Source organism: Microbacterium sp. zg-Y818 (assembly GCF_030246905.1).
Taxonomy (GTDB): Bacteria; Actinomycetota; Actinomycetes; order Actinomycetales; family Microbacteriaceae; genus Microbacterium.
The window spans coordinates 1,256,378-1,314,048 of sequence record NZ_CP126741.1 but is presented as its reverse complement, the minus strand read 5'-3'; the positions used below and the strand labels follow the sequence as shown (position 1 = coordinate 1,314,048).

Annotated in this window: 53 protein-coding genes and 4 tRNA genes (2 of these 57 running past the window's edge); 47 read left to right on the top strand and 10 right to left on the bottom strand. The window is 70.4% G+C overall.

From position 1 onward, the window contains the following. Together QNO21_RS06050 and QNO21_RS06045 are read left to right on the top strand one after the other, a co-directional pair. Nucleotides 1–491 carry the 3' portion of an ammonium transporter gene (locus QNO21_RS06050; RefSeq protein ID WP_257517236.1) on the top strand. 736 nt of this gene lie to the left of the window's left edge, so the window shows 491 of its 1,227 coding nt (coding positions 737–1,227); the start codon falls outside the window, past its left edge; it ends in the stop codon at nt 489–491. Nucleotides 492–567: 76 nt separating this feature from the next. Then, a complete protein-coding gene (locus tag QNO21_RS06045; RefSeq protein ID WP_308211334.1) occupies nt 568–1,083 on the top strand; it encodes a type II toxin-antitoxin system PemK/MazF family toxin in 516 nt (171 codons plus the stop codon). Nucleotides 1,084–1,094: 11 nt separating this feature from the next. Here the strand turns inward: QNO21_RS06045 and QNO21_RS06040 are convergent, their stop codons facing one another. Beyond that, complete coding sequence (locus tag QNO21_RS06040) at nt 1,095–1,670, bottom strand: small multidrug efflux protein (protein ID WP_257518887.1); 576 nt, start codon at nt 1,668–1,670, stop codon at nt 1,095–1,097. Between the two features lie 158 nt (nt 1,671–1,828). Between QNO21_RS06040 and QNO21_RS06035 the strand changes: the two genes are divergently transcribed. Both QNO21_RS06035 and QNO21_RS06030 read left to right on the top strand, forming a co-directional pair. Then, nucleotides 1,829–3,016: a sensor histidine kinase gene (locus QNO21_RS06035; RefSeq protein WP_257518886.1), complete on the top strand. Its 1,188-nt coding sequence runs from the start codon at nt 1,829–1,831 to the stop codon at nt 3,014–3,016. Then, the gene (locus tag QNO21_RS06030; protein WP_257518885.1) at nt 3,013–3,615 is read left to right on the top strand and encodes a response regulator transcription factor; all 603 of its coding nucleotides are present in this window, start codon (nt 3,013–3,015) and stop codon (nt 3,613–3,615) included. Before QNO21_RS06035 ends, QNO21_RS06030 begins: the two co-directional genes overlap by 4 nt. Nucleotides 3,616–3,676: 61 nt before the next feature. Here QNO21_RS06030 and QNO21_RS06025 read toward each other — a convergent pair. Next, a tRNA-Val gene (locus tag QNO21_RS06025) sits at nt 3,677–3,752 on the bottom strand. A gap of 148 nt (nt 3,753–3,900) precedes the next feature. Here QNO21_RS06025 and QNO21_RS06020 point away from each other — a divergent pair. The 3 genes from QNO21_RS06020 to QNO21_RS06010 all read left to right on the top strand — a co-directional run bounded on the left by QNO21_RS06020 (nt 3,901) and on the right by QNO21_RS06010 (nt 4,199). Next, nucleotides 3,901–3,973 (top strand) — tRNA-Gly (locus QNO21_RS06020). A gap of 53 nt (nt 3,974–4,026) precedes the next feature. Next, nucleotides 4,027–4,100, top strand: a tRNA-Cys gene (locus tag QNO21_RS06015). Nucleotides 4,101–4,124: 24 nt separating this feature from the next. Then, nucleotides 4,125–4,199, top strand: a tRNA-Val gene (locus QNO21_RS06010). A 56-nt stretch (nt 4,200–4,255) separates the two neighbouring features. Here the strand turns inward: QNO21_RS06010 and QNO21_RS06005 are convergent. Beyond that, nucleotides 4,256–4,750, bottom strand: coding sequence for a GNAT family N-acetyltransferase (locus QNO21_RS06005; RefSeq protein ID WP_257518884.1), 495 nt, complete (start codon nt 4,748–4,750; stop codon nt 4,256–4,258). A gap of 81 nt (nt 4,751–4,831) precedes the next feature. Between QNO21_RS06005 and QNO21_RS06000 the strand changes: the two genes are divergently transcribed. The 4 genes from QNO21_RS06000 to QNO21_RS05985 all read left to right on the top strand — a co-directional run bounded on the left by QNO21_RS06000 (nt 4,832) and on the right by QNO21_RS05985 (nt 9,223). Then, on the top strand, nt 4,832–6,160 hold the full coding sequence (locus QNO21_RS06000) for a hypothetical protein (RefSeq protein WP_257518883.1): 1,329 nt from the start codon (nt 4,832–4,834) through the stop codon (nt 6,158–6,160). Between the two features lie 192 nt (nt 6,161–6,352). Continuing rightward, nucleotides 6,353–8,446 carry an acyltransferase family protein gene (locus QNO21_RS05995; protein WP_257518882.1) on the top strand — a complete coding sequence of 698 codons (2,094 nt, stop codon included), beginning with the start codon at nt 6,353–6,355 and terminating at the stop codon, nt 8,444–8,446. 9 nt (nt 8,447–8,455) lie between these two features. Beyond that, complete coding sequence (locus tag QNO21_RS05990; RefSeq protein ID WP_257516204.1) at nt 8,456–8,977, top strand: glycine cleavage system transcriptional repressor; 522 nt, start codon at nt 8,456–8,458, stop codon at nt 8,975–8,977. 63 nt (nt 8,978–9,040) lie between these two features. After that, complete coding sequence (locus QNO21_RS05985; protein ID WP_257518881.1) at nt 9,041–9,223, top strand: hypothetical protein; 183 nt, start codon at nt 9,041–9,043, stop codon at nt 9,221–9,223. Between the two features lie 6 nt (nt 9,224–9,229). On the opposite strand, the gene QNO21_RS05980 is transcribed toward QNO21_RS05985, so the two are convergent. Then, nucleotides 9,230–10,387, bottom strand: a complete 1,158-nt coding sequence (locus QNO21_RS05980) for an SLC13 family permease (RefSeq protein WP_257518947.1) — start codon at nt 10,385–10,387, stop codon at nt 9,230–9,232. A 171-nt stretch (nt 10,388–10,558) separates the two neighbouring features. On the opposite strand from QNO21_RS05980, the gene thrS reads away from it, so the two are divergent. The 3 genes from thrS to QNO21_RS05965 are packed head-to-tail and all read left to right on the top strand — an operon-like array spanning nt 10,559 to nt 13,764. Beyond that, the gene (gene thrS, locus QNO21_RS05975) at nt 10,559–12,568 is read left to right on the top strand and encodes a threonine--tRNA ligase (protein ID WP_257516845.1); all 2,010 of its coding nucleotides are present in this window, start codon (nt 10,559–10,561) and stop codon (nt 12,566–12,568) included. Continuing rightward, a complete protein-coding gene (locus tag QNO21_RS05970; protein ID WP_257516844.1) occupies nt 12,565–13,107 on the top strand; it encodes an HIT family protein in 543 nt (180 codons plus the stop codon). Before thrS ends, QNO21_RS05970 begins: the two co-directional genes overlap by 4 nt. A gap of 48 nt (nt 13,108–13,155) precedes the next feature. Then, a complete protein-coding gene (locus QNO21_RS05965; protein WP_257518880.1) occupies nt 13,156–13,764 on the top strand; it encodes a hypothetical protein in 609 nt (202 codons plus the stop codon). Nucleotides 13,765–13,797: 33 nt separating this feature from the next. On the opposite strand, the gene pdxY is transcribed toward QNO21_RS05965, so the two are convergent. The 3 genes from pdxY to QNO21_RS05950 are packed head-to-tail and all read right to left on the bottom strand — an operon-like array spanning nt 13,798 to nt 17,478. Further along, nucleotides 13,798–14,649 (bottom strand): pyridoxal kinase PdxY, encoded by an 852-nt coding sequence (pdxY, locus tag QNO21_RS05960; RefSeq protein ID WP_257518879.1) that lies wholly within the window; start codon nt 14,647–14,649, stop codon nt 13,798–13,800. Between the two features lie 16 nt (nt 14,650–14,665). Then, nucleotides 14,666–16,036, bottom strand: coding sequence for an aminotransferase class I/II-fold pyridoxal phosphate-dependent enzyme (locus tag QNO21_RS05955; RefSeq protein WP_257518877.1), 1,371 nt, complete (start codon nt 16,034–16,036; stop codon nt 14,666–14,668). Between the two features lie 59 nt (nt 16,037–16,095). Continuing rightward, on the bottom strand, nt 16,096–17,478 hold the full coding sequence (locus tag QNO21_RS05950) for a pyridoxal phosphate-dependent decarboxylase family protein (RefSeq protein ID WP_257518876.1): 1,383 nt from the start codon (nt 17,476–17,478) through the stop codon (nt 16,096–16,098). A 101-nt stretch (nt 17,479–17,579) separates the two neighbouring features. Between QNO21_RS05950 and QNO21_RS05945 the strand changes: the two genes are divergently transcribed. The 9 genes from QNO21_RS05945 to QNO21_RS05905 all read left to right on the top strand — a co-directional run bounded on the left by QNO21_RS05945 (nt 17,580) and on the right by QNO21_RS05905 (nt 27,965). Then, nucleotides 17,580–18,347, top strand: coding sequence for a YebC/PmpR family DNA-binding transcriptional regulator (locus tag QNO21_RS05945; protein ID WP_257518875.1), 768 nt, complete (start codon nt 17,580–17,582; stop codon nt 18,345–18,347). Between the two features lie 61 nt (nt 18,348–18,408). Further along, nucleotides 18,409–18,999, top strand: coding sequence for a crossover junction endodeoxyribonuclease RuvC (ruvC, locus tag QNO21_RS05940; RefSeq protein WP_257518874.1), 591 nt, complete (start codon nt 18,409–18,411; stop codon nt 18,997–18,999). Between the two features lie 132 nt (nt 19,000–19,131). After that, the gene (locus QNO21_RS05935; RefSeq protein ID WP_257518873.1) at nt 19,132–20,571 is read left to right on the top strand and encodes an HNH endonuclease signature motif containing protein; all 1,440 of its coding nucleotides are present in this window, start codon (nt 19,132–19,134) and stop codon (nt 20,569–20,571) included. Between the two features lie 106 nt (nt 20,572–20,677). Continuing rightward, nucleotides 20,678–21,310 carry a Holliday junction branch migration protein RuvA gene (ruvA, locus tag QNO21_RS05930; RefSeq protein WP_257515195.1) on the top strand — a complete coding sequence of 211 codons (633 nt, stop codon included), beginning with the start codon at nt 20,678–20,680 and terminating at the stop codon, nt 21,308–21,310. Continuing rightward, on the top strand, nt 21,303–22,358 hold the full coding sequence (gene ruvB, locus QNO21_RS05925; RefSeq protein ID WP_257518872.1) for a Holliday junction branch migration DNA helicase RuvB: 1,056 nt from the start codon (nt 21,303–21,305) through the stop codon (nt 22,356–22,358). Before ruvA ends, ruvB begins: the two co-directional genes overlap by 8 nt. A 75-nt stretch (nt 22,359–22,433) precedes the next feature. Next, the gene (locus tag QNO21_RS05920; protein ID WP_257515201.1) at nt 22,434–22,886 is read left to right on the top strand and encodes a preprotein translocase subunit YajC; all 453 of its coding nucleotides are present in this window, start codon (nt 22,434–22,436) and stop codon (nt 22,884–22,886) included. Between the two features lie 43 nt (nt 22,887–22,929). Continuing rightward, on the top strand, nt 22,930–24,657 hold the full coding sequence (gene secD / locus QNO21_RS05915; protein WP_257518871.1) for a protein translocase subunit SecD: 1,728 nt from the start codon (nt 22,930–22,932) through the stop codon (nt 24,655–24,657). Then, entirely contained in the window at nt 24,657–25,646 is a 990-nt protein-coding gene (gene secF, locus QNO21_RS05910) for a protein translocase subunit SecF (RefSeq protein ID WP_257515198.1), read from the top strand. Before secD ends, secF begins: the two co-directional genes overlap by 1 nt. 66 nt (nt 25,647–25,712) lie before the next feature. Further along, nucleotides 25,713–27,965, top strand: coding sequence for a RelA/SpoT family protein (locus QNO21_RS05905; RefSeq protein WP_257518870.1), 2,253 nt, complete (start codon nt 25,713–25,715; stop codon nt 27,963–27,965). On the opposite strand, the gene QNO21_RS05900 is transcribed toward QNO21_RS05905, so the two are convergent. From QNO21_RS05900 to QNO21_RS05890, 3 genes are all read right to left on the bottom strand, one after another. Then, a complete protein-coding gene (locus QNO21_RS05900) occupies nt 27,935–28,531 on the bottom strand; it encodes a type IV toxin-antitoxin system AbiEi family antitoxin (protein WP_257518869.1) in 597 nt (198 codons plus the stop codon). The two genes, QNO21_RS05905 and QNO21_RS05900, sit on opposite strands and share 31 nt — an antisense overlap. A 90-nt stretch (nt 28,532–28,621) precedes the next feature. After that, nucleotides 28,622–30,253, bottom strand: a complete 1,632-nt coding sequence (locus tag QNO21_RS05895) for a DUF349 domain-containing protein (protein ID WP_374211406.1) — start codon at nt 30,251–30,253, stop codon at nt 28,622–28,624. Between the two features lie 75 nt (nt 30,254–30,328). Further along, entirely contained in the window at nt 30,329–30,634 is a 306-nt protein-coding gene (locus QNO21_RS05890) for a dioxygenase (protein ID WP_257518868.1), read from the bottom strand. A gap of 115 nt (nt 30,635–30,749) precedes the next feature. Between QNO21_RS05890 and QNO21_RS05885 the strand changes: the two genes are divergently transcribed. The 24 genes from QNO21_RS05885 to gmk all read left to right on the top strand — a co-directional run. Beyond that, nucleotides 30,750–32,069: a replication-associated recombination protein A gene (locus QNO21_RS05885; protein ID WP_257516579.1), complete on the top strand. Its 1,320-nt coding sequence runs from the start codon at nt 30,750–30,752 to the stop codon at nt 32,067–32,069. Nucleotides 32,070–32,415: 346 nt separating this feature from the next. Next, nucleotides 32,416–33,045 (top strand): 30S ribosomal protein S4, encoded by a 630-nt coding sequence (rpsD, locus tag QNO21_RS05880; protein WP_257517378.1) that lies wholly within the window; start codon nt 32,416–32,418, stop codon nt 33,043–33,045. Between the two features lie 121 nt (nt 33,046–33,166). Further along, nucleotides 33,167–33,373 (top strand): hypothetical protein, encoded by a 207-nt coding sequence (locus tag QNO21_RS05875; protein WP_257517379.1) that lies wholly within the window; start codon nt 33,167–33,169, stop codon nt 33,371–33,373. A gap of 60 nt (nt 33,374–33,433) precedes the next feature. Beyond that, entirely contained in the window at nt 33,434–36,103 is a 2,670-nt protein-coding gene (gene alaS, locus QNO21_RS05870) for an alanine--tRNA ligase (protein WP_257518867.1), read from the top strand. Next, nucleotides 36,100–36,573 carry a Holliday junction resolvase RuvX gene (gene ruvX, locus QNO21_RS05865; RefSeq protein ID WP_257516329.1) on the top strand — a complete coding sequence of 158 codons (474 nt, stop codon included), beginning with the start codon at nt 36,100–36,102 and terminating at the stop codon, nt 36,571–36,573. The genes alaS and ruvX overlap by 4 nt, the downstream gene beginning before the upstream one ends. Next, complete coding sequence (mltG, locus tag QNO21_RS05860) at nt 36,573–38,108, top strand: endolytic transglycosylase MltG (protein ID WP_257518866.1); 1,536 nt, start codon at nt 36,573–36,575, stop codon at nt 38,106–38,108. Before ruvX ends, mltG begins: the two co-directional genes overlap by 1 nt. Nucleotides 38,109–38,110: 2 nt before the next feature. Further along, nucleotides 38,111–38,950 carry a shikimate dehydrogenase family protein gene (locus QNO21_RS05855; protein WP_257518865.1) on the top strand — a complete coding sequence of 280 codons (840 nt, stop codon included), beginning with the start codon at nt 38,111–38,113 and terminating at the stop codon, nt 38,948–38,950. A 4-nt stretch (nt 38,951–38,954) separates the two neighbouring features. Continuing rightward, on the top strand, nt 38,955–40,166 hold the full coding sequence (gene aroC, locus QNO21_RS05850; RefSeq protein WP_257518864.1) for a chorismate synthase: 1,212 nt from the start codon (nt 38,955–38,957) through the stop codon (nt 40,164–40,166). Then, on the top strand, nt 40,163–40,681 hold the full coding sequence (locus QNO21_RS05845; protein WP_257518863.1) for a shikimate kinase: 519 nt from the start codon (nt 40,163–40,165) through the stop codon (nt 40,679–40,681). The genes aroC and QNO21_RS05845 overlap by 4 nt, the downstream gene beginning before the upstream one ends. Continuing rightward, a complete protein-coding gene (aroB, locus tag QNO21_RS05840) occupies nt 40,678–41,766 on the top strand; it encodes a 3-dehydroquinate synthase (protein ID WP_257518862.1) in 1,089 nt (362 codons plus the stop codon). Before QNO21_RS05845 ends, aroB begins: the two co-directional genes overlap by 4 nt. Further along, nucleotides 41,763–42,293: a GNAT family N-acetyltransferase gene (locus tag QNO21_RS05835; protein ID WP_257518861.1), complete on the top strand. Its 531-nt coding sequence runs from the start codon at nt 41,763–41,765 to the stop codon at nt 42,291–42,293. Before aroB ends, QNO21_RS05835 begins: the two co-directional genes overlap by 4 nt. A 207-nt stretch (nt 42,294–42,500) precedes the next feature. Next, nucleotides 42,501–42,959 carry a type II 3-dehydroquinate dehydratase gene (aroQ, locus tag QNO21_RS05830; protein ID WP_257518860.1) on the top strand — a complete coding sequence of 153 codons (459 nt, stop codon included), beginning with the start codon at nt 42,501–42,503 and terminating at the stop codon, nt 42,957–42,959. 88 nt (nt 42,960–43,047) lie between these two features. After that, nucleotides 43,048–43,608, top strand: a complete 561-nt coding sequence (gene efp / locus QNO21_RS05825; RefSeq protein ID WP_257516397.1) for an elongation factor P — start codon at nt 43,048–43,050, stop codon at nt 43,606–43,608. Between the two features lie 18 nt (nt 43,609–43,626). Continuing rightward, nucleotides 43,627–44,037, top strand: a complete 411-nt coding sequence (gene nusB / locus QNO21_RS05820) for a transcription antitermination factor NusB (protein ID WP_257518859.1) — start codon at nt 43,627–43,629, stop codon at nt 44,035–44,037. A 34-nt stretch (nt 44,038–44,071) separates the two neighbouring features. Continuing rightward, a complete protein-coding gene (locus QNO21_RS05815; protein WP_257518858.1) occupies nt 44,072–47,044 on the top strand; it encodes a DEAD/DEAH box helicase in 2,973 nt (990 codons plus the stop codon). Between the two features lie 82 nt (nt 47,045–47,126). Then, entirely contained in the window at nt 47,127–48,701 is a 1,575-nt protein-coding gene (locus QNO21_RS05810; protein ID WP_257516763.1) for a Rieske 2Fe-2S domain-containing protein, read from the top strand. Between the two features lie 97 nt (nt 48,702–48,798). Then, nucleotides 48,799–49,329: a bifunctional pyr operon transcriptional regulator/uracil phosphoribosyltransferase PyrR gene (pyrR, locus tag QNO21_RS05805; RefSeq protein ID WP_257516764.1), complete on the top strand. Its 531-nt coding sequence runs from the start codon at nt 48,799–48,801 to the stop codon at nt 49,327–49,329. Then, nucleotides 49,326–50,291, top strand: a complete 966-nt coding sequence (locus QNO21_RS05800) for an aspartate carbamoyltransferase catalytic subunit (protein WP_257518857.1) — start codon at nt 49,326–49,328, stop codon at nt 50,289–50,291. The genes pyrR and QNO21_RS05800 overlap by 4 nt, the downstream gene beginning before the upstream one ends. Further along, entirely contained in the window at nt 50,288–51,610 is a 1,323-nt protein-coding gene (locus tag QNO21_RS05795) for a dihydroorotase (protein ID WP_257518856.1), read from the top strand. Before QNO21_RS05800 ends, QNO21_RS05795 begins: the two co-directional genes overlap by 4 nt. Beyond that, the gene (locus QNO21_RS05790; protein WP_257518855.1) at nt 51,607–52,131 is read left to right on the top strand and encodes a PH-like domain-containing protein; all 525 of its coding nucleotides are present in this window, start codon (nt 51,607–51,609) and stop codon (nt 52,129–52,131) included. The genes QNO21_RS05795 and QNO21_RS05790 overlap by 4 nt, the downstream gene beginning before the upstream one ends. Nucleotides 52,132–52,133: 2 nt before the next feature. Then, the gene (gene carA / locus QNO21_RS05785) at nt 52,134–53,282 is read left to right on the top strand and encodes a glutamine-hydrolyzing carbamoyl-phosphate synthase small subunit (RefSeq protein WP_257518946.1); all 1,149 of its coding nucleotides are present in this window, start codon (nt 52,134–52,136) and stop codon (nt 53,280–53,282) included. Next, complete coding sequence (gene carB / locus QNO21_RS05780) at nt 53,275–56,592, top strand: carbamoyl-phosphate synthase large subunit (protein WP_257518853.1); 3,318 nt, start codon at nt 53,275–53,277, stop codon at nt 56,590–56,592. The genes carA and carB overlap by 8 nt, the downstream gene beginning before the upstream one ends. Next, nucleotides 56,589–57,437, top strand: coding sequence for an orotidine-5'-phosphate decarboxylase (gene pyrF, locus QNO21_RS05775; RefSeq protein WP_257518852.1), 849 nt, complete (start codon nt 56,589–56,591; stop codon nt 57,435–57,437). The genes carB and pyrF overlap by 4 nt, the downstream gene beginning before the upstream one ends. Next, nucleotides 57,430–57,671, top strand: partial view of a guanylate kinase gene (gene gmk, locus QNO21_RS05770; protein WP_257518850.1) — the start only. It continues 655 nt past the right edge of the window; only the first 242 of its 897 coding nucleotides appear in the window; its start codon is at nt 57,430–57,432; its stop codon lies off the right edge, out of view. Before pyrF ends, gmk begins: the two co-directional genes overlap by 8 nt.

Below are 57,671 nucleotides of genomic sequence, written 5' to 3'. Positions count from 1 at the left end.
CAGCCGTGCTCGGCTGGGTGATCGTCGAGAAGCTCAAGGACGGCAAGGCCACCTCGATCGGCGCCGCCTCCGGTGCCGTCGCGGGTCTGGTCGCCATCACCCCGGCCTGCGCCAACCTCACTCCCGGCTGGGCTCTGCTGCTCGGCGTCATCTCCGGTGCCGCCTGCGCCTTGGCGATCGAGCTCAAGTGGAAGCTCGGCTTCGACGACTCGCTCGACGTCGTCGGCATCCACCTCGTCGGTGGCCTCATCGGCACGATCTACCTCGGCTTCTTCGCCACCGAGACCGGCCTGTTCGTCGGCGGCAACGCAGAGCAGCTGATCATCCAGGTGATCGCGGCGCTGGGTGTCATGGTCTACTCCTTCGTCGTCGCCGGCATCCTCGGCTTCGCGATTCAGAAGACCCTCGGATTCCGCATCAAGAACGAGGACGAGATCGCCGGTGTCGACACGGTCGTGCACGGCGAAGAGGGCTACGCCCTCGTCGACTGACCTGGGGACGGCACGAAGGGGCGTCGCGGCATCCACCGCGGCGCCCCTTCTGCGCGCCCGGGGATAGGGTGGCGCGGTGGCTACCCGCTCTCCGCTCAGGCGTCTGCTGTCGCTGTTCCGTCGGCCCAAGACCGCGGCACCGCCCGTGCGCCCCTCCGACCCCCAGGGACGCGGCGGATCGACGGCGACGGTGGAGATCACCCCGCCCGCGGCAGGCGCCCTGCGCCTCGCGTACTCGCCCGACCGCGACGGCCGTCCCGACGGCGGCGAGGTCGTCTGGACCTGGGTGCCCTATGCCGAACGGGACGGCCGCGGCAAGGACCGTCCCGTTCTCGTCATCGGGCGCCAGAGCGTCGACCGGGTGTATGCGCTCAAGCTGACCAGCAGCCATCGAGAGGGCGACGGCAACCTGATGCCGATCGGGACGGGGGAGTGGGACAGCCGGCGTCGCCCGTCGTGGGCCGATCTGGACCAGCTCTACAGCGTGCACGACGCCGGCCTGCGGCGCGAAGGTGCGGCGCTGGACCGCCCTGCCTTCACGCGCGTGGCCGCTGAGCTCAGCCGACGGTATGGCTGGCGGATGCCGGCCTGAGCCTTCCCGGGTCAGCTCACCGCCGAGATGACGCCGGTGACGAGCAGGGCGATGATCGTCGACCAGCCGACGATCGCGACGGCCTGCCACGCGAGGATGCGCACCTTGCCGACACCGACCGCGGCGAGCATGGTGGCGGTGAAGTGCGTCGGCAGCAGCAGCGGGCCCAGCAGGCTGACCCCGGGGACCCCGTAGCGGTCCAGGGCGCGCAGGAACTTCGCGCGGCGGGTCGGGTTGCCGCCGAGGCCCTCGGTCGTCTCGACGTCCGGGGTCTCGCAGGCGAGATCCTGCACCGGCGCTCCACCGCCGATCGCCACCGCTTCGCGCGCCCGCACGCTCTCGCGGCGCCGGGTGACGACGGCCGTGCGCGCACCGGAGCTCAGCAGCACCAGCACCGCGACGCAGAGGAAGTTGCCCACGACGCCGGCAGCGACGGCGACGACGGGGTGGATGCCGCCGACGATGCCGATGGCGGCCGCGCCCTCACCCTCGATGAACGGCACCGCGCCTGCCAGGGCGAGGATGAGAGGCTGCACGAGGTCCGGCACCTGGGCGACGAGGTCCTGGAAGCGGTCGATGAGGGTCATGGTCGTTCTCCTGGGTGTGGGCCGGCCGACCGGGTGACGGTGGCGATGACACCAGTCCACCGCCTCGGCGTCGACGCGGTAAGTGCCGTTCTGTCACCTGTTCGCGGGCAGTTCCCACGCGGCATCCGTGACATCTGTCATGCCCATACAGTGGACGGGTGACCCGCACCGCCACGCCCCCGACCGATGCGGCCGCCCGCGGTGAGCTGCGCCTGACGAGGGGGATCAGAGCCACCTGGTGGTACACCGTCGCGGCGATCGTCTTCTTCGAGCTGATGCTCCTCACCCTGGGCATCTCGATGATCGCCGAGGGGCAGACCACCCCGCTCGCCGTCGGCACGGTCGCCTGCGGCGGCCTGCTGTGGTGCGCGTCGACGGTGGTGCTGTTGACGGACTACCGCGACCGCACCGACACCGGCCCGCTCGCGACGTGGCCCCGAGCGCTCGCGCCGCTGCTCATCGCCGCGGCGTACGGGGCGGTCATCATCGCCCTGACGGGCGTGTGGGCCTTCGCCGCCCTGCCGCTGGCCCAGTCGCTCATGTTCCTGAACTGGCAGGCCGGAGTGCGGCTGCGCGTCGTAGTGGTGGTCAGCGTGGCGCTCGCGGGCCTCTGGGCCATCGACATGCAGCGGGACCTCGAGGACTGGGGGTTCGTCGGCTTCTACCTCGTCTTGCTGCCGGGCATGACGGTGGTGTCACTGTGGTGGTGGGACGTGCTCATCACGCTGGACCGTGTGCGAGCCTCCGAGGCGAGGCTCGCGGCGACCCAGGAGCGGCTGCGGGTGGCCACCGACGTCCACGATCTGCAGGGTCATCACCTGCAGGTGATCGCGCTGCAGCTCGAGCTCGCCGAACGCCTGATGGCCCGCGACCCGCAGGCAGCGCTCGAGCACCTGCAGGCCGCGCGCACGAGCGTCGACGAGGCCCGTCAGGGAACGCGGGACCTCGCGACGAGGTTCCGCGCCGTGCCGCTGCGCGATGAGCTCGCCAACGCCGTGGATCTGCTCCAGGCGGCGGGGATCGCGGCGCAGGCCTCGATCGATCCCGATGCCGACCTCGCGCCGGCAGCGGTGCTCGGACCGGTCATCCGCGAGACGACGACGAACATCCTGCGGCACGGCGGCGGCGGATGGGCGCGCCTCGCGCTGACACGGGCCGGGTCGTCCTGGCGGTACGAGATCACCAACGACAGGGGAGCAGACGTGCCGGGGACGCAGGACGGCGCGGGTCTGGAGGGTCTCGCGCGGCGGGCGGCGGACGCCGGGGGAGTGCTCGATGTGCGCCGCGCACCGCGGGAGTTCGCCGTCAGCATGACCGTGCCCGCCCAGGTCGGGGTTCGGTCGTGATCCGGGTGCTTCTCGCCGACGACGAGGGGATGATCCGGTCGGCGTTGGCGGCGCTGCTGCGCCTGGAGGACGACATCGACGTCGTCGCCGAGTGCACCGACGGCGCCCACGCCCTAGCCGAAGCAGTGCGGCTGAAACCGGACGTGTGCCTGCTCGACCTCGAGATGCCGCACCTGGACGGCGTCGAGGTCGCCGAACGCCTCAGTCGCACCGTTTCCACGCGCTGCGTCATCGTGACACGTCATGCGCGTCCGGGCGTGCTGCGGCGCGCGCTGGCATCCGGTGTCGCCGGCTTTCTCCCGAAGTCCCGCGGCGCGGACGAAGTGGCCGCCGTCATCCGGCGTGTTGCCGCCGGCGCACGATACGTCGACCCCGAGATCGCCGCGGACGCGCTGAGCGACGAGCGCTGCCCGCTCACGGCGCGCGAGCTCGACGTGCTGCGGGCCGGGCGACGTGGGGAGACGACCGGGCAGATCGCCCGCACGCTGTCGCTGGCCCCCGGAACCGTGCGCAACCACGTGTCGGCGGTGCTGACGAAGCTCGCCGTGGGGACCCGCCAGCAGGCGACGCTGGCCGCGGAGGAGCGCGGCTGGCTCTGAGGGCCCGGCATCCGGCTTCTGCCGGAAACGACGAAACCCCCGGGCGAACCGGGGGTCTCTGTGGTGGGCGATACCAGACTCGAACTGATGACCTCTTCCGTGTGAAGGAAGCGCGCTACCAACTGCGCCAATCGCCCGTCGCCCCGAGGGGCCTCAACGAGCATACCGGATGCCACGACCGGCTCCGAACCACGAGGGCCAGACACGCGCGGGGCGCCGCCGGTTTTGCACTCGGCTCGGAGTCGGCTAAAGTCATTCAAGTGCCGGGGAGATCCGGTGCGAAATGCGGATGTAGCGCAGTTGGTAGCGCACAACCTTGCCAAGGTTGGGGTCGCGAGTTCGAGTCTCGTCATCCGCTCGAGTGTACGGAACCTCTCCGGAGGTTCCATGGCACGTGGGGTCAAACCACACGGTGGCGTGGCCGAGCGGCTAGGCACCGGCCTGCAAAGCCGTTTACACGGGTTCGAATCCCGTCGCCACCTCCACTCAGAACTGAACAGCCCTTACGGGCGCGATTGGCGCAGCGGTAGCGCGCTTCCCTGACACGGAAGAGGTCACTGGTTCGATCCCAGTATCGCGCACCACCACAGAACCCCCCGGGAGACCGGGGGGTTCTTGCTTTTCCGCACGCAGGGGTTGCTCAGCGCAGCATGCGCGCCTCGGTGATGCCGGGGATCGCCGGGTCCGTCTTCTCCACCCCATCGAACGCGAAGCCGTTGCGCCGGTAGAACGCGATGGCGCGCGGATTCTGCGTCGCCACCCAGAGCGAGGCGGGCATTGCCCCCAGGGCGGCATCGAGCAGTTCCTGCCCGACACCGGATCCGTGATGCGCGGCGGCGATGTAGATCGCGCACAGTTCACGCTCGCGCGGCGGCGCCTCGTCGGGCTCGCTGCGACCGGGGCCGATCCACGCGAAGCCGATGAGGGCGCCGTCGAGCTCGGCGACGCGCACCGCGTGTTCCGGTCGGGGTTGAGCCAGAAGGTACTCCCACATCCGTCGCCGCCCGTCGGCGAACGCGTCGGTGAAGAAGCCCTCGGGGAGGAGCCGGCTGTACGTTTCCTGCCAGGTCGAGACGTGCAGGGCGGCGAGCGCCCCGGCATCCGCACGGCGAGGTTCACGGACGGTGAAGGACATGCGCCCATCGTGGCATCCCGCCTGCCCTCCCCGTCGGGCGCACCCTGGCGAGCCCCGGACCCCGGGTGTACTGTCCGGGCGATGAGGACCCCTGCCTACGACAAGGTGAGGTTCGCGGGGTACGCGATACCCACCACCCCGGCCGACATCATCGCGTTCGGCGACCAGCGCGGCCGGGGCGCGATGGCGGGCACGTACCGGGCAGCCGATGACCTCCTCACCGACGTGCGCGGCCGCGCGGCGGTGATGAAGGCCGCGGTGGACCTGACCCATGGCGCCCTGCCCGATCTCGGTGACCCTTCCGTGCTGAACGTCTTCGTGGCGCCGGAGTTCTTCTGGCACGGCCCCCTCGGTCCCTACGTATCCACCCCCGGCGGACGCGACCCGGCCGAGATCGTCCTCGAGGTGCTCAGCGAGCAGTTCCCCGCATCGCAGTACCCGCACTTCCTCCTGGTGCTCGGCTCGGTGATCACCGCCGAGGTCGCCGACATCGATGCGGTCCTCGACTCCGTCGACGCGCGCACCCGCACCGACATCGTGCGTCACCTCGGTGAGGCCTGGCGGAGGTCGTCCGGGGTCATGCGCGGTGTGATCTTCGACATGATGGTCGATTTCATCCGAAGCGCCCACGCGTATCCGCTGGTGCAGGTGCGCAACCGCGGCCTGGTGATCAGCTCCACCCCGGTCGACGGCATCGTCTCGGCGCTCGGGGCGGGCGCATTCACGACCCAGAAGCACTATGACTCCAACGAGGACTTCCTCCTCTGGGAGACCGCCGGTAAACCCGCGGTCACCGAGGCCATGGCGGCCTACCCCGGGCTGGATCTTTCCACCGGGGACTTCAAGGCCCACGCCTCCGATCCCCACGCCATCTTCGCGGTACCGGACGACCGCACAGCAGTCAACGTGGCGGTGGAGGTGTGCCTGGACCACGCCGACCGCCGGCTGCGGAAGAGCAGCGCACGCAGTCCCTGGCCTCGGCCCGACGACGGCCTCGACCTGCACCTCGTGCCGTCATGCGGCATGCAGCTGCACGCCCCTGCCGTCGCCGCACGATCCGGGGGCTGGGCCTTCAACTGCGACGGCCAGTACCCGCTGGGCCACCTGGGCACCGAGGGTGTGCGTCGGCAGGGCGTGGTCGCGGGCGTGGAGTGCGTCTATGCCGACTATGTCGACTCGGCAAGCCCGGCGCACGCCGCGCACACCCAGCTGGCGCGGGTGCGCACCGGACCACTTCTCCCCGACGAGAACGTGTCGGGCGCGATGGATGCCACGTTCATGCCTCCGCCGCAGGTGACCGTGGACATCCTCCCGGTGCCGCCCGTCGTCGAGGTCCGCGGATTGTTCGCCGGCGGAGCCGGCGCGGTGCACATCTACGGCAGGACCGAGCCGATGCCGCTGCGAGGGTGAGCTCCGCAGTCCGCGACAGGTCGCGCCGTGCTCCGCCGCCAGGCTGGGTGCGTTGTCGGTTGAGATGGCCTCGTCGCGCTGTCCAGGGCCGCTGGCGATCGCAGCGCAGGTGCCTTCCCTCCGGGCGGCCGGATCACTATCCTGGCGCCAGCTGATGCTGGGGGGCACATGGTCGGTGGGGCGACGATGGCGGTGGGGGCGGCGTCCCCGCCACACTCGGCGAGCCCGGGATTCCGTGCAGACATCCAGGGCCTGCGCGCGGTGGCGGTCGTCATCGTGGTGGTCGATCACGCCTTCCACTGGCCAGCGGGCGGGTTCCTCGGCGTCGACGTGTTCTACGTCATCAGCGGGTTCCTCATCACCGGCCTGCTGCTGCGCGAGCTGGAGACGACGGGGTCGATCTCACTGCGGGGCTTCTATGCGCGCCGCATGAGGCGCATCGTGCCGGCGGCGGTCACTGTGCTCGCCGTCACGGTGGCCGCGGCGTTCGCGCTGTGGTTCCTTCCGCGCGCGGTTCAGACCTTGCTCGACGCGCTCAGTGCGCTGCTGTTCGTCTCGAACTGGCACTTCATCGCCCTCGGGACCGACTACCTGCAATCGACGGGCCTCGTCTCGCCCCTTCAGCACTACTGGTCGCTGTCAGTCGAGGAGCAGTTCTACGCGGTATGGCCACTGGGCATGCTCGCGTTGTTCGGGGTGTTCCGGGGCTCGCGTCGCGCCCTCATCGCGGCGATTGTCGTAGGGATCGCCGTGAGCGCCGCGTGGGCGGCGTACCGCACCCTGACCAACCCGATCGACGCGTACTTCGACTCGCTCGCCCGCGGGTGGGAGCTCCTCGCCGGCGCCCTCATCGCCGTCGCAGGCACCGCTCCAGCCGGCATGAAGCCCCGGGCCCGGACAGTCGCTTCGATCAGCGGTCTGGCGCTCATCGTCGCCGGCGCCGTCTTCGTCTCGGCCGACGCGCCCCTGCCGTTTCCCGCGGTCCTGCCCGCCGTCCTGGGTGCCGCGCTCGTGATCTGGGCCGCGGCGCCGAGCGGACGGCGCAGCGTGCTGGGCAACCCCGTCGCACAGTGGCTCGGCGATGTCTCGTACAGCCTGTACCTCTGGCACTTCCCGGTGCTGATCTTCGCCTGGTCGATCTGGGGAGAGGCCCCTGTCGTCGCGGTGCTGTGCGTCCCGGTCATGCTCCTGCTGTCGGAGCTCACACGACGCTACGTCGAGAAGCCGGCGCTGCGAAGCCGCTTCCTTTCCGGGTCGGCGCGTGCACGCAACGTCCGACCCTTCCAAGTGCGCGATGTCGCGGTGGGAATCGCCGTCTTCGCCACGATCGCCGTTCTTTCCGTCGGAGCGCTGCGCGGCCCCGCGATGACGACGACCGCCGGCGCGCTCGCCGACGGTCTCCGGATCGCCCACCTCTCGTCCGACGCCGGTGCCGTCGACACCGCCGCGCGCCGGATGGCGATCGAAGACGCATTGTCTGCGGCGGAGTGGCCAGACGGCATCCGAGCGCAGCTGGACGTGCTCTACCCGTCGCAGCAGACGGTGGCGATGCAGCAGCACGATCCGGGATGCCTCAACGACGTGTTCGAACGGAGTGCTACCAGGGTGTGCCGCGGCGCCTCGGAGCTGATGCTGGTCGGCGACTCCGTCGCACTGTCGTGGCTGCCTACCGTGGAAGCCGCCTATGGCGAGCGAGCAACCGCGGTGGGCTTCGCCAACTGCCCCCTCATCGATGTGAGCGTCGCCGACAGGCGCAACACCCCGGGGCACCGCGACGCCTGCGACGCTCGCCGCGATGAGATGCTCGACCTCGTCGCGGCAGGCCACCCCGAGGTCGTGTTCACCTCTTCGTCGGAGGGCGCTCTGGGCAACACGGGTCTGCCCCTCGCCGAGGCCGCGGAGGCATGGGAGGCGGGCGCGCGACGGACCTTCGAGCGCCTGCGCAGCGTGCCCTCGGTGCTGGTTCTGAGCAACCCGCCGCTCACGGCGGATCCGGCAGGCTGCGCCACGCGCATGACGTCGCCCGAGGAGTGCACCAGTGCGGTCTCCGATGTCTACGCGGCGAAGCTGGCCGCAGAGGTCCGCGCGGCCGCCGATTACCCGAACGTCACCGTGGTCGACACGCAGGAGTGGTTCTGCGCCCAGGACCGCTGCCCGGTCTTCGTAGACGGTTTCGTCGTCCGCACGGACGGCATCCACCTCACCGACGCAGCCGCGATCGAGGTGGCGGGACTGCTGCCGACGAACGGGCAGACCGACCCGGAAGCCATGCCGGCGGGGGGATAGGCTCACCGCATGGCTCACCTCGTCCTCACCGTCGTCGGCGATGACCGCGCCGGACTCGTCCGCGCGTTGGCTGACATCGTGGCCGCGCACGGCGGCAACTGGGAGCGCAGCGAACTGGCCGAGCTCGCCGGCGCCTTCGCCGGCGTCGTCATGGTCAGCGTTCCCGACGCCCAGGAGATGGCGCTCACCTCGGCCCTGCGGGGTCTCGACGGTCTGTTGCGCGTCACGGCACACGCCCCCGTGGATGCCGCAGCATCGTCGGCCGACAGTGGCAGTCGGGTCACCTTCAGCGTGCTGGGCAACGACCGCCCCGGCATCGTCCGCGACGTCACCGCGACGCTCGCCGCGCTCGGCCTCAGCATCGACATGTTCACCAGCGCCACCCTCGATGCGCCGATGGCAGGTGGCACGCTGTTCGAGGCGACCGTCGACGCGCGCGTCCCGACCGGCGTCGAGGTCGCCACCGTCGTGTCCGCGCTGGAAGAACTCGCCGGCGAGATCCAGGTCGACATCACGGTGGGGGAGCGCTAGCAGATCTCGGGCGCTGCGGGACTTGGCTACGATCAAGGGACCGCAATCCCACGGAGGTAGTGAATGTTCATCCTGTACGCGCTGTACGTGGTGCTGTTTCTTCTCGGCTTCTACCTCTTCGGGTTGTCGTTCGCGATCGACTCCGACCCCAGCGGGTTCATCTTCGCCGCCGGCATCATCGCCGTCTCGCTGGCCCTCGCCTTGATGGTGCACGCGCCCGGCACGGCCCGCCGCCAGGACTCCTGAGCCCCGCTACAGCGCCAGCGGCAGCACCGCGAGCCCGACGATGACCGGCGCCGCCACGGCTCCGCGCAGCATGTAGCGGCGCCATGGCACGTCGATGCCGTCCGCTCGCAGGCGCTCGTGCCAGAGCAGGGTCGCCAGTGACGCCCACGGCGTCACGAGCGGTCCCGCGTTCACACCCACAAGCAGAGCGCCCAGACGCGCGGGGGAGTCGGCGACCGATTCCAGAGCCAGGTACGCGGGCAGGTTGTCGATCGCATTGGCGGCGATGAGCCCAGCACCGGCGACGCGCAGCAGCTCCACGACACCGTCACCCGCCCCCACCACGGGGCGCAGCAGCTCGGCGGCGCCCCAGGACTCCAGCGCGCCGACGGCGAGGAAGAGCCCCGAGGCGAAGACGACCAGCTGCCACGGCAGCAGCCGCAGCCCGAGCGCACGCGGATTGCGCCAGCCGTGGACGATGGCGAGGGCGACCGCCGCGGCCAGAGCGGGCTGCCACGGCGGCAGGCCTGAGATGAGCATCGGCAGGAGCACGACGACGATCACCGATGCGGCGCGCAGCAGCACCGGGTCGGAGACCCGGGGCGCCGGGGACGGCGTGTAGCGCCCTCGCAGGTCGCGCCGGTGCACGACGAGCAGCAGCAGCACCGTCACGACGACCGCCACGAGCGCCGAAGGCCACATGAGCGCCACGAAGTCACCCGGACCACCGGTCCCGATGCGATGCGCGGCGAGCAGGTTGGTGAGGTTCGACACCGGCAGCAAGAGCGAGCCGGTGTTGGCCAGCCACACCGTCGTGAAGGCGAAGGGCAGCGGGGCGAGTCCGTTCGCCCGCGCGACGGCCACCACGACCGGGGTGAGCAGCACCGCCGTCGTATCGAGGGAGAGGAAGGCCGTCACGATGACGGCGAGCCCGACCACGGCGAGCCACAGCACGATCGTGCGTCCGCGAGCGAGGCGTGCGAGCCGCGCCGCCACCACGTCGAACACGCCCGCCGACGCGGCGAGCTCCGCCACGATCGTCACCGCCACGACGAACAGCAGGATGGGCCAGACGCGGTCCGCGACCGCCAGCGCATCGGATACCGGGAGCACGCCGAGCGCGACGGCGGCCCCGCCGAGCAGCAGGAGGACGGCACCGATCACGGCGAGCTTCACGGCATCCATCATCGCGGCCCGCGCACCCCACTAGAATCGTGCCCATGGAACTGAGCCGGACGACCGCTGCGAACGTCGTCGCGGCCTCCGGCACGCGAACGCTTCAGGCCTGAGCGGGCAGGGCGCGCGCGCCCGAAGCTGAGCAGCCATTGTTCCGAGCCACCTTCTGGAGAAGTTCCTGTGACTGACGTCGTGATCCCCTCAGACGTGACCTACCCCGCCGACGGGTTCGCCCTGTTCCCCGACCGCAGCGTGATCGCGCTGCGCGTGAACGGCGAGCTCAAAGACCTCGCCACGACCGTCGGCGAGACCGACGAGGTCGAGCCCGTGACGATCGACAGCCCAGACGGCCTGTCGATCCTGCGCCACTCGACGGCGCACGTCCTCGCCCAGGCGGTGCAGCGCATCCGGCCGCAGGCGAACCTCGGCATCGGCCCGCCGATCGAGAACGGGTTCTACTACGACTTCGGCGTCGATGAGCCCTTCACTCCCGAGGACCTCAAGGCGATCAAGAAGGAGATGGAGCGCATCGTCCGCGAGGGCCAGCGCTTCGTGCGCCGCGTCGTCACCGACGAAGAGGCACGCGCAGAGCTCGTCGACGAGCCCTTCAAGCTCGAGCTGATCGACCTGAAGGGTGCATCGAAGGATGCCGCCGAGGGCGCATCGGTCGAGGTGGGCGCCGGTGAGCTCACCATCTACGACAACGTGAGCCGCGACGGCGAGACGGTGTGGAAGGACCTGTGCCGCGGGCCGCACGTGCCGGGCACGCGCATGGTCGGCAACGGCTGGGACCTCACCCGCATCGCCGGGGCCTACTGGCGCGGCAGCGAGAAGAACCCGCAGCTGCAGCGCATCTACGGCACCGCATGGCCCACCAAGGACGAGCTGCGCGCCTACCAGCAGCGTCTTGAAGAGGCCGCCAAGCGCGATCACCGCAAGCTCGGCAAGGAGCTGGACCTGTTCTCGTTCCCCGATGAGATCGGCTCCGGGCTGTCGGTGTGGCACCCCAAGGGCGGTGTGGTCCGTGGCGAGATGGAGCAGCACGCCCGTCGCCGCCACATCGAGGGCGGGTACACCTACGTGTACACCCCGCACATCTCCAAGGAAGACCTCTTCCTGCAGTCCAACCACCTCGTCACCTACCGCGAGGGCATGTTCCCGCCCATCCGCATGGACGAGGAGCGCGACGCCGAGGGTCACATCGTCAAGCAGGGTCAGGATTACTACCTGAAGCCCATGAACTGCCCGATGCACATCCTCATCTACAAGGAGCGTGCCCGCAGCTACCGCGACCTGCCCATGCGCCTCGCTGAGAACGGCACGGTGTACCGCAACGAGCTCTCTGGCGCCCTTCACGGTCTCACCCGCGTGCGCGGCTTCACGCAGGACGACTCGCACCTGTTCGTCACCCCCGACCAGCTCGAGGCGGAGACCACCCGGGTGCTGGAGTTCGTCCTCTCGATGCTGCGCGACTTCGGGCTCGAGGACTTCGAGCTCGAGCTGTCGATGCGCGACGACGAGAAGGAGAAGTGGATCGGCTCGGAGGAGTTCTGGGAATACTCCACCAACGCCCTCCGCAACGTCGCGCACTCCAGCGGCCTGAAGGTCACCGAGGTCCCCGGCGAGGCCGCGTTCTACGGACCCAAGATCGATCTGAAGACCCGCGACGCCATCGGCCGCACCTGGCAGCTGTCCACCGTGCAGGTCGACGTCAACCTGCCGGAGCGCTTCGACCTCGAATACACCGGTCCCGACGGCGAGAAGCACCGGCCGATCATGATCCACCGGGCGCTTTTCGGCTCGATCGAGCGGTTCTTCGCGATCCTGCTCGAGCACTACGCAGGCGCCTTCCCGGTGTGGCTCGCGCCCGTGCAGGTCGTCGCCATCCCCGTCGCCGAGCAGTACGGCGACTACCTGGACGGCATCGTCGACCAGCTGCGGATGCAGGGCGTGCGTGCCGAGGTCGACCACTCCGACGACCGCATGCAGAAGAAGATCCGCACCCACACCACGCAGAAGGTGCCGCTGCAGCTGATCGCAGGTGAGCAGGACCGCTCCGCGGGCACCGTGTCGTTCCGCTTCCGCGACGGCACGCAGACGAACGGGGTGCCCGTCGACGACGCCATCGCCCTGGTGCTGCGCGCCATCGCCGACCACACCCTCGTGGACACGGCAGAGGATCTGACGTGACCGACGAGGAACTCGTCGACGCGGCGACCCTCGCCGGCGTGCCCGACGAGTTCCAGCGGCTGTGGACGCCGCACCGCATGGCGTACATCCATGCGGGCGCCGAGGCGATGCGGGCGCAATGCCCGTTCTGCGCCGCCCCCGAGAAATCGGATGCCGACGGGCTGATCGTGCACCGCGGACGCACCGCCTACGTGCTGCTCAATCTCTTCCCGTACAACTCCGGCCACCTGCTGGTGTGCCCGTACCGCCACGTCGCGACCTATGACCAGGCGACGACCGAGGAGGTCGCCGAGATCGCCGAGCTCACGCAGACGGGCATGCGCGTACTGCGCGAGGTGGCGCGCTGCGACGGCTTCAACATCGGCATGAACCAGGGCGCGGTAGCCGGTGCCGGCGTGGACGAGCACCTGCACCAGCACATCGTGCCGCGGTGGGCGACAGACGCGAACTTCTTCCCGATCATCGCCAAGACCAAGGCCCTGCCGCAGCTCCTGGGAGAGGTGAGGGTAGCGGTCTCCACAGCCTGGCCGCAAGGGTGAACGCATCCCGGTAGCCTGGCGGGACGCTTTCGAGAGGAAACCCTTTCCATGATGTCCCCCCACCGCGCGCTCACCGCCACTGCTGCCGCCGCGCTCCTCGCCGTCTCGCTGACGGCGTGCTCCATCTATTCGACCGAAGGGGCGCAGCGCATCGACGTCCCAGAAGACAGCATCTCCACACCCGCACCGGAGGCCACCGACGAGGCCACCGCCGACGAGGCCACCGCGCCGCAGGACGATGCCGCCGTCGACATGGAAGCCGCGTTCGCGGAGCGCGATGCCTTCATCGAGGCCCAGCAGCAGCCGCTGGACGGCACTCCGCTCGTCGCGAAGACGCCGGAGCAGACGGAGCTCATCAGCCAGCAACGCGCGTACGTCGAGTCGCAGGGCGGCACGTGGGATGCCAATGCAGAGAGCATCACGCTCGCCCTCGCGCTGGACGCCTGCGAGACATCGATCCTCAACGGTCACGCCGTGGACGTCGAGGTGTTCCGCGCACACGTCAACAGCTCGCCCCTCATCGCCGCCGTTTCCGGTGGCGACCCGCAGGCCATCGAGGGCGCTCTGAGCATCATGGTGTTCGGCACCGGCTTCCTCTGCCCCGCCGACGCCCCGCAGTGGGAGTCGGCCTGGAGCGAGACCGGCGGCGTCTACTGACGAGGAGGGGCCGGCTGAGCCGGCCCCTCGCTCTCAGCGCACCTGCTGCACGTCGAACTGCAGCCGCGGGTGGGCGTAGAACTCCTGCGACTCCACGAGGGCGAGCTCCCGCTGGCCGGACTCGTGGGTCGTGCGCAGCAGGTCGAAGACACTCGACGTGGTGCTCGCCAGCGCCTCCGCGGCACTGCCGGTGCGCCGGTAATGCGCGGTGAACAGCGCCGCCGTCACATCGCCCGACCCGTTGGCCTTCATCGGCAGCAGCGGAGTCTGCACGATCCACGCGCCGGCGTCGTCGACCACGAGCATCTCGATGGTCCCGTCGGCACGGTCGGGGCGCTCGACGCTCGTGACGAGCACCGTTCGAGGCCCCATCGCCCGCGCGAGATCCGCCGACTCCAGCGTCTCCTCGATCGTCGCCGGCTCGGTGCTGGTGAGAAAGCCCAGCTCGAACTGGTTGGGCGTGATGATGTCCGCCGCCGGGACGACTTTCTCCCGCAGCAGCACGGGAATGGCCGGAGCGACGAAGCATCCGGACTTGGCGTTGCCCATCACGGGGTCGCACGCGTACACGGCATCCGGATTGGCCGCCTTCACCCGGGCAACGGCGTCGACGATGACATCGCCGATGCCCTCGCTGCCCTGGTACCCCGACAGGACGACGTCGATCTCGCCGAAGACACCGCGCTCCTCGATGCCGGTGATGACCTCGCGCACGTCGTCGGGAGAGATGAGCGGGCCGCGCCAGGCACCGTAGCCGGTGTGATTCGAGAAGGTGACGGTGTACACCGGAAGCACCTCGACGCCGATGCGCTGAAGCGGGAACACCGCGGCGGAGTTGCCGACGTGACCGTAGGCGACGGCGGACTGGATGGACAGGATCTTCACGGGTGGTGACCTTCTTTCATGGGAGACGGGCTTCGCTGAGAGGCGGGCTTTGCTGGGCGGCGGCCGCACGGGCGGCGGCGAGGTCGATTGCGAGCCGTTCGGCGTCGTCGTCGGAGAGAGTGTGCACGGTCAGCCGGAGCCGCCGCGTCGCTGCGGGGTCGGCGAGCGCGAACTCGTCGCCCGGGCGGGCGAGCCAGCCGCGCCTCTCGAGCTGTTCGGCGACGGTGCGGGCCGGCGCGCCTACGTCGACCCACAGGCTGAGACCGTCGCCGGCATCGGCGTGGATTCCGTGCGCGACCAGCCGCGCGGCGAACGCACGGTTGCGTCGCAGGTAGTGCTCGCCGGCGCTGTCGACGGCATCCATGACCCGCGTGTCGGTGACGAGCGCCACGGTGAGACGCTGCAGCAGATGACTGACCCACGTGCTGCCCGGGCTCAACCGGCCCGCCAGGCGCTCGGCGGTGCCGGCATCGGTCGCGGTCACGGCGAGGCACATGTCCGGCCCGAGGAATTTCGACACCGACCGGATGAGCGCCCAGCGACGGTGCCCCGGCGGGACGATCGAGTGGTACGGCCGGCGAGTGAGCAGCGAGAAGTGATCGTCGACGATCACGAGGGCATACGGGTGCGGCGCCAGCACCTCCCGCAGCTGCGCTGCGCGCTCGGGCGTGAGGCTCGCGCCGGTGGGGTTCTGGGCGCGGGGAGTGCAGATGACGGCGCGCACCCCGTGCGCGAGGGCGGCGCGGAGTCCCTCGACGGTCATCCCCTCGTCGTCCACCGGGACCGAAACCGGACGGTAGCCGCCGAGCCGCACCGTCCGCATGCTGGAGAGAAAGCACGGGTCCTCCAAAGCGACGCCGTCGTCGCGCACCAGAGCCTCGGCCAGCAGGCGCTCGATCGCGTCGACGGCACCGCCCGTGACCGTCACCTGCATCCCCTCCGGGTCCGGCACGTCAGGAGCCATCCACGCCCGTGCCCACCGTTCCAGGTCCGGGTCGACCACCGGCTCTCCGTAGAGCACCGGGCGCCCCGCGAGAGCGGCCAGCGCGCGCGAAGGGTCCGGGATCAGGGCGGGGTCGGGGTTGCCGTCCGCCACGTCGCGCAGGTCGCTGCCGTGCGCGTAGCCTTCCACCGGCATCGGCGAGGGTGCGCTCACGCGCGTGCCGCCGCGCCCGTGCCCGGTCACCGCACCGGCCTGCGCCAACAGGCGGTAGGCCGCCACGACCGTGTTGCGATTCACGGCGAGGCGATCGGCGAGCATGCGCACCGGAGGCAGCGGATCGCCGGGGGAGAGGCGCCCGCTGTCGACGAGCGCGCGGACGCTCTCGGCGATCTCCGCCGCCGAAGATCCCGTGATCGCCTGACCCGTTCCGCCCGCTCCGCCCATAACGGCCCCATGCTAGCGTCTGGCCTAGGCCAAACGGACGCACCAGGGCCGACAGGGCGTCAGATCGCCGTCGGCAGTTCGCGCACCAGGCGTGCGATCGCGTCCGCCGTGCGATCGATGTCGTCGGGCGCTGTCGCCCAGCTCGACATGGAGCAGCGCAACACCGCCTTGCCGCGCCACTGGGCACCGGTCAACGCGGCCGTGCCCTCAGCGAGGATCGCCGCCCCCAGCGCGCGGGTATCGCCGTCGGTGTCAAGCCGGAACATCACCTGTGTGTAGACGACGTCGTTGACGACGCTCACCCCCGGGATGCCGCGCAGGCGCATCTCCAGCTGCAGGGCGTTCCGGTGCAGCCGGGCGACCATCTCCGCCACCCCCGCCCGACCGAGGGATCTCAGCGCAGCCCACGCGGGCACGCCCCGCCCGCGTCGCGAAAGCTCGGGGGTGACGTCCCACGGGTCCAAGCTCGAGTGGATCAGGTAGTCGCCGCCCGCGTGGAAGAGGGCTATCGAGTCGGCGGGGTCCCGCACGATCGCCATGCCGCAGTCGTAGGGGACGTTGAGGGTCTTGTGCCCGTCGGTGGCCCAGGAGTCGGCCTCGCCGACGCTCTCGGTGAGGTGACGCAGCTCCGGCGCCGCCGCCGCCCAGAGCCCGAAGGCCCCATCCACATGCACCCATGCGCCGTGGCTGCGGGCGAGGGGGATCAGCTGCGCGAAGGGGTCGAACGCCCCCGTGTGCACTTCACCGGCCTGCAGGCACACGATCACCGGTGCGCCCTCTTCGGCACGCAGGGTCTCCGAGAGTGCCTCCGGCAACATCCGCCCCTCACCGTCCGAGGCGACCACGGCGATCTCGGCCGCGCCGACGCCGGCGAACCGCAGGGCACGGTCGACGGCGCCGTGGCGATCGGCACCCACCACGAACCGCAGCGGCGGCGCCCCGCGCAGACCGTCACGCGTCAGGTCCCATCCGGCCCGGCGCAGCACCGCGTGACGCGCCGCGGCCAGGCAGACGAAGTTGGCCATCTGCGCGCCGGTGACGAAGCCCACCGACGCATCGCGGGGGAGTCCCAGCAGCTCGCACGTCCACGCTCCGGCGATCCGCTCCAGTGCGACGACGGCAGGCGTCATGGTGCTGGAACCGGAGTTCTGATCCCACGCCGAGACCAGCCAGTCGGCGGCCAGCGCAGCCGGCAGGGTGCCGCCGATGACGAAGCCGAAGAACCGGCCGCCCGCGATACCCACCAGCCCGGGCTGCGCACGGGCGGCGAGCTCGGCGATCACCCGACCCGCGTCGACGGGATTCTCCGGCAGCTCCCGCCCGAAGGCGGCGAGCATGTCGTCCACATCTGCGCGTGGCCATACCGGACGTTCGTCGAGCTCGTCGAAGAACGCCAGCGCCGCGCGGTATGCCGCCCCCAGGGCGCGCTCCCTCTCGTCCATGCCGCCAGTGTGCTCCGCACCGGAGCGCCGCACCAGGCGCAGCGTTGCCGTGGTCGTCGCCGCCGTACACAGGCGCGGGCTCTGCCCATAGACTGTTCCGCATGTCCGGCCACTCCAAGTGGGCGACGACGAAGCACAAGAAGGCCGTCATCGACAGTCGCCGTGCCAAGTCATTCGCCAAGCTCATCAAGAACATCGAGGTCGCCGCCAAGCTCGGCGGCGCGGATCTCTCAGGCAACCCGACGCTCTACGACGCCGTCCAGAAGGCGAAGAAGACGTCGGTCCCCAACGACAACATCGACCGTGCCATCAAGCGCGGTGCGGGCATCGGGGGAGAAGCCGTCGAGTACACCTCGATCATGTACGAGGGCTACGGCCCCAACGGAGTGGCACTCATGATCGAGTGTCTGACCGACAACAAGAACCGCGCCGCGGCCGAGGTGCGCACAGCTCTGTCGCGCAACGGCGGCAACCTCGCCGATCCCGGCAGCGTCGCGTACAACTTCACCCGCAAGGGCGTCATCGTGGTGTCGTCTGAGAACACCACCGAGGACGACGTCATGCTGGCCGTTCTCGACGCCGGCGCCGAGGAGATCCTGCCCCACGGGCAGGGGTTCGAAGTCATCACCGAGGCCTCCGACCTGGTCAAGGTGCGCACGGCGCTGCAGGATGCCGGCATCGACTACGAATCGGCCGATGTGGAGTTCGTCCCGAACCTCAAGGTCGAGATCGACGCCGACACCGCGCGCAAGGTCTTCCGTCTCATCGACGCGCTCGAGGACAGCGACGACGTGCAGAACGTCTTCAGCAACTTCGACCTCACGCCCGAGGTGCAGGGCCAGCTCGAAACCGACGACGAGAGCGACTGAACGCACCCACCGGACGGAGCGCCTGGGACGGATGCCACCACCCGCGGGCTAGCGTAGGCGGGTGGCATCCACCGGCACTCTCCGCGTTCTCGGCGTCGACCCGGGCCTGACCCGATGCGGCGTCGGGGTCGTCGACGTCGCGCGCAACCGCTCGGCGTCGCTGGTGCACGTCGGTGTCGTGCGCACCGAGCCGTCGCTGCCGATCGAGCAGCGTCTCGCGGCCATCGCTGCGGGACTTCGCGCGGTGCTCGATGAGCACCGGCCCGACGTCGTGGCGGTCGAGCGGGTCTTCGCCCAGCACAACCGCAGCACGGTGATGGGAACGGCGCAGGCCAGCGGCATCGCCCTGCTGCTGGCGGGGGAGCGGGGCCTGGTTGCCGCGACCCACACGCCCTCCGAGGTGAAGGCCGCTGTCACCGGCTACGGCGCCGCGGACAAGCTGCAGGTGCAGACCATGGTCGCGCGCGTGCTGCGGCTCGACGCGTTGCCCCAGCCGGCGGATGCCGCCGACGCGCTGGCCCTGGCTCTCTGCCATGCCTGGCGCGGTGGGCTGACGGCCTCTGCCTCTGGCTCAGGCTCTGGCTCTGGCTCGGCGACGCTGACGCCGGCGCAGCGGGCGTGGGCGAATGCCGAGCGTGTGACGCGGCGCTGAGGGTTTGGTTTTTGGCCGGTGTTAGGCGCCGGTTTCTCCACAGCCGGATGCCGGCAGAAGTTATCCACAATCGCCGTTTGGCCTGGGTTTTAGGCGCGGTCAATGTCGGTGGACCTCGGCAGAATTATGGGTATGAGCAGTTCACCAGCAGCCACGACGAGACGCGATACGCGCTCGCGTGGTGCGGTGCTGGGGGAGTTGGAGCGCACGAGGGCGCGGATCGCGGCGTTGCAGGCCGAGGAGCTGGGGTTGCTGGCGCGGGCGGATGCGATCGCGGCGGCGCGGACCGCCCTGGTGCCGTCCAGTGCGGGCCGGGAGCGGGAGATGCCGTTGCGGGAGATGGCCGCCGACGTCGCCGCGGTGTTGCGCCGGTCCGACCGTGTGATCCAGGACCGCCTGCACGACGCGACCGTCCTGGTGACCGGGTTCGCCGCGACCGTCGCGGCGTTGCGGGCGGGGGCCATCGACACGGCGCACGTGCGGATCATTCAGGATGCCGGGGTCCGCATCACCGACCCCGACGCGCGCGCCCGGTTCGAACAGGCCGCCCTGGTCGTCTGCGAGCGGGAGACACCGGGGCGGGCCAAGCCGATCATCGCGATGATCGCGCAGAACCTGCACCCCGTACCCCTCGCCGAGCGTCACGCCGAGGCTGCCGCCGGGCGGCGGGTGTGGGTGCGGGATCTCGAGGACGGGATGGCGGAACTTGCCGCGGTGCTCCCGGCGGCGTTGGCGTACGCGATCCACGACCGGCTCACCCAACACGCCCGCGAGGTCGCCGCCGCCCAGCGCGCCGCGGCCGCAGACGGGACGGACAGCGGGCCCGCGGCAAGCACGCCTGAGGACGGCGGCGCGGCCGCGCCTTCGGACACCGACGCCACGGGCACGGTGCAGGCACACCCGGATGAGCAGCCCGTGGCCGAAGAGCCGGCGGACACCGACGCAGCCGCGACCGATACCCGCACCGCCGACCAGGTCCGGGCCGACGTCCTCACCGACCTGCTACTCACCGGCCACGCCAGCACACCCGCCTCGTCCCGCAGCATCCCCGCGGGGCAGGCGATCACCGCGCACGTGCAGATCGTGATCCCCGTCGACACCCTCACCGGCGAAGGCACCGCGCCGGCCGAACTCATCGGGTACGGGCCCATCGACCCCGATACCGCCCGGCACCTCGCCGCGACCACGGACCTCTGGGAGCGGGTGTTCACCTCCCCGACCACCGGCGCCGTGCAGCACGTCGACACCTACCGGCCCAACCGGGCACAGCGCAGGCACCTCGACGCCCGCGACGAGCACTGCCGGTTCCCCGGATGCCGAAGGCCCGTGTACTACTGCGACCACGACCACACCCTCGACCACGCGCGAGGCGGACCCACCGCGTTGTGCAACCTCGCGAACCTCTGCGTCCGGCACCACACCCTCAAACACGCCAGCGCCTGGACCGTGATCCAGAAGCTGCACGGCATCCTGGAATGGACCAGCCCCACCGGGCGGACCCACCTCGACATCCCGCGACGCGTGCTCGAATTCACCGCCCTGGCCGCAGCCGAGGGCCCACCACCGTTCTGAGAACGCCTCGGCAACAGCCTGGCCGCGGGGCACCCGACAGGGCCGACCCCGGCCGCGGGCGCGTGTCGATAGAACAAACATCCGAAGGCGGCCGTAGGCTCGGAGCATGATCTCCTCCGCACGCGGTCGCGTGCTGCACCTCGATCCCGACAGCGTGATCGTCGACGTCAACGGCGTCGGGTTCTCGATCGCGGTGACCCCGCAACTGTCGCGGAGCTTTCACGTAGGCGACGAGATCGTGCTGCACACGCACCTCGTCGTGCGCGAGGACGCCCTGGCGCTGTTCGGGTTCGCCACCCGCGACGAGCTCAGCGTCTTCCTCCAGCTGATCAGCGTGTCGGGGGTGGGGCCCAAATCCGCCCTCGGCGTGCTGGCTTCGCTGACCGTCGACCAGATCGCGCAGGCGGTCACCGCAGAAGACGACGCGCCGTTTCGTCGCGTGTCGGGAATCGGACCCAAGACGGCCAAGCTCATCGTGGTTCAGCTCGCCGGCAAGCTGCAGGCCCTCGGGCTCGGCGGCACGGGCGGGGCTGTCGCGTCGGGAAAGGCCGACGAGAAGGTCGTCGCGCAGGTCGTGGCCGCCCTCGTCGGCCTGGGGTGGAGCGAGCGGATCGCAGCGGAGGCCGTCGGCCCGGTGGCCGAGGCGGCATCCGAGCGCCAGCGGGGCGACGTCTCAGCGCTGCTGCGCCTGACGCTGGCCCAGCTGGGCCCCTCCCGCAAGGAGCCCGCCGGTGGATGAGACCGTGAACCCCGCCGAGCCGCAGGACGAGATCGAGCTGGCGGTCGAAGGTGCGCTGCGACCCAGCTCGCTGGCCGAGTTCGTCGGGCAGCACAAGGTGCGCGGCCAGCTGCAGCTGCTGCTCGAGGCGGCGCGCATCCAGCAGCGCCCGGCCGACCACATCCTGCTCTCCGGGCCCCCGGGCCTGGGAAAGACCACGCTGGCGATGATCGTCGCACACGAGAGCGACCGTCCGCTTCGCCTGTCGTCGGGGCCTGCAATCCAGCATGCCGGCGACCTGGCGGCGCTGCTGTCCAGCCTGACGCCCGGCGAAGTGCTCTTCATCGACGAGATCCACCGCATGGCCCGCTCCGCCGAAGAGATGCTGTACCTCGCCATGGAGGACTTCCGCATCGACATCATGGTGGGCAAGGGTGCCGGCGCCACGAGCATCCCCCTCGAGCTGGCGCCGTTCACCCTCGTGGGCGCCACGACCCGCTCCGGCATGCTCCCCAATCCGCTGCGGGACCGGTTCGGGTTCACCGCGCACCTCGAGTACTACGAACCGAGCGAACTGGAACAGGTCGTGGAGCGATCGGCTCTCGTGCTCGGGGTCGGTCTTCCGGCACATGCGCGCGCCGAGATCGCGCGGCGCTCCCGCGGCACGCCCCGCATCGCCAACCGCCTGCTGCGGCGCGTGCGCGACTACGTCATCGTGCACGGCCAAGGCGGGCGCGCCAGCGCCTTCAACGGCGGGCCGGCGGCGACGCAGGCCGACGTCAACGCCGCGCTCGAGCTCTACGACGTCGACCCGATCGGGCTGGACCGGCTCGACCGCGCCGTGCTCGACGCGCTCGTCCGGCGATTCCGCGGGGGACCGGTGGGGCTCAGCACCCTCGCGGTGACCGTGGGGGAGGAGGCCGAGACGATCGAGTCTGTGGTGGAGCCGTATCTGGTGCGCATCGGGTTCATGGGGCGTACGCCCCGCGGTCGCATCGCCACCCCCGAGGCATATGCCCACCTGCGCGTTCCGCACGCCGAAGGGGCGCTGCGCATCGATGACCTATAATCGCTGAAGGCTTTCGCCGCAACCTCTGCTGGGGTGCCTCACGGCATGCCCGAACCGAAAGGTGACCTCACCTCCATGGAATTCGCTGTCTTCTTCGCCGAGTACGGCCTCATCCTGCTGCTCGGCGCTCTGCTCGTCTTCATGTTCTGGAGCTCACGCCGTCGCATGCAGCGCCAGAAGGCCGAGCAGGAGGCGAAGGCGCGCCAGACGGTTCCCGGCGCCGAGGTGCTCCTGCAGGGCGGCCTCTACGGCACGATCGTGGCCTACGACCCCGAGAACCTCGACCAGCCGGCCATCGTTGAAATCGCGCCGGGTGTCGACATCAAGGTGCACAGCCAGGCGATCCTGCGCGTCGTCGACCCGGCCGAGGGCGTCGTCACCGAAGACGAGTTCATCGAGTCCGAGGCAGCCGAAGACGAGTACGTCGCCGATGTCGCCGACGGCGACATCACCTCGGTCGACGATGACCGCAACCGCGCATCGGGCGGCACAAACGACACCGACCCGGGCACCAAGCCCCTGGCCTGATCCGTCTCGCCGCTGCGGCGGCGCGCGAGAAAGCTGACCACACGTGGCCACTTCCACCCCCGTCCGGCACGCCTGGCGCGCGTTGACCGGACTTCTGGTCATCACCGCCCTCCTGTTCGGCATCAACGCGCTCGGCGTGTACGGCTTCGGCAAGAGCTCGTGGGTTCCGGAACTCGCGCTCGACCTGCAGGGCGGAACGCAGATCATCCTCGAAGCGCAGACCGAGGACGGCGCCGACCCCAGCACCGAGCAGATGAACCAGGCTGTCACGATCATCCGCCAGCGTGTCGACGCCTCGGGCGTCGGCGAGGCCGACGTCACCACCGAGGGCGGCCGCAACATCGTCGTCCAGATCCCGGGCGAGGCAGACGAAGCCACGCGCGAGCGCATCGAGGCCTCCGCGCAGCTGCAGCTCCGCGCGGTGCTGGCCACCGGCGCCCCCGCCAACACCTTCATCGGCGAGGACGGCAACGAGACGCCGTACCCGCAGCCCGATCCGTCACTGCAGGCGACCCCGTCCACGGAGCCCACCAGCGGCAGCGACCCGGCGTGGATCACCCCGGCACTCGAGGCGCAGTACCTCGCCTACGACTGCGCCGACCCGGCGAACGACCCCGCTTCCGCGCCTGCGGACCAGCCGCTGATCACCTGCGACCCGTCCGGCACCGTCAAGTACCTGCTGGGGCCCGTCGAACTCGACGGATCGTCGATCTCGGACGCCACCCACGGCATCGTCCAGCAGAACGGCCAGTGGGCGGTCAACCTCGTCTTCGACGATCAGGGCACCCGCGAGTTCGGTCAGATCAGCCAGCGGCTGTACGGCCAGAGCCCGCCGCTGAACCAGTTCGCGTTCATCCTCGACGGCTTCGTGCTGTCGGCTCCGTCGATGAACGCCGTCATCCTCGACGGCAAGCCGCAGATCACCGGAAGCTTCACGCAGGAGAGCGCCAAGGTGCTCGCCGACCAGCTGAAGTACGGCGCGCTGCCCCTGAGCTTCGAGGTGCAGAGCTCGAGCACGATCTCGGCGACGCTCGGCTCCCAGCAGCTGCAGATCGGCCTCATCGCCGGACTCATCGGCCTTCTGCTGGTGGCGTTGTACTCGGTCGCGGTCTACCGCGCGCTGGGCTTCATCATCATCGCGTCCCTGCTGGTGATGGGTGTGCTCACCTACATCTCCCTGTGCATCCTGGCCTGGCGCATGGGCTTCCGTCTGTCACTCGCCGGCGTCGCGGGCGTGATCGTGTCGATCGGCTTCACCGCCGACTCGTTCATCGTCTACTTCGAACGCATCCGAGACGAACTGCGCGACGGCAAGAGCATCACCAGCGCCGTCGAGGACGGCTGGTCCCGCGCCAAACGGACGATCTACATCTCGAAGTCGATCAACGTCCTTGCCGCTGTCGTGCTGTACATCCTCGCCGACGCGACGGTGAAGGGATTCGCCTTCACGCTGGGTCTGACGACCGTCATCGACGTGCTCATCTTCATCCTGTTCACCCACCCGACGCTGCAGCTTCTGGCACGCACCCGCTTCTTCGGATCCGGTCACCCGCTGTCGGGTCTGGACCCCGCCGCGCTGGGCGCCGTCTACCGCGGGCGTGCGCAGTTCCGCACGCCGATCGTCCCCGCCAAGGGGGGCGCCGGCAAACGCGCCGTCCGCGCCAAGGGTGAGGCCGAACGCCGGCAGACCATCGCCGAGCGCAAACAGGCCGAGCTCGCAGCCGCACGTCGCGGTGGCAATACCGACCGCACGAAGGAGGGGAGCAGCTGATGGGCGCCATGAGCAACTTCGGCAACGACCTCTACACCGGCAAGCTCTCGCTGCCTTTCATCCCGAAGCGGCGACTGTGGTTCATCCTCGCGGCGGCCCTGGTGATCGGCGCGGCCCTCGTGCCGCTGTTCCGCCCCATCCAGTTCTCGATCGAGTTCACGGGTGGGTCGCAGTTCACCGTGTCCAACGTGGCCGAGACCGATCAGGCCCTCGCCACCGACGCGGTCCAATCGGTCGTCGAGGGCGCCACCACCAAGGTCACCACCGTCGGCGGTGACGCCATCCGCGTGCAGACCGACCAGATGACCGCTAACGAGACGCAGGCGGTCACTGCGGCGTTGGCCGAGGTCTACGACGTCGCGCCAGCCGAGGTGACCTCGTCCTTCATCGGTCCCAGCTGGGGCGCCGACGTGACCCGGCAGTCGCTGTGGGGCCTGGCGATCTTCCTTGCCATGACCTTCATCATCCTCGCGCTGTACTTCCGCACCTGGAAGATGTCGGTCGCCGCGATCATCGGCCTGGTCGACGTGCTCATCATCACGGTCGGGATCTACTCGCTGTTCGGCTTCGAGATCTCGCCGGCGGCGGTGATCGGCTTCCTCACGATCCTCTCCTACGCCCTCTACGACACGACGGTGGTGTTCGACAAGATCAGGGAGAACACCACGGAGGACGGCGAGAACTCCGGCCGGCTCTTCGGCGAATCGGTCAACCTCGCCGTGAACCAGACGCTGGTGCGTTCGATCAATACGACGGTCGTGGCCATCCTCCCCACCGGCGCGATCCTCTTCATCGGCGCGCTGTGGCTGGGCGCGCAGACCCTCACCGACATCTCGCTTTCGATCTTCGTCGGCACGATCGTCGCGGCGTACTCGACCGTGTTCGTCGCCGCACCCCTGTACTCGCTGATGCGCGAGAACGAACCGGCCATCAAGGCACGCGACGAGCGGGTGCGTACCGCTCGCGAACTGGCCCTGACGGACGCCTGAGGCGCAGCCTGCCCGCACCGCGGGCGGACGTAGAATTGACGGGTTGAGACGACCGGAGGTGAGCGCATGACAGAGGCCGTGCCCGCCGCCCAGTCATCGTCGCTGCGCCGACTCGTCCCGCGCATCTTCTCGCGGGCGGCACGCCGCGACGACGTCGAGAAGCTGTTGCGGACGGTGCGCACCCACCACCCCAAGGGTGACCTGTCGATCGTCGAGCGTGCGTACGCCGCAGCGGACCGCGCACACGCGGGCCAGAAACGGCGGAGCGGTGAGCCCTACATCACCCACCCGCTCGCCGTCGCCCAGATCCTCGCCGACCTCGGCCTGGGGCCGCGCGCCATCGCCGCGGCTCTGCTGCACGACACGGTGGAGGACACCGACTACCGGCTCGACCAGCTGAGCGCCGACTTCGGCGACGAGGTCGCGATGCTGGTGGACGGGGTCACCAAGCTCGACAAGGTCAAGTACGGCGACGCCGCGCAGGCCGAGACGGTGCGAAAGATGATCGTGGCGATGTCCCGCGACATCCGCGTGCTGCTGATCAAGCTCGCCGACCGTCTGCACAACGCGCGCACCTGGGGATTCGTTCCCCCGGAGAAGGCCGCCAAGAAGGCGACCGAGACCCTCGAGATCTATGCGCCCCTCGCGCACCGCCTCGGCATCCAGGCTGTGAAGTCCGAGCTCGAGGACCTCTCATTCGCGGTGCTGCACCCGAAGCTCTACGCCGAGATCGACAGCCTGGTCACCCAGCGCACTCCGCAGCGCGAGCAGTACGTGCAGTCCGTCATAGAAGCGGTCGAGGCCGACCTGCGGGAGCTGCGCATCCGGGGCCGCATCATGGGCCGTCCCAAGCAGCTGTACTCCGTCTACCAGAAGATGGTGGTGCGCGGGCGCGAGTTCGACGACATCTACGACCTCATCGGCATCCGCGTGCTCGTCAACACCGTGCGTGACTGCTACGCCGTGCTCGGCGCCCTCCACGCCCGTTGGACGCCGCTCCCCGGCCGCTTCAAGGACTACATCGCCACGCCCAAGTTCAACCTCTACCAGTCGCTGCACACGACCGTCATCGGTCCCGGCGGCCGCACGGTGGAGATCCAGATCCGCACCCACGAGATGCACCAGCAGGCCGAGTACGGCGTCGCGGCCCACTGGAAGTACAAGGAGCAGATGGCCGGCGGCAAGTCCGGCGCCAAGTCGGTGGACGCCGACATGGCCTGGCTGGCGCACATCTCCGACTGGCAGGCCGAGACGGCCGACCCGGGGGAGTTCCTCGACTCCCTGCGGTTCGAGATCGGCGCCAAAGAGGTCTACGTCTTCACACCCAAGGGGCGCGTCATCGGCCTGACCGCCGGAGCGACCCCCGTGGACTTCGCTTACGCCGTGCACACCGAGGTCGGCCACCGCACCATGGGCGCGAAGGTCAACGGGCGCCTGGTGCCGCTGGAGTCCGAGCTCAAGAGCGGCGACGTCGTCGAGATCTTCACCTCGAAGAACCCTGACGCAGGCCCCAGCCAGGACTGGCTGAGCTTCGTCAAGAGCACCCGCGCACGCAGCAAGATCCGCGGCTGGTTCACCAAGGAGCGCCGCGAAGAGGCGATCGAGCAGGGCAAGGATGCCATCGCCCGCGCGATGCGCCGCCAGAACCTGCCGCTCCAGCGCCTCATGAACCAGGACTCGTTCTCGGAGGTCGCGCAGCAGTTGCGCTACGAGGACGTCTCGGCTCTGTATGCGGCGGTCGGCGAAGGCCACGTCTCCACGCAGTCCGTGATCGAGAAGGTCACCGCCCTCGTCAGCGCTGTCGACGACACCGCGACAGGTCCGATCAGCCTGCCGCCGGTGGGGCGGTCACGCCAGCCGCGCACCGGCGACTCCGGCATTCTGGTACGCGGTGCCCCCGACATCCTCGTCAAGCTCGCCAAGTGCTGCACGCCGGTCCCCGGCGACCAGATCGTGGGCTTCGTCACCCGCGGCAGCGGCGTCTCGGTTCACCGGGCGGACTGCACCAACGTTCAGTCCCTCATGACCGACCCTGAGCGCATCATCGAGGTGGAGTGGGCTCCGACGAGCAAGAGCATCTTCCTGGTGCACATCCAGGTCGAGGCGCTCGACCGCTCCGGCCTGCTCAGCGACGTCACCCGCGTGCTGAGCGAGAACCACGTGAACATCCTGTCCGCGAGCGTGTCGACGACGAACGACCGGCTTGCGATCAGCCGCTTCGTGTTCGAGATGGGCGACACCGTGCACCTGGACCGCGTGCTCAACGCGGTACGGCGCATCGACGCGGTCTACGACGTGTACCGGGTCACCTCGTCCTGACCGGCTGTGCCCGGCGGTGGCCGGGCGCTCGGCACGGCGTACGCCCGCAGGAACGCCACCGCCGCCCGTTTGTCGGGAACCGGTCCCGCCGCCGCCAGCCACGCCAGCGCCTCGTCCCTCAGGTGCGGAGCGATCGTCATCATGCGCACGGCGACGTCGCGGTGGGCGGCGTCGCGTGACCGGGCGAGGTCGGCGAGGGTGCGCGTGGGGGAGGTGACCGCGACGCCGCCGATCACGTCGGCGTCGGCGGCATCCAGCCGCACATCGCTGTAGCGCACCCGGGCGTCGAGCGACGGGCTCAGGCGGCGGGCCACGACGCGCTGCACGGCGTGCCGGGCGGGGGGCGTGTCGAGGACGCCGTGCACCCACGCGGCGCTCAGGTGTGTCGCAGCGAGCGTCTGCCCCACCAAGGGCGCGAGAGAGGCAGCCCGTAGCTCCCTCGTCTCGACCGCATCCGCGGGCATGTATCCCTCGCCGACCTCCACCAGGTCACCGTCCAGACGCGCAGCCGCGAGCTCGGCGCCCGACAGGCGACCGCCGGCGAAGTAGAGGAATGGTGACGGCATGCGCTCATGGTCGCCCATCCCTGCGGCCGTGTGAGCACGAAAGCCCCGACTGTGGACAGTCGGGGCTTTCGATGTGCAGTGCAGAGCGGGTCAGCCGCCCAGGGCGGACAGCCATGCCTTGCGGGCAGCCAGGGCCTCGTTGGCGGCTGCCTCAGCGCGGCTGTCGCCCGCGGCGCGCGCCGCCTCGAGCTCGGACTCGAGCTTCTCGATCGCGTCGTTGAGCTGGCGCGTCATGTCGTTCGCGCGCGCCTTGGTCTCGGGGTTGTTGCGCTTCCAGTCGGTCTGCTCGCGCGTGGAGAGGGCCTGCTCGATCTTGCGCAGGTCGTCGTCCAGCGAACGCTCGACGTCGCGGGGGAAGATGCGACCGAGCTCGTCCCAGCGGCGCTGGATGCCGGTGAGCAGCTGGCGCGCCTTGGCGATGTCCTTCTCGTCGGGGACGGCGGCGGCCTCGACCAGCAGGGCGCGGCGGGCCTCGATCTTCTCCTTGGAGGCCTCGGCGTCGGCATTCTCACGCTCGGCGCGGGCACCGTAGAGCGCGTCGCCGGCGGCCTTGAAGCGGGCCCAGAGCGCGTCGTCGACCTTCTTGCCGGCCCGACCGGAGCTCTTCCACTCGTCGAGCAGATCGCGGTACGCGGCGATGCCGTCCTCACCGCGCGGCGCGAGTGCCTCGGCACGCTCGACGAGGCGCGTCTTACGGTCGCGGGCGGCCTTGTGGGTCTCGTCCAGCTCGGCGTAGAACTCGCGGCGATGCTTGTCGACCGTGCCGCGTGCATCGCGGAACCGCTTCCACAGCTGCTGCGCCGTCGACTTCGGCAGACGGGGACCGTTCTGCTGGTGGGCCTGCCACTGATCGAAGAGCGACGTCATGTCGCTCGTGGCCTGCTTCCACTGCACCGACTTGGGGTCGCGCGCCGCGAGCGCCTCGGCCTGCTCGACGAGCGAGGTACGGTGGGCGATCGCCTGCTCGACGGCTTCGCGCGCGGCGGCGACCTCGGATTCCGACGCCGTCGCGAGCTCGGCGTCCAGCGCCTCCACTCGGGCGCTGAGCGAAGCGAGATCGCCGACGGCCATGGCGCCGTTGACCTTGTCGCGAACGAGGGCGACGGCCGAGCGCAGGTCAGCTGCGCTGGCACCGCCGCGGCGGTGGCGCACCTCGAGGAGAGTCACCTCGCTGACGAGATCGGTGTACTTGCGCTCGAAGTAGGCGAGCGCCTCGGCCGGCGTGCCGTCCGGGTACTGGCCGACGGCGCGCCAGTCGTCGCCTTCGCGGACGAAGACGGTGCCGTCGTCGTCGACGCGACCCCACGACGCCGACGGCGCGGCCGGCGGGAGCACGGGCTTCACGGCGGCCTGCGGGGCGCGCGGCATCGGCGGGCGCGGGCCGGGTGCGGGCGCGGGGGCGGCCACGGGTGCGGCGGGCTCAGCGGACTCGGTCGAGACAGCGGGCTGCTCGGTCGACTCGGCGGGCTCGGGAGCCTCGGCGGGCTGGTCAGCCGGCTCGGCGGGCTCAGGAGTCTCAGCGGGCTGGTCAGCCGGCTCGGTGGACTCGGTCGACTCGACCGGTGCGGTGGGCTCCTCGAGGGAGTCACCGGCATCCGTCGTCGTCTCTGCCGCGCCCGTGTCGGGTGCGTCGTTGGGCTGGGTCACGGCGTCCACCTCGTCGCCCGTAGCGGGCGTATCGGTCTCGGGCATGTCGGGAGTGGGCTCTGCTGCGGCGTTCACGGAATATTCCTCGTCGCGGCTTGCGCCGCCTTCGCTGGTGGTCGGCTCACAGCCTAGTACGGCAGGGGGCCCGGGTCAGGGGGTGGTGGTCGGTGTGGGGGTCGGGTCCGTCGTGGCATCCGGCTCGGGAAGCGGAAGATCGGGTGCCGGCGTGGTCTGCGAGGGCGTGGGGGTGGGCTCCGGCACGCCGGGTCCAGTCGTGTAGTAGAGCACCTGTCCGCCGATGATGGCCAGCAGCAGCGCGCTTCCGGCGATCCCCGCGATGAGGTTGTCGCGGCGACGACGCTGCTTCAGCCCGCGCTGGTAATCCAGGCGCGCCTGGTAGACCCGCGCACGCTCTCGTGCGACGCGATCGTCACGGCCCTTCGCCCCAGGTGCCACGGAACCTCCCTCGATCCCGGGTGCCCGGGTTGATGCCGAGCCTACGCGGCCGCGAAAGCGGGCCGCAAAACGCCGCCGCCGCGCCGGCGTCGGCGGCCGCGGCTAGCCTGGAAGGGTGACAACCCCCGCGGCGCTCTTTCAGGGCCAGACGCCCCTGCCCGTGCGCATGCGGCCGGTCTCGCTCGACGAGGTCGCCGGGCAGCGCCATCTGCTGCGTCCCGGGTCGCCGCTGGTCGCGCTCGCCTCGACCGAGACGCGTGGAGCCGCCGCCACCTCGGTGATCCTGTGGGGACCGCCCGGCACCGGCAAGACGACGCTCGCGCAGGCTGTCGCGCGCTCGTCGGGCCGTCGCTTCGTGGAGTTGTCGGCGGTGACGGCCGGCGTCAAAGACGTGCGCGAGGTGATGCAAGAGGCGCTGACCCAACGCGACATGTACGGGCAGTCCACGATCCTCTTCCTCGACGAGATCCACCGATTCACCAAGGCGCAGCAGGACGCGCTGCTGCCGGGCGTGGAGAACGGCTGGGTCGTGCTCATCGCCGCCACCACCGAGAACCCGTCGTTCTCGGTCATCTCGCCCCTGCTGTCGCGTTCGCTGCTGCTGACGCTGCAGCCGCTCACCGACGAGGACCTCGGCATGCTGGTCGATCGTGCGGTCAGCGACCCCCGGGGGCTCGCGGGAGCCGTGGCCCTCGATGACGATGCCCGGGCCGCGATCATCCGCCTCGCCTCGGGCGACGCCCGCCGCGCTCTCACCGCACTCGAGGCTGCGGCATCCATGGCCGACCCCGAAGCCGAGACGCCGGTGATCACCGCCGACCTCGTCGCGCAGGCCGTCGACCGGGCGCTGCTGCGCTACGACCGGCAGGGCGACGAGCACTACGACGTGATCAGCGCGTTCATCAAGTCCATCCGCGGCTCCGACGTGGATGCCGCCATGCACTACCTGGCCCGCATGATCGAAGCGGGGGAGGACCCGCGCTTCATCGCCCGGCGCCTGGTGATCTCGGCATCCGAGGACATCGGGCTGGCCGACCCGCAGGCCCTGACGATCGCGGTCGCCGCGGCCGACGCGGTCGCCTTCATCGGCATGCCGGAGGGCCGCATCCCGCTGGCCGAAGCGACGGCGTACCTCGCCACGACGGCCAAGTCCAACGCCGCGTACAACGCCATCAACGCCGCGATCGCCGATGTGCGCGCCGGCGGCTTCGGGCGCGTGCCGGTGCACCTGCGCGACGCCCACTACCCGGGGGCCAAGCGTCTGGGCCACGGCAAGGGCTACGTGTACCCGCACGACCTCGACGTGGGCGTGGCTACGCAGCAGTACTTGCCCGACGAGCTGCGCGGCCGCCGCTACTACGAGCCCACCGCCCGGGGTGTCGAGCGCGACATCGGCGCGCGCGTGGAGAAGATCCGCAAGATCCTCGGCGACTGACCGCACCGCGTCGGTGGCTGGTTGGAGTGGCAGTTTGTGCGGCCTCAGCTCCGTGGGCGCGGCTCGTGCGGTGGTGGTCGCCCTCCACCTCGACGACCGAGCCGGCCGGCGCGCCATCGGTGGAGAAGCGGGCCGATTCCACGCCCGTGCAGGAGGCGCCGACCCTCAGAAGGCTCACACCCCTCGTCTGGTACTCTTGATCGGCTCGAAACCCAGTTTTCGGGCATCCCCTCTTCTCTTTCACCACCTACCGGCATGCCCCGGCGTGCAGTCCGGACAGGGCGAGGAGAGGCGATACGTCCGTGAGCCGCGAAAGTCGCGGCCACGTCATCGGAAGGAACACTTCGTGGCAACGAAGTCCCAGGACCGCCGCAAGGTCCGTCTGTCGCGCGCCCTCGGCGTCGCACTGACCCCGAAGGCCGCCCGCTACCTCGAGAAGCGTCCTTACGCTCCCGGCGAGCACGGCCGCACCAAGCGCAAGCAGGACAGCGACTACGCCGTCCGTCTGCGTGAGAAGCAGCGTCTGCGCGAGCAGTACGGCATCCGCGAGAAGCAGATGCGCAACACGTTCAACGAGGCCCGCCGCAAGGACGGCCTGACGGGTGAGAACCTCGTCGAGCTGCTCGAGATGCGTCTGGACGCCCTCGTCGTGCGTGCCGGCTTCGCCCGCACCACCGCGCAGGCCCGCCAGCTCGTCGTGCACCGCCACATCCTGGTCGACGGCCAGACCGTGGACCGCCCGTCGTTCCGCGTGAAGCCGGGTCAGCTCATCCACGTCAAGGCCAAGAGCGAGGGCCTCGAGCCCTTCCAGGTCGCAGCCGCCGGCGGTCACGCCGAGGTGCTGCCGCCCGTTCCCGCCTACATCGAGGTCGAGCTCGACAAGCTGCAGGCGCGCCTCGTGCGTCGCCCGAAGCGCGCCGAGGTGCCCGTCACCTGTGACGTGCAGCTCGTCGTGGAGTACTACGCCGCGCGCTGACCCCCGGGTCAGACCGCAAGGTCGTGTGGAGGGCGCCGGGGCAACCCGGCGCCCTTCGCGGTTTGCACCTAACATTGAACCGCGCCGCCTCTGCGGCGCATCAGATCGAGGATGTGGTGACGTGAAGAAGCTGGTGTGGTTCGTCCTGGGGATCGCCGGTGGCTTCATCCTCGCCCATATGGTCGACAAGGACCCGCGTGGCCACGAAGTGCTCGCCGACCTCGACGCCCGCATCACGGAGTTCACCGATCGCATGGGCGACGCCTATCGCGAGCAGGAGGCCCGCCTCTCCGAGGTCGTGGCCGCGGTGACTCCCACCGACGACTGATTCCCCCCACCCGTCCGGCCCCGTCACACGGTGCTGGACCATGCCTTCGAGGACACCCGAATGAAGACCGCTGAGATCGCCCAGCGCTACCTCGACTATTTCGAGCGCAACGGCCACGTCATCGTGCCGTCCGCCTCGCTGGTCAGCCCAGACCCGTCGGTGATGTTCACCATCGCCGGCATGGTCCCCTTCATCCCCTACCTCAACGGCACGGTGCCGCCGCCCTACAAGCGCGCCGCCGACGTGCAGAAGTGCATCCGCACCAACGACATCGAAGAGGTCGGCAAGACCGCCCGGCACGGGACGTTCTTCCAGATGCTCGGCAACTGGTCGTTCGGCGACTACTTCAAGGAAGGCGCCATCGGCTACGCCTGGGAGCTGCTGACGTCGTCCGAGGCCGACGGCGGCCTCGGATTCGCCGAGCGCGACCTTTGGGTCACCGTCTACGAGGACGATGACGAGGCCGCGCAGCTGTGGCAGAAGGTCGCCGGGCTGCCTGCCGACCGCATCCAGCGGCTCGGCCGCGAGGACAACTACTGGACCACGGGCCAGCCGGGACCGGCCGGGCCCTGCTCGGAGATCTACTTCGACCGCGGGCCGGCGTACGGCCGCGACGGCGGCCCGGCGGTGGATGACAGCAGGTTCACCGAGATCTGGAACCTCGTCTTCATGCAGTACGCCATCGCCAATGTCACCTCCAAGGTCGACTTCGACATCGTCGGCGATCTGCCCAACAAGAACATCGACACCGGCATGGGTCTCGAGCGCGTCGCCTTCATCAAGCAGGGCGTCGAGAACATGTACGAGACCGACCAGGTGCGCCCCGTGCTCGACCGGGCGATCGATCTCAGCGGCCGCCGCTACGGCGCGGTGCACGAGGACGACGTGCGCTTCCGCATCGTCGCCGACCACGTGCGCTCCTCGCTCATGCTGCTCACCGACGGCGTCACCCCCTCCAATGAGGGACGCGGCTACATCCTGCGTCGCCTCATGCGCCGCGCCATCCGCTCGATGCGTCTGCTCGGCGTCGACGCGCCGACCTTCCCCGAGCTGTTCGCGGCATCGCGCGACGCCATGAAGGACGCCTACCCCGAGGTCGCGGCGGACTACGGCCGCATCTCGGCCTACGCCGTCGCCGAGGAGGAGACGTTCCTGCGCACCCTCGCGTCGGGTTCGACCATCCTCGACATGGCCGTGGAGCAGACGAAGGATGCCGGCAAGACCCGCATCGCCGGCTCCGAGGCGTTCCTGCTGCACGACACCTACGGCTTCCCGATCGACCTCACGCTCGAGATCGCCCAGGAGGCGGGCCTGGACGTCGACCGCGCCGGGTTCGACGCGCTCATGCAGGAGCAGCGCACCCGCGCGAAGGCCGACGCGCGCTCGCGCAAGCGCGCCCTGGCCGATCACAGCGTCTACAGCGCCTTCCGCGCCGCCGGCGAGACCGTCTTCACCGGCTACACCGACCTCGAGTCCGAGTCCCGCGTGCTGGGCCTCATCGTCGACGGCGTCTCGGTCGACCGTGCGCTGGCCGGCCAGACCGCCGAGGTGATCCTCGCCGAGACGGCCCTGTACGCCGAGTCCGGTGGTCAGGTCGCCGACAAGGGCATCATCGTCGGCCCCGGCTTCGAGCTCGACGTGCTCGACGTGCAGCGTCCGGTGGCCGGGCTCATCAGCCACACGGTGCAGGTGCGCAGCGGCGAGGTCGGCGTGGGTCAGCCGGCGACGAGCGTGGTGGATGCCGCGAACCGCCGTGCCGCGCGTCAGGCGCACTCGGCGACGCACCTCGTGCACGCCGCCCTGCGGGACACGCTCGGCAAGACCGCGACGCAGGCAGGCTCGCTCAACCGGGCCGGCTACCTGCGCTTCGACTTCACGTGGGGCCAGGCACTGTCGCCCGAGACGCGCAGTGAGATCGAGGAGATCGCCAACAACGCCGTGCGCGACAACCTCGAGGTCACGACCCGCGTGCTCGCACTCGATGAGGCCAAGGCGCTCGGCGCCCAGGCGCTCTTCGGCGAGAAGTACGGCGACGTCGTGCGCATGGTCGACATCGGCGGGCCGTGGTCGCGCGAGCTCTGCGGCGGCACGCACGTGTCGTCCAGCGCCGAGATCGGGCTGGTGAACCTCGTCGGCGAGTCGTCCGTTGGGGCCTCGAACCGCCGCGTCGAAGCCCTCGTCGGACTCGACGCCTTCCGCGAGCTCGCCGCCGAGCGTGCGATCGTCTCGCAGCTCACGGCGACGCTGAAGACCCCGCGCGACCAGCTGCCCACCCGCATCGCGGAGCTGGCGGCGAACCTCAAGGCGGCTGAGAAGAAGATCGCGCAGTTCGAAGCGCGCGCGCTCGGCGACAAGCTGCCGCAGCTTGTGGCGTCGGCCGAGCGCGTCGGTCGCTTCCAGGTCGTCGCCCAGTCGCTGGGAACCGCATCGTCGGCCGACGACGTGCGCACGCTCGCGCTGCAGGCCCGCGACCGTCTCGGTGCGGATGCCGCTGCGGTCATCGCCCTCGGCGCCGAGGTGTCGGGTCGGCCGGTCGTGATCGTCGCGACCAATGAGGCCGCACGCGCTGCCGGCGCGAAGGCCGGCGTGCTCGCCAAGGGGGCCGCGGCTGCTCTCGGCGGCGGCGGCGGCGGGCGCGACGACGTCGCCCAGGGCGGCGGGACGGATGCCTCGGCGCTGCCGACCGCGCTCCGATCTGTCGCCACGGCGCTGGAGTCGCAGTCGGCGTGAGCGGGTTCCGTCGCGGCGTCCGGATCGGGGTCGATGTGGGCAAGGCCCGGGTGGGCGTCGCCCGCAGCGACCCGGACGGGATGCTGGCCACCCCGCTCGAGACGGTGCCGCGCGACGACCACGCCGTGGCGCGGGTGCGAGAGCTCGCGGCCGAGTACGACGCGTTCGAAGTGCTCGTGGGTCTGCCACTGAATCTCAGCGGCAACGACACCCCGTCCACCGCAGACGCCCGGGCGTTCGCCGCCGAGCTGGCCCAGGCTGGATCGACCCCCGTGCGCATGGTGGACGAACGCCTCAGCACGGTCTCGGCGCATGCCGCGTTGAGACAGAGTGGGCGTTCTCAGCGGGATTCTCGTAGCATTGTCGATCAGGTAGCCGCCGTCGTACTGCTGCAGCACGCGCTCGATGTCGAGAAGAACACCGGTCGGCCGCCTGGAAACCCGACGCCCCCGGCCCAGGAGCCCGCCTGATGCCCTCATCTTCGTCACCGTTCGACGATCCGCTCGCCGACCTGTTCGGCAAGCTCCCCGACCCCCGGGGACGCGCGGGCGTCGCCCGGTCGGCGCCGTCGCCCGCGAGCAGTGCCACCGGGCCGCCATCGGAGAAACCGGCCGACGAGGACCCCGATGCGCCGGCGGATGAGACCGCTTCCGAGCCCCACCCCGTGAGCCCTGCGGCGGCCGCAACCGGCGACCGGCCGCTGTCGCGACGGGATGCCCGACGGTCAGCCGCCGCCGCGAGCCCGAGCGTTACCCCGGCCCAAGCCCCGACTCAAGCCCCGACCCCGTCACCGGCCCCGCCGCCGGCGGAGGCGACCGCACCCGCCTCACGCCCCGCGGCCACCGCCCCCCTCGACGCCCTGTTCACCGGTGAGGCGACCAGCGATGACCTGGGCGCACCGCCTCCGCCGCCGGACAAGCGCCGTCGGCGGCGCGGGGGCTGGATCATCCTCGCCCTCCTGCTCGCACTCATCGGCGGCATCGGCGTCGGCGTCGCCTGGGTGTGGAACACCTACGAGGAGCCCATCCGCGAGTTCATGGGCTGGGAGGAGCCGCAGGACTACGAGGAGGGCGAAGCCACCGGAGAAGCGATGGTGACCGTCATCAGCGGTGACAACGGCCGTTCGATCTCGCAGACCCTCTTCGATGCGGGCGTGACCAAAACCCCCGACGCCTTCTACGACTACCTCATCGACACCCGGCAGAACCCGCCCTTCCAGCCGGGCGTGTACCTGCTGCAGCAGAAGATGACCTCGGCGGCGGCGCTCACCGCGCTGCTGGATCCCGCAAAGAAGCAGTCGAACACCGCACAGCTGCGCGAGGGCCTGACCGTGGAGCAGTCCCTCCCACTGCTGGCCGACGGCCTCGGACTGCCGATCGAGGACTTCCAGGCAGCCGTGGCGAACCCCGCCGACTACGGGGTGAGCGCCGCCAGCCTCGAGGGGTGGCTCTTCCCGGCGACCTACACATTCGACCCGGGCGCGACGGCCGCCGACGTGATCCGCACTCTCGTCGACCGCACCATCCAGTCGCTCGACAGCGCCGGGGTCCCCGTCGAGCGTCGCGAGGAGATCCTCACGATCGCCTCGATCATCGAGCGCGAGGCCCGGTTCGAAGAGGACTTCTACAAGGTGTCGCGGGTCATTCAGAACCGCCTCGCGCCCGGAAACACCGAGACGTTCGGCCTGCTGCAGATGGACTCCACCGCGCAGTACGGCTACCAGGAGATGCACGACGGCACGGTGAGCTCGTCGCGGGAGGCACTCGAAGACGACAACCCGTGGAACACGTACGTGCACCCGGGCCTGCCCGTCGGACCCATCGCCAACCCCGGCGATCTCGCGATCGATGCGGCGATGCACCCCGCCGACGGACCGTGGATGTACTTCGTCACGGTCAACCTCGACACCGGCGAGACGATCTTCACCAACACCGGGGCGGAACACGAGCAGGCGGTCAAGCAGTGGCAGCAGTGGTGCGCTGACAACCCGGACTCCGGCTGCTGAGCGTGGGGGAGCAGACTGCCCTCGAAGTGTGGGGCGATCCGATCGCGCACAGCCGATCTCCGCAGCTGCACACCGCGGCCTACCGGGCGCTGGGCCTTGACTGGACCTACGGGCGTCGACAGGTGACGGAACAGGGCTTCGCGGCCGAGCTCGCGCACGCCCGTGCCGCGGGTCTGCGTGGCCTTTCGCTGACCATGCCGCTGAAGTGCGCCGGCTTCGCCGCCGCCACCTGGCTCGACCCGCGCGCGCAGCTCACCGGCGCGGTGAACACGCTCCAGCTCGACGCCGACGCCCTGCGCGGCTTCAACACCGACGTGGGCGGCATCGTCCGAGCCCTCCGAGAGGCCGGCATCGAGCGTCTCGACCGCGCCCGCATCGTGGGGGCGGGGGCCACGGCCACGTCCGCGCTCGTCGCACTGGAGGAGCTCGGCGCACGTCGAGTCGAGGTGGTGGCGCGGCGCCCCGCCGCGGTCGAACCCATGCAGCAGCTGGGAGCGCGGCTCGGCGTCGAGGTCCTCCCGGTCCCGCTCGAGGCTCCGTCCCACGCTGCCGTGCCGGTGACCGTGGCCACGCTCCCTGGAGACGCCCGTGTCGCGCCGACTGCCACCGACGCCCTCGCGCAGGCCGGCGGGCTGCTGCTGGACGTCGTCTACGGACACTGGCCCACCGCGCTCTCGGAGGCCTGGGAGCGCGCAGGACACGCGGCCCTCTCGGGCGAGGGGATGCTGCTGCATCAGGCGCTGCTGCAGGTGCGCGTCTTCGTCACCGGCGACACGACCACCATGGTGCCCGGGGAGCCGGAGGTGCTCGCCGCAATGCGCCGGGCGCTCGTGGGAGGATAGGCGAATGCTCCGCGTGCTCACTGCCGGCGAATCGCACGGCCCCGAACTCGTCGCCATCATGGAAGGCCTGCCTTCCGGCGTGCCGATCTCGCGCGACGCCATCCAGGCCGACCTCGCCCGCCGCAAGCTCGGCTACGGCCGCGGGTCGCGCATGAAGTTCGAGCAGGACGAGCTGTCGATCTCGGCGGGCGTGCGTCACGGGCTCACGATGGGAAGCCCCATTGCGCTGCGCATCGGCAACACCGAGTGGCCCAAGTGGGTCGAGGTGATGAGCCCCGAACCGGTGGAGCTGACCGACAAGTCCCGCGGCCGCAGCGCCCCGCTCACCCGGCCGCGACCCGGCCACGCCGACCTCGTCGGCATGCAGAAGTACGACTTCGACGAGGCACGGCCCATCCTCGAGCGCGCGAGCGCCCGGGAAACCGCAGCCCGCGTCGCTCTGGGCGCCGTCGCCCGGGCGTTCCTCGGGGAACTCGGCATCCGTCTGGTCAGCCACACCCTGTCGATCGGCCCCGTCCGCGTCCCTGAGGGCGCACCCCTGCCCACCCCCGACGACGTCGACCTGCTCGACGCCGATCCGCTCCGCTGCTTCGACCCGTCCACGAGCGCCGCGATGGTCGCGGAGGTCGACGACGCCCGCAAGGACGGCGACACCCTCGGCGGCATCGTCGAGGTCCTCGCCTACGGTGTGCCGCCTGGGCTCGGGTCCCACGTGCAGTGGGACCGTCGCCTCGACGGCAAGCTCGCCCAGGCGCTCATGAGCATCCAGGCGATCAAGGGCGTCGAGGTGGGGGACGGCTTCGAGACCACGCGCCGGCGGGGCTCGGCCGCGCACGATGAGCTGTTCGCGACGGATGCCGGCATCGCCCGGTCCAGCGACCGCGCCGGCGGTACCGAGGGCGGCATGTCCACAGGCACCGTGCTGCGGGTGCGGGCCGGCATGAAGCCCATCGCCACGGTGCCGCATGCCCTCCGCACCGTGGACGTCACCACCGGCGACACCGCCTCGGCCCACCACCAGCGGTCCGACGTCTGCGCCGTGCCCGCCGCGGGCGTGGTCGCAGAGGCGATGACGGCGATCGTGCTGGCCGAGGTGGTGCTGGAGAAGTTCGGCGGCGACAGCGTCACCGAAACCCGGCGCAACCTGCAGTCCTACCTCGCCGCCATCCCGGCGACGCTGCGCACGACAGACGCCAGCGACCCCTCGCTGGCATGAGCGCGCTCGTCCTGATCGGCCCCATGGGCGCGGGGAAGACGAGCATCGGGCGACGCGTCGCGAAGGCCCTCGGGCTGCCCTTCACCGACACCGACGCCGCGATCGTGCGCGCCCACGGCCCGATCGAGCACATCTTCGCCACGCACGGCGAGCCGCACTTCCGCGCGGTCGAGCGCGACGCGGTGCGGGAGGCGCTCGAAGCCGGCGGCGTCGTGGCGCTCGGCGGCGGGGCGATCCTCGACCCCGACACCCGCGTGGCCCTCGTCGACCACCGCGTCGTGCTGCTCACGGTCGCGCCAGACACCATCGCCTCGCGCATCCGCGACACCACCCGGCCGCTCCTGCAGGGCGAAGATGCCGTCGCCCGCTGGAACGAGATCTACCAGGCCCGCCGCAGCCTCTACGAAGAGGCCGCGGACGTGACCTTCGACACCTCCGACGGCCCCCTGCAAGAGGTGGTCGACGCCGTGGCCCACTGGGCCGCAGCGACCGAGTCCTCCAAGGAGCACGCATGACCGGCACCACCACCATCTCGGTCACCGGCGCCGCCCCGCACGACATCCTCGTGGGCCGCGGCATTCTCTCGCAGCTGCCCGAACTGGTGCCTGCAGAGGCGAAGAAGCTGCTGGTGGTGCATCCCCCCACGCTGCGCGACGCCGCCGAGGCGCTGCGGGTGCGGCTCACCGACGCCCTCGGGGGCGGACGCCAGGTGCTGCTGGCCGAGATCCCCGACGCCGAGGCGGGCAAGCGCATCGAGGTCGCCGCCTTCTGCTGGCAGGTGATGGGACAGGCCGACTTCACCCGGACCGACGTCGTCATCGGGTTCGGCGGAGGAGCGGTGACCGACCTCGCCGGTTTCGTCGCCGCCACGTGGCTGCGCGGCGTCAAGGTCATCCTCGTCCCCACCACGGTGCTCGCCATGGTCGACGCCGCCGTGGGCGGCAAGACCGGGGTCAACACCGCAGAGGGCAAGAACCTCGTGGGGGCCTTCTGGGCGCCGCACGCCGTGCTCTGCGACCTCGAGCTGCTCGACACGCTGGGCGCCAACGAGCGCATCGCCGGGTACGCCGAGGTCGTCAAGGCCGGATTCATCTGGGCACCCGAGATCCTCGACCTCATCGAGGCGGACCCCGTCGCCGCCGTCGACCCGGCATCCCCGGCGTTCCGGCGCACGATGGAGCTCGCGATCGACATGAAGGCGCGCGTGGTCAGCGAGGACTTCCGCGAAGCGGGACTGCGGGAGATCCTCAACTACGGCCACACCCTGGGGCACGCCATCGAACACGCGGAGCGCTACCAATGGCGTCACGGCGCGGCGGTGTCGGTGGGCATGATGTTCGCCGCCGAGCTGTCGCGCCTCGCCGGTCGCCTGCCGGATGCCGCGGCGCAGCGTCACCGCGACATCCTCGAGACGCTGGGGCTGCCGCTGAGCTACCGTCCCGGCGCGTGGCCGCAGCTGCTGGCGACGATGCAGCGCGACAAGAAGACCCGCGGCGGCATGCTGCGCTTCATCGTGCTGGACGACATCGCGCGCCCCACGGTGCTGCAGGCCCCCGACGAGTCGCTGCTGTTCGCTGCGTACCAGGAACTCTCCGAGTGACCCCGTTCACCGTCCGGCGCGTCCGCCAGGACGAGTGGCGGCGCGTGCGGCGACTGCGCATCGAGGCGGTGAGCGACCCGGATGCCGGGATCGCGTTCCTCTCCACGCCCGACCAGGAGCGGGCGCACGACGACGCCTTCTGGCGGCAGCGGTGCACCGATTCCGCCGTGGGAGACACGACGGCCCAGTTCGTCGCGGAGGCCGGCGACGAATGGATCGGCACGGCCACGGTGCTCGTGTATCCCCTCGGGGCGACCGACTACATGGGGCGCACAGTCTGGACCAGCCGCGCGGACGTGGTCGGTGTCTACGTGCGGGCCGACCACCGCGGGTCCGGGGTCATCGACGCCCTGCTCGACGCGGCCGCGGACTGGGCTGCGGGGCTGGGCTTGCGACAGATCAATCTCGACGTGCACGTCGACAACGCCCGCGCCCAGGCCGCCTACCGTCGCAACGGGTTCGTACCCACGGGGGAGACCGTCGCCTCCGCCCACGGCACGGAAGCCGTCATGACCCGCACGCTCTGAGGGCACGGTTGCGGCGGCGGTCGACCGCGGCGCGGCATCCGTGCCCGGCATCCATCCCGGGCGCAGGAAGACTCGCCGGAACAGGAGATTCCGGGCCGGATCGCCCTGTACCGGTGTGATCGCCTGTCCCGGCCACGCGACGCCGCGACGCCGCGACGCCGCGACGCGCACCGTGCTGGTGCTCCGCGCCGCCGATAGGGTTCCAGAGTGAGCACCCCGCGTCGTCTCCTGCTTGTCAACGGTCCCAACCTCAACCTGCTCGGCACCCGCGAGCCGGAGATCTACGGGCACGACACCCTGGCCGATGTCGAGAGACTCGTGTCGGATACCGCCGCCGCGCGCGGATTCGACGTGCGCGCGGTGCAGAGCAACCACGAAGGGGTGCTCATCGACGCCATCCACGGCGCCCGCGAGGACTGCGCGGGCATCGTCATCAATCCCGGCGGCCTGACCCACACCTCGGTCGTGCTGCGCGACGCTCTGGCAGGCGTGGCACTGCCCGTCGCAGAGGTGCACATCTCCGACGTGCAGGCGCGCGAGCCCTTCCGGCACCACTCGTATGTGGCGGACGTGGCCGTCGTGCACGTCTCGGGGGAGGGCGTCGCCGGCTACGCGCGGGCGACCGCCCTGCTGCTGGACGTCGTGACCGGCAACGCCGACGGCTGAGACGACTCCCGACGGCATCCCGTAGAATCGAACGCCGGGCCCGCGCGCGGCGCCCGACACCCTCACACGAAACGGACTCCCTTCTCCCATGGCATCCACCGCAGACATCAAGAACGGCGTCGTCCTCAGCATCGACGGCCAGCTTTGGAACGTCATCGAGTTCCAGCATGTCAAGCCGGGCAAGGGCGGCGCCTTCGTGCGCACCAAGCTCAAGAACGTCGTGTCGGGCAAGACCGTCGACCGCACCTACAACGCCGGCGCGAAGATCGAGATCGAGAACGTCGACCGACGCGATTTCACGTACCTGTACAACGACGGCGACAGCTACGTGTTCATGGACGTGGCCGACTACGACCAGCTGAGCGTTCCCGCCACCGTCGTGGGCGACGCGAAGAACTTCCTGCTCGAGAACCAGCAGGTGCAGATCGCGATGAACAACGGCAACCCGCTGTACGTCGAGCTTCCCGCGTCGGTCGTGCTGGAGATCACCTACACCGAGCCGGGCCTGCAGGGCGACCGCTCGTCGGCGGGCACCAAGGCAGCCACCGTCGAGACGGGCTACGAGATCCAGGTCCCGCTGTTCGTCGAGCAGGGCACCAAGGTCAAGGTCGACACCCGCACGGGCGACTACCTCGGCCGCGTCAACTGACGTCGGCGCCGCCTTTTCATGAGCGCACGCACCAAGGCGCGCAAGCGCGCCCTCGACATCCTGTACCAGGCCGACGTCCGCGGCGACGACCTCGGCGTCACCCTCGCCGCTGAAGCCAAGCGCGCGGCGAGCGAGCCCGCACGCGAGTCGTCGTGGCTGTACGCCCGCGAGATCGTCGACGGGGTCATCGACAACCACGAAGAGATCGACGAGCAGATCACGGGTGTCTCCAAGGACTGGTCGCTGAGCCGCATGCCGGCCGTCGACCGCGCCATCCTGCGGATGGCCACGTGGGAGATCCTGCACAACGACGAGGTGCCCGCCGCGGTCGCCATCGACGAGGCGGTGGAGCTCGCCAAGGAATACTCCACCGACGACTCGGGCTCGTTCGTGCACGGCGTGCTCGGCCGCATCGCCCGCGCATCCTGACCCCGCCGCGGCGGTGTCGGCGCACGCGGGGAGAATGAAACCCGTGGACCCGACCCGGCTCGATTGGCGCGCTCTGCTCGCGACGCCCGCCGGTGTCGGTGCGGCACCGCCACTCGCGCTCGGCGTCGAACTTCGCCAGCGCGCCCGCCGCGACGGTTCGCCGTGGAGCGCCCCCCGCTGGCAGACGGCGACCCCGCGCGACCTGCACACGTTCGGCGCCGACGTCGCAGTGGGTCTGCGGCCGCTCGTGCGCAGCGAGCGGTCGGACACCTGGATCAAGGGACGCGCCTCGTGGGACGCGCTGCGCCGCCCCGGCCACGGTTACGACCCGGCCCAGGCGCGGTGGTTCGTCGAGCTGTACAGCATCGTCCGCGACGCCCGCACGCTGGGCACCCTGCCCGACGGCTCCGAATGGCTGCTGGTGGACGACGTCGAATCCGGGCTGCTCTGGGGGCATCTGGGGGATGCCGCGGCGCTCGGGATTCCGCTGCGCTCCACAAAACCGCAGCAGAAGGTGACGCTCGCCCGGAGCGCCTCCGCTTCGCTGCGGGCCGAGCGCGCCGGCGAGGGCCTCGCCCTCGTCGCCCACGTCACCATCGACGGCGACGATGTCGGCCCGGCCGAGGTGCGCCCCCTCGGCACGGTCGGGCTCTACCGCTTCGCGGCCTCCGGCGAGCGCATCGACGTGACCCTGGCCGCCGCAGCGGTCCCCGAGCCCGTCCGGGCGGTGCTGCGCGCGCACGCGCCGGTCGTCGTGCCACCCGACGAGACCGACGAATTCCTGCGCGATCACCTGCCCCGACTCTCGCGCCATACCCCGGTCACGCTGGGCGCCGGGGTGACGGCGCCGCCGGCGGCCCCGCCGAGACTGCACCTGGCCGTGGCGTTCGCCCCCGGCGACAGGGTGGACCTCGCCTGGTCGTGGCACTACGCGGGCATGCCGCCCGTGCCGTTCACGGCACCGGCCGCCGCCGACCGCGACGGCGCCTTCGAATCCGCCACACGCCAGGCCGTCGAAGACGTGTGGAGCAGCGCCTGCGATCTGCCGTTCGCCCCCGGCAGCGCGTTCGCCGAAGCGTTCACCGGAGCGGATGCCGCGCAGTTCACACACGCCGTACTGCCGCGCCTCGAGCAGCTGGAGGGCGTCGAGGTCGAGGTGACCGGCGTGCGCCGCACCTACCGGGAGCTCACCGGCATCCCCGAGATCACCGTCACCACGGTCGAGACCACCGACGCCGACTGGTTCGAGCTCGGCATCCTGGTCACGATCGACGGACGCCGCATCCCGTTCGCGCCGCTCCTTCGCGCCCTCACCCTGCGCCGCAGCAAGATGCTGCTGAGTGACGGCGGCTACTTCTCCCTCGCGCACCCGGCGCTTGACCGCCTGCGCGAGCTCGTGGACGAGGCCGCCGAGCTCGACGAGTGGGAGACAGGCGCCCGCATCAGCCGCTACCAGAGCGCCCTCTGGTCCGACTTCGAGGACCTCGCCGATCAGGCAGAGCCGGCCGTGACGTGGCGCGCGGCCGTCGAGGGCCTGCGCGGCCGGGGCGGCGTGGAGCCCACCCCGGTGCCGTACGCGCTGCAGGCCCAGCTGCGCCCCTATCAGCAGGCCGGCTTCGACTGGCTCGCCTTCCTCTGGCGGCAGCGCCTGGGCGGCATCCTGGCCGACGACATGGGGCTCGGCAAGACGCTGCAGACCCTCGCGCTGATCGCGCACACCCGGGAGACCGGCGAGCGACGACCGTTCCTGGTGGTCGCGCCCACGTCGGTGCTGGCCACCTGGCCGAGCGAGGCCGAGCGGTTCGTGCCCGGGCTCGTCGTGCGGACGATCGACGCCAGCGCCGTCAAGCGCGACGCGGACGTCGCCTCCCTCGCGGCGGGCGCGGACGTCGTCGTGACGTCGTACACGCTGCTGCGACTGGATGAAGGCGAGTACGGCGCAGTGGAATGGGCGGGGCTCATCCTCGACGAGGCGCAGTTCGTCAAGAACCCGGCGACGAAGCTGCATCGCGCCGTGCGCACCCTGCGCGCCGACGTCACCTTCGCCATCACCGGCACGCCGCTGGAGAACAGCCTCGGTGACCTCCACGCCCTGCTGTCGCTGACATCCCCCGGCCTCTTCCCCTCGGGGCAGCGCTTCCGCACGGAGTACATCAAGCCCATCGAGCAGGGCAAGACCCCGGAGAACGCCGAGGGCGCCCCGTATCGCGCACGCAGGCTCGACCGGCTGCGCCGTCGCATCCGTCCCTTCGTCCTCCGCCGCACGAAAGACCTGGTCGCCCCCGACCTGCCACCCAAGCAGGAGCAGGAGCTGCGCGTGCGCCTGGGTGACGACCACCGAGCGCTGTACGACACGGTGCTGCAGCGCGAGCGTCAGAAGGTGCTCGGGCTGCTTCAGGACCTGGACCGCAACCGCTTCATCGTCTTCCGCTCGCTGACGCTCCTGCGCATGCTGAGCCTGTCGCCCGCCCTCATCGACGGCCGTCACACCCGCATAGGCTCCGCCAAGCTCGACGCCCTCGTCGAGCACCTCACCGAGCTCGCCGCAGAGGGGCACCGCGCACTGGTCTTCAGTCAGTTCACCTCGTTCCTCGATCTGGCACAGCGCAGGCTGGAATCCGCCGGCATCCCGTACGTCCGGCTGGACGGGTCCACCCGTCGCCGGCAGGACGTCGTCGCGGGGTTCCGCGACGGCGACGCGCCGGTCTTCCTCATCAGCCTGAAGGCCGGCGGTTTCGGGTTGACGCTCACCGAGGCGGACTACGTCTTCCTGCTCGACCCGTGGTGGAACCCCGCAGCCGAGTCCCAAGCCGTCGACCGCACGCACCGCATCGGGCAGACGCGCCCGGTGAACGTGTACCGCCTGGTGGCCGAGGGCACGATCGAGCAGAAGGTGATGGCCCTGCAGGAGCGCAAGGCGCGCCTGTTCCAGTCGGTCCTCGACGATGACGACCTGTTCTCGCACGAGCTCGACGCCGACGACATCCGGGGGCTGTTCGAGCCCTGAGACGCGTTTGTCACGGCGTAGCGGCCCGCCCCTTCCGAGGGCACGCCGTAGACTTTGGAACTGTTCGACACGGGAGGAATCCATGCGTATCACGGGGCTCGGCCACGCCGGCATGTTCATCGAAACGGCGGGAGGCACCATCCTCTGCGACCCGGTGATCAAGTCGTCGTTCTACGGTTCGTGGTTCGTCTTCCCCGACAACCGCGCCCTGGACTGGGAACGCTTCGGCAACGCCGACTTCCTGTACATCTCGCACCGCCACCGCGATCACTTCGATCCGTGGATGCTGGAGAAGTACGTCCGCAAGGACATCGAGGTGCTGCTTCCGGACTACCCGACCGATGATCTCGAGCGGGATCTGCGAGGGCTCGGCTACGACAACATCACCTACACCCAGGCGGGGGAGATCATCGAGCGCGGGCCGCTGCGGATCATGATCACGCCGCTGCGTGCGCCCAGCGACGGCCCGATCGGCGACTCGTCGCTCTCGGTCGACGACGGCACCGCGTCGATCCTCAACCAGAACGACTCGCACCCGCTGGATCTCGAGAAGCTGCTGAGCTTCGGCAAGCCCGAGGCCTACTTCACGCAGTTCTCCGGAGCCATCTGGTGGCCCATGGTCTACGACCTCCCCGACGAGGCGAAGGTCAACTTCGCCCACCTCAAGCGCGAGGCCCAGCACAAGCGGGCGATGTTCTACATCGAGAAGGTCGACGCGCCCCACGTGTACCCCATGGCCGGGCCGCCGATGTTCCTGCGTGACGAGCTGTTCCGCTACAACGGCCTCGGCCAAGAGAACGATTCGATCTTCACCGACCAGGCCCAGTTCCTCGCCCGTATGAAGCAAGAGGCTCCGAAGTACGACGGGCACGTCTTCATCCCCGGCACCGTCGTCACCATCGAGGGCGGCGAGCAGACGGTCGAGCAGACGCTGTACTCCGAGGCCGAGATCGAGCGCATCTTCTCCGACAAGTGGTCCTACCTCGAGGAGCAGCGCGCCAGCCGGCAGGACGAGATCCGCGCCGAAGAGGCCTCTCGTGCGCCGGTGCTGCCGCCTGCCGAGATGCTCGCCGAACTCAAGGCCTGGTGGGAGCCGCTGCTGCGTCGCGGCCGCATCTTCCGCGAGGGCGTCGGGGGACCGGTGCGCATGACGATCGGCGAGCTCGACCTCTGCATCGACTTCCCCAAGGCCAAGGTGCGCGAGTACGCGGGGGAGGAGACCAACTACTGGTTCACCATCCCCGCCGACCTCGTCTCCACCAACATCGCCGAGCACGAGATCGACTGGTCGAACTCGATCTTCCTGTCGATGCAGTTCCAGGCCGGCCGCGTGGGCAAGTTCAACGAGTTCATCTACACGTTCTTCAAGTGCCTCTCGCGCGACCGCATCGAGTACGTCGAGAACTGGTACGCCGAGCAGTCCGACGTCTCCGAGGACATCCAGCTCGACGACTGGGTCGTGCAGCGCCGCTGCCCGCACCTGCGCGCCGACCTGTCCAAGACCGGCAAGATCGAGGGCGACGTGCTCACCTGCTCGCTCCACGACTGGAAGTGGGACCTGAAGACGGGCAAGTGCCTGTCGACCCTCGGGCACCCGATCCGCGCCAGCCAGGTCGAGGACGAACTGCACCGGGCCGCCGCCAGCCCCGCCGCCTGAGCGCGTCGTCGTCGACTCGGCCTGCGGGCCGATAGGCTGGCCGGGCACACCCAGCAACCTTTAACACCGTCCTGTGAGGCGGAGAAGGGAGCGGCGGATGAGCACGCGCACCGTGCTGCACGACGCCGACATCGCCCGAGCACTGACCCGGATCTCGCACGAGATCCTCGAGTCCAACCGGGGGTCCGACGGCCTGGTGATCCTCGGGATCCCGACCCGCGGCGTCACTCTCGCCGAACGCATCGGCGCTCTCGTCAGTGAGTTCTCCGGCCACAGCATTCCCGTCGGCGCGCTGGACGTCACGATGTACCGTGACGACCTGCACCGGAACCCCACGCGGGCGCCGCACCCCACCGCCATTCCCGCCGGCGGCATCGACGGCAAGACCGTGGTGCTCGTGGACGACGTGCTGTTCTCGGGGCGCAGCATCCGCGCCGCTCTGGACGCCCTCCAGGACATCGGCCGCCCCGCCGCCGTGCGCCTGGCGATCCTCGTCGACCGCGGCCACCGCGAGCTGCCGATCCGGCCGGACTTCGTGGGCAAGAACCTCCCCAGCGCCCGCGACGAGCGGGTCAACGTGCGCCTGGCCGAAGTCGACGGCATCGAGGAGGTGACGATCGGCTCATGAGGCACCTGCTGGACACCCGCACCCTCAGCCGCGCCCACGCGCTGCAGATCCTCGACGTCGCCGAGGACATGGCCGACACGCAGCAGCGTGAGGTCAAGAAGTTGCCGACCCTGCGCGGCAAGACGGTGGTGAACCTGTTCTTCGAGGACTCCACCCGCACCCGCATCTCGTTCGAGGCAGCCGCCAAGCGCCTCTCGGCCGACGTCATCAACTTCTCGGCCAAGGGCTCGTCGGTGTCGAAGGGCGAATCGCTCCAGGACACCGCCCAGACTCTGCAGGCGATGGGGGCGGATGCCGTCGTCATCCGCCACGGCGCCTCCGGTGCCCCGCAGACCCTCGCCACGAGCGGCTGGATCACCGCCGGGGTCGTCAACGCCGGCGACGGAACCCACGAGCATCCCACGCAGGCTCTCCTGGACGCCTTCACGATCCGCAAGCGCTTCTTCGCCGGCGACAGCCGCGGACGCGACCTCAAGGGGCTGCGCGTCGTGATCGTCGGCGACATCCTGCACTCCCGCGTCGCCCGCTCCAACGTGTGGCTGCTGACCACCCTGGGAGCCCGGGTGACGCTGGTGGCGCCGCCGACCCTGGTGCCGCAGGACGTCTCGGCGTGGCCGGTGCACGTGCGGTACGACCTGGACGAGGCGCTGGACGAGGGCGTGGACGCGCTGATGATGCTGCGGATTCAGCTGGAACGCATGGGCGCGGCCTATTTCCCGACTGAACGGGAGTATTCCCGAAGGTGGGGGCTGGACGCCGGGCGTCTGGGCCGTCTCGCGCCCGATAGCATTGTCATGCACCCCGGTCCGATGAACCGGGGTCTGGAGATCTCCGCCGACGCCGCCGATTCGTCCCGCTCGACCGTGCTCGAACAGGTGACGAACGGCGTGTCCGTGCGGATGGCCGCCCTTTACCTGCTGCTGGCGGGGGAGCGCGCACGAGCAGGAGAGGACGGACGATGAGCGAGACTCTCCTCATCCGCGGCGCACGCATCCACGACGGGGCAGGCGCTGACCGCACCGCCGACCTCCTGATCGCCGACGGGCGCATCGCCGAGGTGGGCACCGGTCTCAGCCGAGCCGGCGCCACCGTGATCGACGCCGACGGGCTGGTAGCCCTTCCGGGGCTGGTCGACCTGCACACGCACCTGCGCGAGCCCGGCTACGAGGCATCCGAGACGATCCTCACCGGCTCGCGTGCCGCCGCCGCCGGCGGCTACACGGCGGTCTTCGCCATGCCCAACACCTCGCCCGTCGCCGACACCGCCGGCGTCGTCGAGCAGGAGCTGGCCCTCGGCGAGGCCGCCGGCTACGTCACGGTGCAGCCCATCGGCGCGGTGACGGTCGGGCAGAAGGGCGAACGGCTCGCGGAGCTGGGGGCGATGGCATCGTCCCGCGCGCAGGTGCGCGTCTTCAGCGACGACGGGTTCTGCGTCTGGGACCCGCTCATCATGCGGCGGGCACTGGAGTACGTGAAGGCCTTCGACGGCGTCATCGCGCAGCACGCGCAGGACCCGCGGCTGACCGACGGCGCCCAGATGAACGAGGGCACCGTCTCGGCCGAGCTGGGACTCGCGGGCTGGCCCGCCGTCGCCGAGGAGTCGATCATCGCCCGCGATGTGCTGCTGGCCGAGCACGTCGGCTCCCGCCTGCACGTCTGCCACCTGTCGACGGCGGGGTCGGTGGACATCATCCGCTGGGCGAAGAAGCGCGGCATCGCCGTCACCGCCGAAGTCACCCCCCACCACCTGCTGCTGGACGAGGAGCTCGTGCGCGGCTACGACGCCCGCTTCAAGGTCAACCCGCCGCTGCGGCGCGCCGAGGACGTGCAGGCGGTGCGCGAAGGCCTGGCCGACGGCACCATCGACATCGTCGCGACCGACCACGCCCCGCACCCCGCCGAGGCCAAGGCCTGCGAATGGCCGGCGGCGGCCAACGGCATGGTGGGGCTCGAAAGCGCCTTGCGCGTCGTGCAGCAGGCGATGGTCGACACCGGCCTGCTGGGCTGGGACGACGTCGCGCGCGTCATGTCGACCACCCCGGCCCGCATCGGGCGCCTGGCCGGTCACGGCGCGCCGCTCGCGGCCGGCGAGGCCGCCTCGCTGACGCTCTACGACCCGGCGCCGGTGCGCACCTTCGGCCGCGATGACCTGCGCGGACGCAGTGTGAACTCGCCCTACCTCGGCCGGGAGCTTCCCGGTGAGGTGCGGTGGACGCTGCACCGCGGCCGCGCGACGGTCGCCGACGGGGCGCTGCGTGAGATAACGGAGGTGTGGGCATGACCCGCGAGACAGCACTGCTGATCGTCGTCGCCGTGGCGATCGGCCTCCTGTGCCTGGTCGCCTGGGGCTGGCGCCGACGCACCCGCCGCGACGCCGGCTTCGCCGCTCCCGTGGGCGAGATACCCACCGGCGCCGCCGTGATCGGCGTCTTCCCGGTGCTGTACGTCGCCACGACCCGCCACGGGGAACCGCTCGAGCGGCTCGCCATCCGCGGCCTCGGCTTCCGTTCGCGGGCCGACGTCACGGTGACGGATGCCGGTGTGGCGCTGGACCTGGTGGGCCAGCCGCGCCTGTTCATCGGCCGCAGCCGTATCGACGGCGTCGCGCAGGCCACCGTCACGATCGACCGCGTCGTCGAGCGCGACGGTCTGGCGCGCCTGGACTGGCAGATCCCCACCGCCGAGGGCGACGCCATCGTCGTCGACTCCTACTTCCGACCCCAGGAGACCTCCGCGCGCGCGCTCGTCGACGCGCTGCGGCAGATATCCGACCCCGCTCCCACGACAGGAGACCCCGCGTGACCTTGTTCACCCGTGAACCCGCCGTCCTCGTCCTCGAAGACGGTACACGCCACACCGGACGCGCCTACGGCGCCCGCGGCACGACCCTCGGCGAAGTGGTCTTCGCCACCGGCATGACCGGCTACCAGGAGACCATCACCGATCCGTCCTATGCCGGTCAGATCGTGCTGCAGACCGCGCCGCACATCGGCAACACCGGCATGAACGACGAGGACCCCGAATCCCGACGCATCTGGGTCGCCGGCTACATCGTGCGCGACCCCTCACGGGTCGTGTCCAACTGGCGCGCGGACAGCACGCTCGACGAGGCACTGGTCGCCGACGGCATCGTCGGCATCAGCGGCATCGACACCCGCGCCGTCACCCGCCACATCCGCTCCGCCGGCAGCATGCGCGGAGGCATCTTCAGCGGCGACGCCGCAGACATCGATCCTGAGGAGCAGCTGCGCATCGTGCGCGAGGCGCCCACCATGGCGGGACAGAACCTGTCGGCCGAGGTTTCCGTCTCGGCTCCCCAGGTGACGCCGGCCGTCGGCGAGCGCATCGGCGCCGTCGCGGTGCTCGACCTCGGCGTGAAGCAGGCGACGGTGGCCAATCTCGCCGCGCGCGGGTTCGAGGTGCACGTGCTGCCGCAGGACGTCACGATCGACCAGATCCGCGCCATCGACCCGGTGGGGGTGTTCTACTCCAACGGCCCCGGCGACCCCGCGGCATCCGACGATCACGTCGTACTGCTGCGCTCGGTGCTCGATGAGAAGCTGCCTTTCTTCGGCATCTGCTTCGGCAACCAGCTGCTGGGGCGCGCTCTCGGCTTCGGCACCTACAAGCTGCCGTTCGGCCACCGCGGCATCAACCAGCCGGTGCTCGACAAGCAGACGGGGCGCGTGGAGATCACGGCGCACAACCACGGGTTCGCCGTGGATGCACCGATCGAGGGCGTCACCGACAGCCCCGCCGGCTACGGCCGGGTCGAGGTGAGCCACGTAGGACTCAACGACAACGTCGTCGAGGGCCTGCGTGCCCTGGACCTTCCGGCGTTCTCGGTGCAGTACCACCCCGAGGCCGCCGCCGGCCCGCACGACGCCAACTACCTGTTCGACCGCTTCCGCGACCTCGTGCTCGCGAACCTGGAGACCACGAAGAATGCCTAAGCGCGACGACATCAACTCCGTCCTCGTCATCGGATCCGGCCCGATCGTCATCGGGCAGGCCGCCGAGTTCGACTACTCCGGCACGCAGGCCTGCCGCGTGCTGCGCGAGGAGGGCGTGCGCGTCATCCTGGTGAACCCGAACCCGGCCACGATCATGACCGACCCGGACTTCGCCGATGCGACCTACATCGAGCCGATCACCCCGGAGGTGATCGAGACGATCATCGCCAAGGAGAAGCCCGACGCGATCCTGCCGACCCTCGGTGGCCAGACGGCGCTGAACGCCGCGATGGCGCTGGACAAGGCCGGCATCCTCGACAAGTACGGCGTGGAGCTCATCGGAGCCAAGGTCGAAGCGATCGAGAAGGGCGAGGACCGCCAGATCTTCAAGCAGCTGGTGATCGACGCCGGCGCCGAAGTCGCAGCCTCGCGCATCGCCCACACGATGGACGAGGTGCTCGCCGCCGCCGACGAGCTCGGCTACCCGCTCGTGGTGCGTCCCTCGTTCACGATGGGGGGCCTCGGGTCCGGATTCGCCTATGACGAGCGCGACCTCCGTCGCATCGCCGGTGCAGGCCTGCACGACTCGCCCACGAGCGAGGTGCTGCTGGAGGAGTCGATCCTCGGCTGGAAGGAATACGAGCTCGAGCTCATGCGCGACACCGCCGACAACACGGTCGTCGTCTGCTCCATCGAGAACGTCGACCCCGTGGGCGTGCACACCGGCGACTCCATCACCGTCGCCCCGGCGCTGACCCTCACCGACCGTGAGTACCAGAAGATGCGCGACATCGGCATCGACATCATCCGCGCCGTGGGCGTGGACACCGGCGGCTGCAACATCCAGTTCGCCGTCGACCCCGCCACTGGGCGCATCATCGTCATCGAGATGAACCCGCGCGTCTCGCGCTCGTCGGCGCTGGCCTCGAAGGCGACCGGGTTCCCGATCGCCAAGATCGCCGCGAAGCTCGCCATCGGCTACCGCCTCGACGAGATCCCCAACGACATCACCAAGGTGACGCCGGCCAGCTTCGAGCCGACGCTGGACTACGTCGTGGTGAAGGTGCCGCGGTTCAACTTCGAGAAGTTCCCCGCGGCGGATGTCACCCTCACCACCACCATGAAGTCGGTCGGCGAGGCGATGGCGATCGGGCGCAACTACGCCACCGCGCTGCAGAAGGCGCTGCGCTCCCTCGAGAAGCGCGGCTCCAGCTTCCACTGGGGCGACGAGGAGCGCTCCGTCGACGAGCTGCTCGAGGTAGCGAAGACCCCCACCGACGGCCGCATCGTCGTGCTGCAGCAGGCCATGCGCAAGGGCGCGAGCATCGAGCAGGCGTTCGAAGCCACCAAGATCGACCCGTGGTTCCTCGACCAGATCGCCCTCATCAACGAGGTGGCCGAGTTCGTCCGCACCGCGGGTGAACTGGATGCCGACACCCTCCGCACCGCCAAGGAGCACGGCTTCAGCGACGCGCAGATCGCGCAGCTGCGCGGCATCACCGAGGCCGAGGTGCGCGGCATCCGTCACGCACTGTCGATCCGCCCGGTGTACAAGACCGTCGACACGTGCGCGGGGGAGTTCCCCGCGCTCACGCCGTACCACTACTCCAGCTACGACGCCGAGACCGAGATCACCCCGTCCGAGCGCACCAAGGTCGTCATCATCGGCTCGGGACCCAACCGCATCGGCCAGGGGGTGGAGTTCGACTACTCGTGCGTGCACGCCTCGTTCGCCCTGTCGGACGCGGGCTACGAGACGATCATGGTCAACTGCAATCCCGAGACCGTGTCGACCGACTACGACACCAGCGACCGCCTGTACTTCGAGCCGCTGACCCTCGAGGACGTCCTCGAGGTGCTGCACGCCGAGGCCCAGTCCGGCACCATCCTCGGTGTCATCTGCCAGATGGGCGGCCAGACCCCGCTGGGTCTTGCCAAGGGCATCGAAGCGGCCGGCTACACCATCCTCGGCACGCAGCCCGAAGCCATCGACCTCGCCGAGGAGCGTGAACTGTTCTCGCGCCTGCTCGATGAGGCCGGGCTCGTGGCTCCGCGCAGCGGCACCGCGATCGACGTCGACGGCGCCGTGGCGATCGCGGAGGGCATCGGCTACCCGGTGCTCGTGCGACCGAGCTTCGTGCTCGGCGGCCGCGGCATGGAGATCGTCTACGACACCCCCAGCCTGCGCGACTACTTCGTGCGCATCGCCGACCAGGCCATCATCGGACCCGGCATGCCGCTGCTGGTGGACCGGTTCCTCGACGACGCGGTGGAGATCGACGTCGACGCGCTGTACGACGGCACCGACCTGTACATCGGCGGCGTCATGGAGCACCTCGAAGAAGCCGGCATCCACTCGGGCGACTCCAGCTGCACGCTGCCGCCGATGTCGCTCGGCCGGGGCGAGATCGACCGGGTGCGCGAGGCGACGCGATCGATCGCCGAGGGCGTGGGCGTGCGCGGACTGCTGAACGTGCAGTTCGCCGTCAGCGCGGGCGTGCTCTACGTCATCGAGGCGAACCCCCGCGCCAGCCGCACGGTGCCGTTCGTGTCCAAGGCGCTCGGCATCCCCCTGGCCAAGGCGGCCGCCCGCATCATGGCAGGCACCCCCATCGCCGGGCTCATCGCCGAGGGGATGCTGCCCGAGCAGGACGGCTCCCGCGTGCCGCTGGATGCCCCCATCGCCGTCAAGGAGGCGGTGCTGCCGTTCAAGCGCTTCCGCACCAAGGACGGCCGCATGGTCGACTCCGTGCTCGGCCCGGAGATGCGCTCCACCGGTGAGGTCATGGGCATCGACCGCGACTTCCCGACGGCGTTCGCCAAGAGCCAGGCGGCGGCGTACGGCGGCATGCCGCTGGAGGGGACCGTCTTCATCTCGGTCGCCGACGACGACAAGCGCGCCGTGATCCTGCCCGCGCACCGCCTGCAGGAGCTCGGCTACACCATCACCGCGACGGAGGGCACGGCTGAGATCCTGGCGCGCAACGGCATCGCCGTCACGGTGGTGCAGAAGTACTCCGCGACGATCGAGAGCGGCGAGCCCAACATCGTCGACCTCATCAACGCGGGCGAGATCGACATGATCGTCAACACCCCCTCGGGCGGGATCTCCCGTGCCGACGGATACGAGATCCGGGCCGCGGCCGTGGCCGCCGACAAGGCGCTGTTCACCACCATGGCGGTGCTCGGCGCCGCCGTCAGCGCCCTGCCGGTGCTGCGCGAGGGCTTCCGCGTGCGGAGCCTGCAGGAGTACGCCGCCGACCGCGCCGCAGATCTGGCCGCGAGCCGGGGCGCCCGAGGAGGACGATGACCGGGTTCGGCGGGCGACTGCGCGAGGCCCTCGCGACGCGGGGTCCTCTCTGCGTCGGGATCGATCCGCACGAGCACCTGCTGGCCGAATGGGGTCTGCCTTCGACGGCGGCAGGCACCCGTGAGTTCGGGCTGCGCGTCGTGGATGCCGCGGCCGGCCGCGTCGGCATCGTCAAGCCCCAGGTGTCGTTCTTCGAGCGGTGGGGGTCCGCCGGCTTCGCGGCGCTTGAGGACGTGCTCGCGGCGGCGCGCGCGGCGGGGCTCGTCGTCATCGCCGACGCCAAGCGCGGCGACATCGGCACGACCATGGACGCCTACGCCCGCGCGTGGCTGACCCCCGGGTCGCCACTCGAGGCCGACGCCGTGACCCTCAGCCCGTATCTCGGGGTGGGGGCGCTCACCGGCACGCTGGAGTACGCGCTGCAGCACGGCAAGGGCGCGTTCGTGCTCGCCGCCACCAGCAACACCGAAGCCCGCCGGCTGCAGGGCGCCCGCGACGACGACCGCGCCGCGACGGTCGCCGCGCTCGTGGTGGAGGAGGTCTCGGCCTTCAACGCACGCACTGCCGCGGCAGGGGAGCCCTCCGGCGTCGGCTTCGTGATCGGCGCGACCGTCGACCTCGCTCAGGCGGGGCTGTCGGGCGCGCTGGCTCCAGCGGCCCCCGTGCTGGCACCCGGCTTCGGCGCCCAGGGCGCCCGGCCCGAGGATCTGGTCGCGCTGGCGGGGGCCCTTGCCTCACCGGTCGTCGCCAGTGAGAGTCGCAGCATCCTGTCGGCGGGTCCGACGACACTGGCCGCGCGCATCGCTGAGCGCGCGGCGCTGTACCCGGAGGTGGAACATGGTTGATGCACAGCATCCTCCCGAGGTCGACCGCGCCGCGGCATCCCGCCGTGCGGTCGCCGCCCGTCGTGAGCGCGCGGCGCTCAAGCGCGACGTCGCCACGCGCGTGATCTCGCCGCAGGAGCTGCTGCGCCGCGCACTTGCCGAGCCGGGCTCGCCGGCGGGCGCCATGCGGGTGCCGGAGTTCCTCACGTCGATCCCCGCGATCGGAGAGGGAAAGCGCGACCGCATCCTGCAGCA

Excerpts from the sequence above, each read along its gene's own strand:
- QNO21_RS05950 (WP_257518876.1), bottom strand. The coding sequence starts at position 17,478 with ATGGACGAGAGGGAGCGCGCCCTGGGGGCGGCATACCGCGCGGCGCTG.
- QNO21_RS05965 (WP_257518880.1), top strand. The coding sequence starts at position 13,156 with ATGATGTCCCCCCACCGCGCGCTCACCGCCACTGCTGCCGCCGCGCTC.
- QNO21_RS05800 (WP_257518857.1), top strand. The coding sequence starts at position 49,326 with ATGAGGCACCTGCTGGACACCCGCACCCTCAGCCGCGCCCACGCGCTG.
- nusB (WP_257518859.1), top strand. The coding sequence starts at position 43,627 with ATGAGCGCACGCACCAAGGCGCGCAAGCGCGCCCTCGACATCCTGTAC.
- QNO21_RS05955 (WP_257518877.1), bottom strand. The coding sequence starts at position 16,036 with ATGGGCGGAGCGGGCGGAACGGGTCAGGCGATCACGGGATCTTCGGCG.
- QNO21_RS05990 (WP_257516204.1), top strand. The coding sequence starts at position 8,456 with ATGGCTCACCTCGTCCTCACCGTCGTCGGCGATGACCGCGCCGGACTC.
- ruvA (WP_257515195.1), top strand. The coding sequence starts at position 20,678 with ATGATCTCCTCCGCACGCGGTCGCGTGCTGCACCTCGATCCCGACAGC.
- QNO21_RS05900 (WP_257518869.1), bottom strand. The coding sequence starts at position 28,531 with ATGCCGTCACCATTCCTCTACTTCGCCGGCGGTCGCCTGTCGGGCGCC.
- QNO21_RS05795 (WP_257518856.1), top strand. The coding sequence starts at position 50,288 with ATGAGCGAGACTCTCCTCATCCGCGGCGCACGCATCCACGACGGGGCA.
- efp (WP_257516397.1), top strand. The coding sequence starts at position 43,048 with ATGGCATCCACCGCAGACATCAAGAACGGCGTCGTCCTCAGCATCGAC.
- QNO21_RS06000 (WP_257518883.1), top strand. The coding sequence starts at position 4,832 with ATGAGGACCCCTGCCTACGACAAGGTGAGGTTCGCGGGGTACGCGATA.
- QNO21_RS05935 (WP_257518873.1), top strand. The coding sequence starts at position 19,132 with ATGAGCAGTTCACCAGCAGCCACGACGAGACGCGATACGCGCTCGCGT.
- QNO21_RS05980 (WP_257518947.1), bottom strand. The coding sequence starts at position 10,387 with ATGGATGCCGTGAAGCTCGCCGTGATCGGTGCCGTCCTCCTGCTGCTC.
- QNO21_RS05790 (WP_257518855.1), top strand. The coding sequence starts at position 51,607 with ATGACCCGCGAGACAGCACTGCTGATCGTCGTCGCCGTGGCGATCGGC.
- QNO21_RS05985 (WP_257518881.1), top strand. The coding sequence starts at position 9,041 with ATGTTCATCCTGTACGCGCTGTACGTGGTGCTGTTTCTTCTCGGCTTC.
- QNO21_RS05945 (WP_257518875.1), top strand. The coding sequence starts at position 17,580 with ATGTCCGGCCACTCCAAGTGGGCGACGACGAAGCACAAGAAGGCCGTC.
- carB (WP_257518853.1), top strand. The coding sequence starts at position 53,275 with ATGCCTAAGCGCGACGACATCAACTCCGTCCTCGTCATCGGATCCGGC.
- aroB (WP_257518862.1), top strand. The coding sequence starts at position 40,678 with ATGACCGGCACCACCACCATCTCGGTCACCGGCGCCGCCCCGCACGAC.
- QNO21_RS06005 (WP_257518884.1), bottom strand. The coding sequence starts at position 4,750 with ATGTCCTTCACCGTCCGTGAACCTCGCCGTGCGGATGCCGGGGCGCTC.
- QNO21_RS05810 (WP_257516763.1), top strand. The coding sequence starts at position 47,127 with ATGCGTATCACGGGGCTCGGCCACGCCGGCATGTTCATCGAAACGGCG.
- pyrF (WP_257518852.1), top strand. The coding sequence starts at position 56,589 with ATGACCGGGTTCGGCGGGCGACTGCGCGAGGCCCTCGCGACGCGGGGT.
- alaS (WP_257518867.1), top strand. The coding sequence starts at position 33,434 with ATGAAGACCGCTGAGATCGCCCAGCGCTACCTCGACTATTTCGAGCGC.
- QNO21_RS06040 (WP_257518887.1), bottom strand. The coding sequence starts at position 1,670 with ATGACCCTCATCGACCGCTTCCAGGACCTCGTCGCCCAGGTGCCGGAC.
- QNO21_RS05920 (WP_257515201.1), top strand. The coding sequence starts at position 22,434 with ATGGAATTCGCTGTCTTCTTCGCCGAGTACGGCCTCATCCTGCTGCTC.
- secF (WP_257515198.1), top strand. The coding sequence starts at position 24,657 with ATGGGCGCCATGAGCAACTTCGGCAACGACCTCTACACCGGCAAGCTC.
- aroC (WP_257518864.1), top strand. The coding sequence starts at position 38,955 with ATGCTCCGCGTGCTCACTGCCGGCGAATCGCACGGCCCCGAACTCGTC.
- pyrR (WP_257516764.1), top strand. The coding sequence starts at position 48,799 with ATGAGCACGCGCACCGTGCTGCACGACGCCGACATCGCCCGAGCACTG.
- QNO21_RS05905 (WP_257518870.1), top strand. The coding sequence starts at position 25,713 with ATGACAGAGGCCGTGCCCGCCGCCCAGTCATCGTCGCTGCGCCGACTC.
- QNO21_RS05845 (WP_257518863.1), top strand. The coding sequence starts at position 40,163 with ATGAGCGCGCTCGTCCTGATCGGCCCCATGGGCGCGGGGAAGACGAGC.
- mltG (WP_257518866.1), top strand. The coding sequence starts at position 36,573 with ATGCCCTCATCTTCGTCACCGTTCGACGATCCGCTCGCCGACCTGTTC.
- QNO21_RS05815 (WP_257518858.1), top strand. The coding sequence starts at position 44,072 with ATGAAACCCGTGGACCCGACCCGGCTCGATTGGCGCGCTCTGCTCGCG.